At 64.9% G+C, this 57,453-nt stretch carries 54 protein-coding genes and 1 tRNA gene (2 of these 55 only partly in view); 37 read left to right on the top strand and 18 right to left on the bottom strand.

The annotated features are described in order from the left end of the window. Positions 1–1,040 carry the 5' portion of an ROK family transcriptional regulator gene (locus AU252_RS04570; RefSeq protein WP_058929699.1) on the bottom strand. Its footprint begins 151 nt before the window's first position, so 1,040 of the gene's 1,191 nt are visible here — the first part of the coding sequence; its start codon is at positions 1,038–1,040; its stop codon lies beyond the left edge, outside the window. A 206-nt stretch (positions 1,041–1,246) separates the two neighbouring features. Between AU252_RS04570 and AU252_RS04565 the strand changes: the two genes are divergently transcribed. Continuing rightward, positions 1,247–2,041, top strand: coding sequence for a carbon-nitrogen hydrolase family protein (locus AU252_RS04565; RefSeq protein ID WP_240484317.1), 795 nt, complete (start codon positions 1,247–1,249; stop codon positions 2,039–2,041). Here the strand turns inward: AU252_RS04565 and AU252_RS04560 are convergent. Both AU252_RS04560 and alr read right to left on the bottom strand, forming a co-directional pair. Next, entirely contained in the window at positions 2,020–3,669 is a 1,650-nt protein-coding gene (locus AU252_RS04560; RefSeq protein ID WP_083510258.1) for a PucR family transcriptional regulator, read from the bottom strand. The genes AU252_RS04565 and AU252_RS04560 overlap by 22 nt on opposite strands. Beyond that, on the bottom strand, positions 3,659–4,873 hold the full coding sequence (alr, locus tag AU252_RS04555; protein ID WP_058929698.1) for an alanine racemase: 1,215 nt from the start codon (positions 4,871–4,873) through the stop codon (positions 3,659–3,661). The genes AU252_RS04560 and alr overlap by 11 nt, the downstream gene beginning before the upstream one ends. A 100-nt stretch (positions 4,874–4,973) precedes the next feature. Here alr and AU252_RS04550 point away from each other — a divergent pair, with 100 nt between their 5' ends. Beyond that, on the top strand, positions 4,974–6,512 hold the full coding sequence (locus AU252_RS04550; protein ID WP_058929697.1) for an amino acid permease: 1,539 nt from the start codon (positions 4,974–4,976) through the stop codon (positions 6,510–6,512). Beyond that, positions 6,509–8,203 carry a flavin monoamine oxidase family protein gene (locus AU252_RS04545; protein WP_205630634.1) on the top strand — a complete coding sequence of 565 codons (1,695 nt, stop codon included), beginning with the start codon at positions 6,509–6,511 and terminating at the stop codon, positions 8,201–8,203. Before AU252_RS04550 ends, AU252_RS04545 begins: the two co-directional genes overlap by 4 nt. Here AU252_RS04545 and AU252_RS04540 read toward each other — a convergent pair. The 3 genes from AU252_RS04540 to purU all read right to left on the bottom strand — a co-directional run bounded on the left by AU252_RS04540 (position 8,200) and on the right by purU (position 10,372). Next, complete coding sequence (locus tag AU252_RS04540) at positions 8,200–8,718, bottom strand: gamma carbonic anhydrase family protein (RefSeq protein ID WP_058929696.1); 519 nt, start codon at positions 8,716–8,718, stop codon at positions 8,200–8,202. The genes AU252_RS04545 and AU252_RS04540 overlap by 4 nt on opposite strands. 85 nt (positions 8,719–8,803) lie before the next feature. Beyond that, on the bottom strand, positions 8,804–9,484 hold the full coding sequence (locus tag AU252_RS04535; protein WP_240484316.1) for a class I SAM-dependent methyltransferase: 681 nt from the start codon (positions 9,482–9,484) through the stop codon (positions 8,804–8,806). A gap of 27 nt (positions 9,485–9,511) precedes the next feature. Beyond that, a complete protein-coding gene (gene purU, locus AU252_RS04530) occupies positions 9,512–10,372 on the bottom strand; it encodes a formyltetrahydrofolate deformylase (protein ID WP_058929694.1) in 861 nt (286 codons plus the stop codon). Between the two features lie 257 nt (positions 10,373–10,629). Here purU and glyA point away from each other — a divergent pair, with 257 nt between their 5' ends. Both glyA and AU252_RS04520 read left to right on the top strand, forming a co-directional pair. Then, on the top strand, positions 10,630–11,928 hold the full coding sequence (glyA, locus tag AU252_RS04525; protein ID WP_058929693.1) for a serine hydroxymethyltransferase: 1,299 nt from the start codon (positions 10,630–10,632) through the stop codon (positions 11,926–11,928). Positions 11,929–11,931: 3 nt separating this feature from the next. Further along, positions 11,932–12,831, top strand: coding sequence for a bifunctional methylenetetrahydrofolate dehydrogenase/methenyltetrahydrofolate cyclohydrolase (locus AU252_RS04520; RefSeq protein ID WP_058929692.1), 900 nt, complete (start codon positions 11,932–11,934; stop codon positions 12,829–12,831). A 93-nt stretch (positions 12,832–12,924) separates the two neighbouring features. On the opposite strand, the gene AU252_RS04515 is transcribed toward AU252_RS04520, so the two are convergent. Further along, a complete protein-coding gene (locus AU252_RS04515) occupies positions 12,925–13,365 on the bottom strand; it encodes a CHRD domain-containing protein (RefSeq protein WP_058929691.1) in 441 nt (146 codons plus the stop codon). 150 nt (positions 13,366–13,515) lie between these two features. On the opposite strand from AU252_RS04515, the gene AU252_RS04510 reads away from it, so the two are divergent. From AU252_RS04510 to AU252_RS04490, 5 genes are read left to right on the top strand one after another with little or no spacing between them, the layout of a single operon-like run. Continuing rightward, positions 13,516–14,079, top strand: coding sequence for a hypothetical protein (locus tag AU252_RS04510; protein WP_058929690.1), 564 nt, complete (start codon positions 13,516–13,518; stop codon positions 14,077–14,079). A 10-nt stretch (positions 14,080–14,089) separates the two neighbouring features. Then, complete coding sequence (locus AU252_RS04505) at positions 14,090–14,923, top strand: exodeoxyribonuclease III (RefSeq protein WP_058932745.1); 834 nt, start codon at positions 14,090–14,092, stop codon at positions 14,921–14,923. A gap of 20 nt (positions 14,924–14,943) precedes the next feature. Beyond that, entirely contained in the window at positions 14,944–15,987 is a 1,044-nt protein-coding gene (gene trpS / locus AU252_RS04500) for a tryptophan--tRNA ligase (protein ID WP_058929689.1), read from the top strand. 4 nt (positions 15,988–15,991) lie between these two features. Beyond that, positions 15,992–16,588 (top strand): 2'-5' RNA ligase family protein, encoded by a 597-nt coding sequence (locus AU252_RS04495; RefSeq protein ID WP_058929688.1) that lies wholly within the window; start codon positions 15,992–15,994, stop codon positions 16,586–16,588. A 37-nt stretch (positions 16,589–16,625) separates the two neighbouring features. Further along, complete coding sequence (locus AU252_RS04490; protein WP_083510256.1) at positions 16,626–17,708, top strand: YihY/virulence factor BrkB family protein; 1,083 nt, start codon at positions 16,626–16,628, stop codon at positions 17,706–17,708. Here AU252_RS04490 and AU252_RS04485 read toward each other — a convergent pair. The 5 genes from AU252_RS04485 to sdhC form a co-directional block, all read right to left on the bottom strand. Beyond that, positions 17,665–18,435, bottom strand: a complete 771-nt coding sequence (locus tag AU252_RS04485) for an alpha/beta hydrolase family protein (RefSeq protein WP_058929686.1) — start codon at positions 18,433–18,435, stop codon at positions 17,665–17,667. The genes AU252_RS04490 and AU252_RS04485 overlap by 44 nt on opposite strands. A gap of 94 nt (positions 18,436–18,529) precedes the next feature. After that, positions 18,530–19,312 (bottom strand): succinate dehydrogenase iron-sulfur subunit, encoded by a 783-nt coding sequence (locus AU252_RS04480; RefSeq protein WP_058929685.1) that lies wholly within the window; start codon positions 19,310–19,312, stop codon positions 18,530–18,532. Between the two features lies 1 nt (position 19,313). Next, complete coding sequence (gene sdhA, locus AU252_RS04475) at positions 19,314–21,113, bottom strand: succinate dehydrogenase flavoprotein subunit (protein WP_058929684.1); 1,800 nt, start codon at positions 21,111–21,113, stop codon at positions 19,314–19,316. A gap of 104 nt (positions 21,114–21,217) precedes the next feature. After that, positions 21,218–21,694: a succinate dehydrogenase hydrophobic membrane anchor subunit gene (locus AU252_RS04470; protein ID WP_056347273.1), complete on the bottom strand. Its 477-nt coding sequence runs from the start codon at positions 21,692–21,694 to the stop codon at positions 21,218–21,220. Between the two features lie 3 nt (positions 21,695–21,697). Then, positions 21,698–22,078 carry a succinate dehydrogenase, cytochrome b556 subunit gene (sdhC, locus tag AU252_RS04465; protein WP_082576094.1) on the bottom strand — a complete coding sequence of 127 codons (381 nt, stop codon included), beginning with the start codon at positions 22,076–22,078 and terminating at the stop codon, positions 21,698–21,700. A gap of 256 nt (positions 22,079–22,334) precedes the next feature. Between sdhC and AU252_RS04460 the strand changes: the two genes are divergently transcribed. The 24 genes from AU252_RS04460 (at position 22,335) to AU252_RS04345 (ending at position 47,302) form a co-directional block, all read left to right on the top strand. Next, positions 22,335–23,468, top strand: coding sequence for a mannose-1-phosphate guanylyltransferase (locus tag AU252_RS04460; RefSeq protein WP_058929683.1), 1,134 nt, complete (start codon positions 22,335–22,337; stop codon positions 23,466–23,468). A gap of 87 nt (positions 23,469–23,555) precedes the next feature. After that, a complete protein-coding gene (locus AU252_RS04455) occupies positions 23,556–24,755 on the top strand; it encodes an amidohydrolase (RefSeq protein ID WP_058929682.1) in 1,200 nt (399 codons plus the stop codon). Positions 24,756–24,940: 185 nt separating this feature from the next. Next, positions 24,941–25,375, top strand: a complete 435-nt coding sequence (locus AU252_RS04450) for a MarR family winged helix-turn-helix transcriptional regulator (RefSeq protein WP_058929681.1) — start codon at positions 24,941–24,943, stop codon at positions 25,373–25,375. Between the two features lie 45 nt (positions 25,376–25,420). After that, positions 25,421–25,852, top strand: a complete 432-nt coding sequence (locus AU252_RS04445; RefSeq protein WP_058929680.1) for an organic hydroperoxide resistance protein — start codon at positions 25,421–25,423, stop codon at positions 25,850–25,852. Beyond that, entirely contained in the window at positions 25,849–26,871 is a 1,023-nt protein-coding gene (locus AU252_RS04440; RefSeq protein WP_058929679.1) for an NADP-dependent oxidoreductase, read from the top strand. The genes AU252_RS04445 and AU252_RS04440 overlap by 4 nt, the downstream gene beginning before the upstream one ends. A 297-nt stretch (positions 26,872–27,168) precedes the next feature. Then, complete coding sequence (locus AU252_RS04435; protein WP_058929678.1) at positions 27,169–28,275, top strand: BMP family lipoprotein; 1,107 nt, start codon at positions 27,169–27,171, stop codon at positions 28,273–28,275. 176 nt (positions 28,276–28,451) lie between these two features. After that, on the top strand, positions 28,452–30,089 hold the full coding sequence (locus AU252_RS04430) for an ABC transporter ATP-binding protein (protein ID WP_083510255.1): 1,638 nt from the start codon (positions 28,452–28,454) through the stop codon (positions 30,087–30,089). Further along, positions 30,082–31,449 carry an ABC transporter permease gene (locus AU252_RS04425; RefSeq protein WP_058929677.1) on the top strand — a complete coding sequence of 456 codons (1,368 nt, stop codon included), beginning with the start codon at positions 30,082–30,084 and terminating at the stop codon, positions 31,447–31,449. The genes AU252_RS04430 and AU252_RS04425 overlap by 8 nt, the downstream gene beginning before the upstream one ends. Continuing rightward, a complete protein-coding gene (locus AU252_RS04420; protein WP_083510254.1) occupies positions 31,446–32,771 on the top strand; it encodes an ABC transporter permease in 1,326 nt (441 codons plus the stop codon). The genes AU252_RS04425 and AU252_RS04420 overlap by 4 nt, the downstream gene beginning before the upstream one ends. Further along, positions 32,771–33,172: a cytidine deaminase gene (locus AU252_RS04415; protein ID WP_205630633.1), complete on the top strand. Its 402-nt coding sequence runs from the start codon at positions 32,771–32,773 to the stop codon at positions 33,170–33,172. The genes AU252_RS04420 and AU252_RS04415 overlap by 1 nt, the downstream gene beginning before the upstream one ends. Beyond that, on the top strand, positions 33,169–34,482 hold the full coding sequence (locus AU252_RS04410) for a thymidine phosphorylase (protein WP_058929675.1): 1,314 nt from the start codon (positions 33,169–33,171) through the stop codon (positions 34,480–34,482). Before AU252_RS04415 ends, AU252_RS04410 begins: the two co-directional genes overlap by 4 nt. A gap of 5 nt (positions 34,483–34,487) precedes the next feature. After that, positions 34,488–35,117 carry a DedA family protein gene (locus tag AU252_RS04405; RefSeq protein ID WP_058929674.1) on the top strand — a complete coding sequence of 210 codons (630 nt, stop codon included), beginning with the start codon at positions 34,488–34,490 and terminating at the stop codon, positions 35,115–35,117. A 105-nt stretch (positions 35,118–35,222) separates the two neighbouring features. After that, complete coding sequence (locus AU252_RS04400; protein WP_058929673.1) at positions 35,223–35,951, top strand: DedA family protein; 729 nt, start codon at positions 35,223–35,225, stop codon at positions 35,949–35,951. 39 nt (positions 35,952–35,990) lie between these two features. Continuing rightward, positions 35,991–37,142, top strand: a complete 1,152-nt coding sequence (locus AU252_RS04395; RefSeq protein ID WP_058932743.1) for an adenosine deaminase — start codon at positions 35,991–35,993, stop codon at positions 37,140–37,142. After that, positions 37,120–37,782: a MazG nucleotide pyrophosphohydrolase domain-containing protein gene (locus AU252_RS04390; RefSeq protein ID WP_058929672.1), complete on the top strand. Its 663-nt coding sequence runs from the start codon at positions 37,120–37,122 to the stop codon at positions 37,780–37,782. The genes AU252_RS04395 and AU252_RS04390 overlap by 23 nt, the downstream gene beginning before the upstream one ends. Before the next feature lie 131 nt (positions 37,783–37,913). Continuing rightward, positions 37,914–39,194 (top strand): phosphopyruvate hydratase, encoded by a 1,281-nt coding sequence (gene eno / locus AU252_RS04385; RefSeq protein ID WP_056343550.1) that lies wholly within the window; start codon positions 37,914–37,916, stop codon positions 39,192–39,194. Between the two features lie 134 nt (positions 39,195–39,328). Next, the gene (locus AU252_RS04380; RefSeq protein ID WP_058929671.1) at positions 39,329–39,994 is read left to right on the top strand and encodes an FtsB family cell division protein; all 666 of its coding nucleotides are present in this window, start codon (positions 39,329–39,331) and stop codon (positions 39,992–39,994) included. 28 nt (positions 39,995–40,022) lie between these two features. Further along, positions 40,023–40,694 (top strand): DUF501 domain-containing protein, encoded by a 672-nt coding sequence (locus tag AU252_RS04375; RefSeq protein ID WP_083510253.1) that lies wholly within the window; start codon positions 40,023–40,025, stop codon positions 40,692–40,694. Continuing rightward, positions 40,691–41,638, top strand: coding sequence for a Ppx/GppA phosphatase family protein (locus tag AU252_RS04370; protein WP_058929669.1), 948 nt, complete (start codon positions 40,691–40,693; stop codon positions 41,636–41,638). The genes AU252_RS04375 and AU252_RS04370 overlap by 4 nt, the downstream gene beginning before the upstream one ends. A gap of 34 nt (positions 41,639–41,672) precedes the next feature. Then, complete coding sequence (locus AU252_RS04365) at positions 41,673–43,046, top strand: S8 family serine peptidase (RefSeq protein ID WP_058929668.1); 1,374 nt, start codon at positions 41,673–41,675, stop codon at positions 43,044–43,046. Between the two features lie 38 nt (positions 43,047–43,084). Continuing rightward, positions 43,085–44,584: an NAD(P)/FAD-dependent oxidoreductase gene (locus tag AU252_RS04360; protein WP_058929667.1), complete on the top strand. Its 1,500-nt coding sequence runs from the start codon at positions 43,085–43,087 to the stop codon at positions 44,582–44,584. A 107-nt stretch (positions 44,585–44,691) separates the two neighbouring features. After that, positions 44,692–45,636, top strand: coding sequence for an N-acetyltransferase (locus AU252_RS04355; protein ID WP_058929666.1), 945 nt, complete (start codon positions 44,692–44,694; stop codon positions 45,634–45,636). Positions 45,637–45,656: 20 nt separating this feature from the next. Continuing rightward, a tRNA-Leu gene (locus AU252_RS04350) sits at positions 45,657–45,730 on the top strand. A 225-nt stretch (positions 45,731–45,955) separates the two neighbouring features. Next, positions 45,956–47,302 (top strand): ABC transporter substrate-binding protein, encoded by a 1,347-nt coding sequence (locus AU252_RS04345; protein WP_058929665.1) that lies wholly within the window; start codon positions 45,956–45,958, stop codon positions 47,300–47,302. Positions 47,303–47,494: 192 nt separating this feature from the next. Here AU252_RS04345 and AU252_RS04340 read toward each other — a convergent pair whose 3' ends face one another. The 4 genes from AU252_RS04340 to AU252_RS04325 are packed head-to-tail and all read right to left on the bottom strand — an operon-like array spanning position 47,495 to position 51,560. After that, positions 47,495–48,268, bottom strand: coding sequence for an ABC transporter ATP-binding protein (locus AU252_RS04340; RefSeq protein WP_058929664.1), 774 nt, complete (start codon positions 48,266–48,268; stop codon positions 47,495–47,497). Further along, entirely contained in the window at positions 48,265–49,302 is a 1,038-nt protein-coding gene (locus AU252_RS04335; protein WP_058929663.1) for an ABC transporter ATP-binding protein, read from the bottom strand. Before AU252_RS04335 ends, AU252_RS04340 begins: the two co-directional genes overlap by 4 nt. Continuing rightward, on the bottom strand, positions 49,299–50,267 hold the full coding sequence (locus tag AU252_RS04330) for a branched-chain amino acid ABC transporter permease (RefSeq protein WP_058929662.1): 969 nt from the start codon (positions 50,265–50,267) through the stop codon (positions 49,299–49,301). Before AU252_RS04330 ends, AU252_RS04335 begins: the two co-directional genes overlap by 4 nt. Positions 50,268–50,276: 9 nt before the next feature. Beyond that, positions 50,277–51,560: a branched-chain amino acid ABC transporter permease gene (locus AU252_RS04325; RefSeq protein ID WP_205630681.1), complete on the bottom strand. Its 1,284-nt coding sequence runs from the start codon at positions 51,558–51,560 to the stop codon at positions 50,277–50,279. Between the two features lie 498 nt (positions 51,561–52,058). Between AU252_RS04325 and AU252_RS04320 the strand changes: the two genes are divergently transcribed. Further along, entirely contained in the window at positions 52,059–52,943 is an 885-nt protein-coding gene (locus AU252_RS04320) for a Bax inhibitor-1/YccA family protein (RefSeq protein WP_058929661.1), read from the top strand. 100 nt (positions 52,944–53,043) lie between these two features. Here AU252_RS04320 and galK read toward each other — a convergent pair whose 3' ends face one another. Continuing rightward, positions 53,044–54,207 (bottom strand): galactokinase, encoded by a 1,164-nt coding sequence (galK, locus tag AU252_RS04315; RefSeq protein WP_058932741.1) that lies wholly within the window; start codon positions 54,205–54,207, stop codon positions 53,044–53,046. Between the two features lie 68 nt (positions 54,208–54,275). Then, entirely contained in the window at positions 54,276–55,448 is a 1,173-nt protein-coding gene (galT, locus tag AU252_RS04310; protein WP_058929660.1) for a galactose-1-phosphate uridylyltransferase, read from the bottom strand. Between the two features lie 151 nt (positions 55,449–55,599). On the opposite strand from galT, the gene AU252_RS04305 reads away from it, so the two are divergent. Together AU252_RS04305 and AU252_RS04300 are read left to right on the top strand one after the other, a co-directional pair. Continuing rightward, positions 55,600–56,559: an aldose 1-epimerase family protein gene (locus tag AU252_RS04305; RefSeq protein ID WP_058932740.1), complete on the top strand. Its 960-nt coding sequence runs from the start codon at positions 55,600–55,602 to the stop codon at positions 56,557–56,559. 40 nt (positions 56,560–56,599) lie between these two features. After that, positions 56,600–57,453, top strand: the 5' portion of a protein-coding gene (locus tag AU252_RS04300; RefSeq protein ID WP_083510251.1) for an AI-2E family transporter. Its footprint extends 460 nt past the window's final position; only the first 854 of its 1,314 coding nucleotides appear in the window; it begins with the start codon at positions 56,600–56,602; its stop codon lies beyond the right edge, outside the window.

Genomic DNA, 57,453 nt, shown 5'->3' with positions numbered 1-57,453 from the left:
AGCAGGTCGCCCAGGCCCGCAAGGGGACCGCCCACCACGATGACTTCAGGGTTGATCAGGTTCGCTACGTTGCCCAGGGCGCGTCCAACTGCCAGGCCTGCATCGTCCACCACCCTGAGCGTGGCGGAGTCGCGCGCTAGGGCTTTGCGCACGATGTCCGCAGGTGTGAGGGGTGGGTCTTCCCCGCGGCCCAGCAGCTCCATCATGGTGGTGGTGGAGGCAATGGTTTCCAGGCAGCCACGGTTGCCGCAGCGGCACACGAGTCCGTGCTCGTGGATAGTTGCATGGCCGATTTCGCCGGTAATACCAACGGTGCCGTAGTAGGGCGCGCCGTTGAGGATAAGGCCGGCGCCGATGCCCGATCCGATCTTGAGGAACATCAGGTTGCTCACGCCTGAATGCGGCCCCCACGTAACCTCGGACCAAGCGCCAAGATTGGCGTCGTTGTCAACGAATACAGGTATTTTGAGGGTTTCCTCCAGATGGTGAAGGATGTTGATTCCCACCCATTCCGGGAGGATGGCGCCCTGCGCCACGGTGCCGGTCCGGCGGTCGATGGGGCCGGGAATTCCGACGCCGGCGCCCACCACCAGGGTCCGGTCCACGCCGCTTTGCTCCAGCAGTTTGTCCAGTAGTCCGACGGCTGCCCGGATGCCTTCCTCGGCCTGGTGGCCCAGTGGCAGCAGGACGGATTCCTCGGCGATCACGTGGTAGCTCAAGGAGGCCAGGACCACGCGGAGATGCCGCCGCCCGAAGTCGATTCCCACGGCCACCGCGCCGTTGCTGTTGAGCCGCACGTTGAGTGCCCGGCGTCCGGAACTGGTGATCGGTTCGGTGGACGCCAGGCCCGCATCCTGCATGATTTTGACGATATTGGAGACCGTGGCGGTGGAGAGGCCGGTCTGGCGTGCAAGCTCGGCCTGGGTGGACGGACCGCTCATGAGGGTCTCGATGATCCGTTGCTGGTTCAGTTGCCGGAGGGCTGACTGGGATCCCGGATTTTTTGGTTTGCTCCTCGTCGAGCGCGGTGTGGCGGACATGAAAAGAAGATTGCCTTACTTTGACCATTGCAGTCAAGAAGTTAACGCAAGGAGTTTGCCGGATGAGACAAAATGATGGGACGATCCGTCCGTCCGGTGGCTTTGGCAGGTGCAATTGGCCCGGATGCCGTTCAGGGCCGGTGGCTAGGCTGGAAAAAGCGGACGCATACTTCCTGTGGCCGTCCCGATCATGTGAGGTGGAAACGGTGCTGCTGGCCCTGATGCAGGCAAACGCCCGCGTACTCGACGTTGACGCAAACTGCGCCGCCCTGGATGCGGCTGCCAAGGCGGCCGCCGCGAAAGGCGCAGCCGTCCTGGTGACCCCAGAACTCTTCCCCGTTGGATACGCCCCGCTGAGGCTCCGCGCGGAATTCGACCCCGCCGGGCTTCCCGCCATCAGGGAGACGCTGGCAGGCATCGCGCGCCGCCACGGAATCGGACTGGTCTACAGCCTGCCGTCAGTGACGGAAGGGGGCAGCTGGCATATCACGTCCACGCTGGTGGACGCCGCGGGGGTTGAGCTTCTCAGCTACGCCAAGGTGCACCTCTTTGGTGATAACGAACGCGCGGCGTTCAGCCCCGCCGGGGCGGGTCCCGCCGTCGTCGATTTCAACGGGTTCCGGACATCCATGGTGATCTGCTACGACGTGGAATTTCCGGAAACGGTCAGGGCCGCCGCGCTGGGCGGAGCCGAGCTGCTCCTGGTGCCCACCGCACTGGCGCACGGTTTCGAGACGGTTCCCCAGGTCCTGCTCCGGGCCCGCGCGCTGGAAAGCCAGCTGACCATCGCCTATGCCAACCACTCGGGAACCGAGGACGGCTGCGAATTCCTCGGCGGCAGCGTCATTGCCGGACCGGATGGTTCGCTGCTAGCCACGGCGGGACCGGGAGCCGAACTCCTGTACGCGGAGGTGGAACCGGACGCCGCCCGGAAAGCCCGTGACGTGGTGCCCTACTTGCGGGAACGCCGCCCGGAGCTCTACCGGTCCTGGGGCGTTTGAGCCGTCCCGTCTTCCAGGCCGTCCACGTACTGCAGGGCAATCCACAGCTCTGCCCGCACTTGGGCGGAACCAAGGTCCATGGCAAGCAGCTCGCCCAATGCATTGATCTGGCGCCGCACGCTGTTCCTGTGCATCCCCAGGACTTTGGCAGTGGCATCCCAGTTGCCGTTTTCGCCCAGCCACGCTTTCAGGACACTGAGTTGGGAGCTGATTCGGTCAGGCTCCTGCGCCAGGATCGGTTCCAGCAGCCGGGTGGCAAGCATGGTGCCGGCGCTGCGGCCCAACAGCCCAGCGACTGACCACGTGACGTCATCCACGCGCACACTTTGTCCGCTTGCCTGGACGCGGGACCGCAGCGACGCTGCGCGCTGGTACGCTCCCGCCAGTCCCGCCAGTTCGGTGGCATCCCCGATGACCAGGCGCCAGCCGAGCTTCTCGACTTCGCTTGCCAGGGCATCATCAACCTTCAGCCGGGTGACGGCAGCGAACCCGTAATCCGTGACCTCCACGAGTTTGGTGTCGAACAGCCGCCGCCACTGCAGCAGCTCCCGGACGGGACTGTCGCCCGCCGGCCACGTGCCCTGCTCCGCCTTGATACCCTGCACCACGCGAAGCGGCGCCGAACGGGTGGAGGAGGTGCTTTGGGCCAGCAGGTCCCTGAGTCCGTTGATGTGCCGCGTTCCGCCGCTGGCCAGGCTTTCCGGATGCAGCAGCAGCGCTGTGGCCAGCTGGCTCGGCGCGAGGGATCCGCTGGTCCGCTGCCGGACCAGCAGTTCCAGCAGCCCGACGGCGGATGAGACCACGCTGTTCTGCGAGGGCGTCAGCGGCTGGTCCGTCCCGAGAATCAAAGCGCCGAGGTTGGCGTCCCGCGTGCTGCGCAGTGGGTGCCCGAACACCAGGACAGATCCGGGAATGTCGAACGAATCCATTTCCACCCGGGGGCCGCTGCCGCCGAGCAGCCGGTCGAGAATCTGCTGCAGGGCGGGAAGTTCGACGCCGGTGCCCGCCCGGGCGCGGACCCTTCCGTCCGCGCCGACCAGCACTGCCCACACGGGAACCCGCTGGGCCAGGGCGGCCAGGAGTTCATGCTCGGGACGGGCGGAGAGGACTGCGCGCATCAGCTGCCGGTTGATGTCCGCCAGCTGCCTGAAGACTTTGGCGTTATCCGATTCGAGCAGCTGCGAAAATTCCAGCCCGATGGCAGCGAACGGCACAGTGCCTGGCACCTCAACCAGCGTCAGGTTATGCCGGATGCAGGCCTTCACCAGTGCCTCCGGCACTGCGTCGAAGTAGGGTTCCAGCCCGAAGCCCAGGGCCCCCACCCCGGCTCCCACCAGACGCCGCACGTACGCGTCAACCCGGGCCTGGTTGCTTGCCTCGCCCACAAACGGCAGCCCCGCCGTGAGGAGGAACTCGCCGTCGAGCAGGTACGGCGTGGGGTCCTCCAGCTCGCTGGGCTCTACCCAGCGCAGCAGGCCGGAACCGTTGCCGCCGTCGTGCAGGATCGTCAACTCCGGCGGCAACTTTTCCAGGAACTGCTCCAACGTGACAGCGCTGATCGGCTCGGCGCCGGTCCCTCTTCCCGTTACGGCTCTGGTGCCCGCTCCCGCGGCAGCTTCAGGCGACATGCGGCACGCTGACTTCGGGATCCTGGTAGTCGGGGCACTCGTAGGCCCTGGGCAGCCGCGGCGCTATCCGGTTGATGATTTCGTCGCCGTGGCTGCCGATGGCCGAGCCCCATTCGTCCGCGCTCGCCGCACCGGTGTCCGGATCGCCGAACAGCACGGCCGTGTCGCCGACGGAAACTCCGCAGGCTTCCGGGCCGAGGTCCACCATGAACTGGTCCATGCACACCTTGCCGATCACGGGCACCCGCCTGCCGCCCAGTTGGACAATGCTTCGCCCCGAGATGCCTTTCGGGATGCCGTCCGCATAGCCGAGGGGGATCAGCCCCAGATACCTTGCCTCGTGGGTGATGGCCTGGTGTTCGTAGCTCACGCCGGTGCCGGCCGGAACCTTCTTCACGAGCACAACGGGAGCCGTGACAGTCAGGGCCGGGCGCAGCCCGAAATCCGCGGGGTCAAGATGGTCGGCGGGCGCCAGGCCATAAATGGCCAGCCCGGCCCGCACCATGTCGAAGGCGAACTCAGGGCGGTCCAGGATGTTGGCAGAGCTGGACACATGCCTCAGCTCCGGTTCCAGGCCGCCTTCCCTGGCCTGCCGTACGGCTTCCCCGAAGGCGTCCACCGCTGCGGCGTTCCCGGGGTGGGCCGGTACGTCGGCCCAGGCCAGGTGGGTCCAGATACCCCGGACAGTGAGGGTCCCCTCGAGCTCGGCGTTGCGTGCAGCGGCCACAAGGTCAGGCCAGTCTTCCGCGCGTGCGCCGCCGCGGCTCAACCCGCTGTCCAGCTCAAGGTGGACCGCGGCCGGCCTTCCGAGCGTGCGGGCGATGCCGGCCACTACGTCGAGTTGGGCGGGGCTGCCCAAGGACATGTCGACGTCGTTTTCCACAGCTTCGCGAATGATCTCGCTGGACGCTGTGGCGAGGTACAGCCAGGACAGCACTGGCGCCGTGATGCCTGCGCGGCGTAGCGCAAGAGCCTCCGTGAGCTGTGCCGTTCCGAGCCAGTCGGCGCCGGCAGCGAGGGCAGCCTCCGCCACCTCGACAAGCCCGTGGCCATAGGCATTGCCTTTCACCACCGCCATGAAATGCGGCGCGGGACTGAGTGCCCGGAGGGCGCGGACATTATCGGAAATCGCGGCCAGATCAACGCTGACCCGGCCGGAAAGCGCTACCGAAGGTGCGCTGTTCTGTTGTGCATTACGTCTCATGCCAGAACACTATAGGTCATTTTGCACAATCGTGAGAGGTGGCTCACACGCCTAAGCTGGGCGAGGGGAAATGACAACTACTCACGAACGGACGTCAACGATGACTGTGCCCACCTACACAGAACGCCGGCCGGCACCTCCTGCCGGCCGGCCCGGCCTGGCCGCGCAGCTGCTGCGCCGCAAGCCGATCGGACAGATGGTCAATGAAGCCGAAACAGGCCACGGCGGAACCCGCCTGGTCCGCAGCTTCGGCGTTTTCCAGCTGACAATGATCAGTGTCGGCGCCACCCTGGGGACCGGCATCCTGGTCATCCTCGGCGAATCCGTTCCCTTGGCCGGGCCGGCGATCTGGATCTCCTTCGCCATCGCTGGACTCGCCGCCTTGCTGTCGGCAGTGTCCTACGCCGAAATGGCCGGTCTCGTTCCGGTGGCAGGCTCCAGCTATTCCTACAGCTACGCCACTTTGGGCGAGGGCATGGCCTGGATCTGTGGCTGGTGCCTCGTGCTCGAATACGCAGTCTCGGTCGCGGCAGTGTCAGTTGGGGCCGGCCAGTACGTGAACGAGTCCCTGGCGGTCTTCGGCCAGTTCCTGCCCGACGCAATCTCCCAGCCCCCAGGAGACGGCGGGGTCGTGAATATCCCGGCAATGGTCATCGTTCTGCTCGCCATGGTCTTGCTGGTTCGCGGCGCCAAGGAAAGCGCCTGGATTAACACCGTCATCGTGGTGGTCAAGGTGGGAATCCTGATCTTCTTCTGCGCAGTGGCTTTCACCGCCTTCAGCGCCGGCAACTTCGAGCCTCTCCTGCCTATGGGCGCAGCCGGTGTCTCAGCCGCCGCTTCCAGCGTCTTCTTCTCGTACATCGGCTTCGACGCGGCATCCACGGCCGGTGAGGAAGCCCGCAATCCCAAGCGCGACCTGCCGCGGGCCATCATGCTCTCCATGCTGATCGTCACCACCATCTATGTCCTGGTTGCCGTGGCCGCCGTCGGCGCCCGTCCCTGGGGCTGGTTCGATGGTAACGAAGCAGCACTCGTGAAGATCCTTGAGGAAACCACCGGGCAGCCGTGGATCGCCCTGGTCTTCGCCGTCGGCGCAGTCCTGGCCATCGCCAGCATCGTGCTGACTGTCCTTTACGGACAGACCCGCATTCTTCTCTCCATGGCGCGCGACGGGCTCATTCCAAAAATCTTCGGCCGGGTCTCCGCGAGGACCGGCACTCCGGTTGCCGGCACCCTGATCGTGGGCATCCTCGTGGCAGTCACGGCCGGCCTGGTTCCACTCGGCGCCCTGGCTGACGCCACGAGCATTGGCACCCTGTTCGCCTTCGCCCTGGTCAACGTGGCAGTAATCTACCTGCGCCGCACCAGGCCCGAGCTGAAGCGCACCTTCCGGGTCCCGCTCTTCCCCCTGACTCCGATTCTCGGCGCCCTGATGTGCGCTTACCTCATGGCCAACCTGGGCGCCGACACCTGGGTGACGTTCGGAATCTGGATGCTGGTGGGCCTGGCGGCCTACTTCGGCTACGGTCGACGGAACTCCAGGGTAGCGGCGCTGAGCCACGAGGAATACTGTGAGCTGAGCAGGCCGGAATCTTCAACGCTGTCCACCCCCGAACAAACTAAGGCAGAGCTTTCATGACCGTCGCCACCGAACTCCCGGCCTCTGACCCGTCCAGCACACAGGCTGGCCCCATCACCATGCTGAACCCCGATTTTCCGTTCAGCTACGACCACTACCTCGCCCACCCGGCAGGGCTCGGTGCGGTTCCGCCGGAACTCTACAGCACTGAGGTAGCCGTTGTAGGGGCGGGCCTTTCGGGCCTCGTCACGGCCTACGAACTGATGAAACTGGGCCTGCGGCCGGTCGTCTACGAAGCGGACCAGATCGGCGGCCGCCTGCGCACCGCCAGCTTCCCGTCCGCTCCCGGCGTTGTGGCCGATCTGGGCGGGATGCGGTTCCCCGTTTCCGGGCGGGCGTTCTACCACTACGTGGACCTGCTGGGGCTGGACACGCAGGATTTCCCCAACCCGCTGGCGCCCGTCACCTCCAGCACCGTGATCGAACTTACCGGCCAGAAACACTACGCCGAGACCGCCCAGGACCTGCCGCCGTTCTTCCGCGAGGTGGCCGACGCCTGGAAGGCAGCCGTGAACGACGGCGCGAAGTTCGTCGAAATGCAGGAGGCCATCCGGGCCCGGGACACGGGCCGGATCAAGGACCTCTGGAACGAGCTGCTGCCGCTCATGGACGAGCAGACCTTCTATGGGTTCATCGCCGGGAGCGAGTCATTCAAGGAAGCCGGCTTTGCCCATCGTGAGGCCTTTGGCCAGGTGGGTTTCGGCACCGGTGGCTGGGACACCGACTTCCCCAACTCCATCCTGGAAATCCTCCGCGTGGTCTACACCGACGCCGATGACCAGCACCGGCTCATCAGCGGGGGAGCACAACGGCTGCCCGAGGCACTGTGGCAGCACGCGCCGTCGGGCATGGCCCACTGGCCCGACGGAACGTCCTTGGCGTCGCTCCACTCCGGCTCGCCCCGCGGGGCCGTGGACAAGATCAGCCGCGATGCCGACGGCGACCTCCGGATCCGGGAGCGCTGGGGCCGCGAAGCCAGCTACCCCGCCGTGGTCACCACGTGCCAGTCGTGGCTGCTGTCCACTCGCATCCACACCGAGGAGGCACTGTTCCCGGCCCAACTGTGGACTGCGATCGAGCGTTCGCACTACATGCAGTCATCCAAGACGTTTGTGATGGTGGACCGGCCGTTCTGGAAGGACATCGATCCGGACACCGGCCGTGAGGTCCTGTCCATGACCCTCACGGACCGGCTGAACAGGGCCACCTACCTCCTGGATGACGGCCCGGACAAGCCCGCCGTGATCCTGCTGTCCTACACGTGGAACGATGACGCGCTCAAATGGCTGGCGCTGGACGCCGACGAACGCGTTGAGCTGATGCTGCACTCGCTCGAGCAGATTTACCCGGGCGTGGACATCGCCAGCCACATCGTGGGCCAGCCCATCACCGTTTCCTGGGAAGCGGACCCCAACTTCATGGGAGCCTTCAAAGCGAACCTGCCGGGGCACTACCGCTACCAACAGCGCCTCTTCACGCACTTCAAGCAGGACAAGCTGCCCGAATCCCAGCGCGGGATCTTCCTCGCGGGTGACGACGTGTCCTTCACCGCGGGCTGGGCCGAGGGCGCCGTGACCACCGGCCTGAACGCGGTGTGGGGTGTGGTGAACCACCTGGGCGGGACATCGGCGGTGGGCAACCCCGGTCCGGGCGAACTCCTGGACGCCATCGGGCCCATCAGCCTCGACTAGCCGTGCAGCTCCCGGTGCGCCCGGGCCAGCTCCACGTAGCGGGCGGCATTCTGCTTCACGCCGTCGAACTCCTCGTCGGTGAGTTCCCGCCGTACCTTGGCGGGGACGCCGGCCACGAGTGACCGGGGCGGCACTACCGTGCCTTCCAGGACCACGGCACCTGCCGCCACGAGCGAGCCGGTGCCGATCACCGCGCCGTTAAGCACAGTGGCGCCCATGCCGATCAGGCAGTCGTCCTCCACAGTGCAGCCATGGACGACGGCGGCATGTCCCACACTGACCCCGGCCCCGACTGTGCAGGGGAAGCCCGGGTCTGCGTGGAGCACCACGTTGTCCTGCAGGTTGCTGCCGGCGCCGACGCTGATGGCCGCCGTGTCCGCCCGGACCGACACACCATAGAAGGCGCTCGAGTCCTCGGCGAGCGTGGCCTTGCCGATGATCGACGCCGTCGGGGCGATGAAGGCGGATTCGTGGACGGCCGGAGTGTTGCCGGCGAAATCGTAAAGAGGAGCCATGGGCCAAGCCTAGGACATCCACCCACCACCCAAGTAAGTAGCGCTAACCGGCGTTTTGAGGGCTCATGACGACAGTTAGCGTTGCTTACTTGGGGGAGGCGGGTGTGCGGAGGATCAGGAACTGGTAGTGCTGTGTCCAGTTCCCGGCGCCCGGACCGGATTCCTCGCCGGCGCCTTCCGGCCAGGTGACAAAGTCCTCGATGGCACCATGCCGGCCAAAGACCTGCCGCACCGTCGCGTCGCTGCGCCGGCTGAAGAACCGCCGGGGCTCGACGTCGTCCTCGGGGTTCAGGACCTCTACATCCTCACCGGACCAGAGGCCGACGGCGATGGGCGCGTTGGGTGCCGTGACGCGCACGAGTTCGCGCAGGACGCCGTCAATATCAGTGGCGGGGACGTGCAGCAGCGTGCTCATGGTCCAGGCGGCCGGAAAGGTTCCGTCCGCGAAGGGCAGTTGCCGGGCGCTGGCCACGGAGACGTCGAGGCCCTTCGCCCGGGACCTGTGGACGTGCTCCTCAGAGAGGTCAACGCCGGTGTAGTGAATGCCGGCCCGGAGGAACTGCAGGCCATCGAGCCCCGTGCCCGAGCCGATCTCCAGGACGTTGTGACGGCGCTCGGACTTAAGCAGCGAAATGAACCGCTGACACTGTTCCACTCGCCTGGGCGCCAGCGGATGTTCCCAGCCGGACGCGGCGCGGCGGTTGTAGAACTCGGCGAGACGCTGCTCGCTGCCGTGTTCCTCCATCGCCACCTCAGCTGGCTCCATGGCTAACGTCCCTTACCAATAGACCGTTTAGTTAAAGACCACTGTCCGGTTGCCGTCCAAGAGGACCCGGTGTTCTGCATGCCATTGGACGGCCTGCGTCAGGGTGCGGCCCTCCACGTCCCGGCCCATTTGCACGAACTGCTCCGGAGTGCGGGCGTGGTCCACGCGGATGACTTCCTGCTCGATGATGGGGCCCTCGTCCAGCGCGGCCGTGACGTAGTGGGCAGTGGCGCCGATCAGCTTCACGCCGCGGGCATGAGCCTGGTGGTAGGGCTTGGCGCCCTTGAAGGACGGCAGGAACGAGTGGTGGATATTGATGGCCTTGCCGGTGAGCTCCGCGCACAGGTCATCCGAAATGATCTGCATGTAGCGGGCCAGGACGGTCAGTTCGATGTCGTGCTCGGCCATGAGGGCGCGCAGCTTGTCCTCGGCCTGGGCCTTGGTGTCCGGGGTGACCGGGATGTGGTGGAACGGGATGCCGTAGAACTCGGCCAGCCCGGCGAGGTCACGGTGGTTGGAGACGATGGCCGGGATCTCGATGGGCAGGGTGCCGGAGCGCTGCTGGAACAGGATGTCGTTGAGGCAGTGCGCGGACGTGCTGGCCATCAGGAGCGTGCGCACCTTCTGGCCCACGGGGTTGAGACTCCACTGCATGCCGAAGGAGTGGACCACCGGCTCAAGGGCGGCCTGGACCTCGGCCCGGGAGGCCGTCGTCGTCGCTTCCACCCGCATAAAGAAGTTGCCGGTTGCGGGGCTGCCATACTGCTGCGAGTCCAAAATATTACAGCCCGCCACCAGCAGCGCTCCGGCTACGGCGTGGACAATTCCGGGGCGGTCCGGGCAGGACAATGTCAATACGTAGGCTCGGTTCAGCTGCTCTTCAGTCACGACTACAAGCCTACCCGCGCGGCCCGCCCGCGTTTGGTAGTCTGGTGGGGTCGCAACTGGCGTTGGGTGGCTAACCACCAGGGAGTGGCAATCACGAAGACCACGGATCGTACGCCTGGGCCGAGGGTCATGTCTTACCGGAACTGCACCCTCTGAGGATGCGGTTCGCTTTCACGCCCTGTCATCAAGGGGCGGTGAGGTGCGCCAGCCGGTAGCCTGACCTTAGCAGTGCCCGTATCCCTAGCCAGGAGTTTTTCGTGACTACTACCGCCACCACAACAGCCGCCGTCAGCAACCAGTCGCTGGCCGAGCTCGACCCCGAAATCGCAGCAGTCCTCAGCCAGGAACTTGGCCGCCAGCGCGGCACCCTGGAAATGATCGCTTCCGAAAACTTTGCCCCTCGCGCCGTGATGGAAGCCCAGGGCTCTGTCCTGACCAACAAGTACGCCGAGGGATACCCGGGCCGCCGCTACTACGGTGGCTGCGAATACGTGGATATCGCCGAGCAGCTGGCCATCGACCGCGTCAAGGCACTGTTCGGTGCTGAGTACGCCAACGTCCAGCCGCACTCCGGTGCCCAGGCCAACGCCGCAGCACTGTCCGCAATGATCACCCCCGGTGACAAAATCCTGGGCCTGTCACTGGCCCACGGCGGCCACCTGACCCACGGTATGAAGCTCAACTTCTCCGGCAAGCTCTACAAGGTGGCTGCCTACCAGGTGGAGCCGGACAACTTCCGCGTTGACATGGACAAGCTGCGTGAGCAGGCCATCGCAGAGAAGCCCCAGGTCATCATCGCCGGCTGGTCCGCCTACCCGCGCCACCTGGACTTCGCGGCCTTCCGCTCCATCGCCGATGAAGTGGGCGCGCTGCTTTGGACCGACATGGCACACTTCGCCGGACTGGTGGCTGCAGACCTGCACCCGAGCCCGGTGCCGTACTCCGACGTCGTCACCTCCACCGTGCACAAGACCCTCGCTGGTCCGCGCTCCGGTGTGATCCTGGCCAAGCAGGAGTGGGCCAAGAAGATCAACTCCAACGTCTTCCCGGGCCAGCAGGGCGGCCCGCTCATGCACGTCATCGCGGCCAAGGCTGTCGCCTTCAAGATCGCCGGCACCGAGGAATTCAAGGAGCGCCAGGAGCGCGTCCTGGAAGGCGCCAAGATCATCGCCGACCGCCTCAACCAGTCCGACGTCGCCGAAGCCGGCGTCTCCGTCCTCACCGGCGGCACCGACGTGCACCTGGTCCTGGTGGACCTGCGCAACTCGCAGCTGGACGGCCAGCAGGCCGAGGACCTCCTGCACTCCGTGGGCATCACCGTGAACCGCAACGCGGTTCCGTTCGACCCGCGCCCGCCGATGGTCACCTCCGGCCTGCGCATCGGCACCCCGGCCCTGGCCACCCGCGGCTTCGGCGCCGAGGAGTTCACCGAGGTCGCCGAGATCATCGCCACCGCCCTGAAGGCCGGCTCCGCCACGGACGTGGACGCCCTGCAGTCCCGCGTGGACAAGCTCGCCGCCGACTTCCCGCTGTACCCGCAGCACGAGCAGTGGTAGTCCATGACCACTGAAACCGGAATTGCACAGATTCTTGACGGCAAGGCTACCGCCGCTGCCATCAAGGCCGAGCTGACCGTACGCGTGGCCGCACTCAAGGCCAAGGGCGTCGTCCCCGGGCTGGGCACCATTTTGGTGGGCTCCGACCCCGGGAGCACCTGGTACGTGGGCGGCAAGCATAAGGACTGCGCGGAGGTGGGCATCACGTCCATCCGCCGCGACCTGCCGGAGGAGACCACGCAGGACGAACTCCTGGCCGTGGTCCGTGAGCTGAACGGGAACCCGGAGTGCACCGGCTACATCGTGCAGCTTCCCTTGCCCAAGCAGATCAACCAGGACGTCATCCTGGAGGCCATGGATCCCGAGAAGGACGCCGACGGGCTGCACCCGATGAACCTGGGCCGCCTGGTGGCCAACGTCAGCGGACCCATGACCTCCCCGTTGCCGTGCACGCCCAAGGGCTGCGTCGAGCTGCTCACCCGGCACGGCATCAACCTCAATGGCAAGCGCGTCCTGGTGGTGGGCCGCGGTGTCACCATCGGCCGTCCCGTGGGCTTGCTGCTGACCCGCAAGGACGTCAACGCCACGGTCATCCTGGCGCACACCGGCACCGTTGACCTGGCCGCCGAACTCCGCCAGGCCGACGTCGTGATCGCCGCCGCGGGAGTCCCGCACATGATCAAGGCAGCGGACCTCAAGCCGGGCGCAATAGTGCTCGACGTCGGCGTGAGCCGTGTGGACGGCGGCAACGGCAAGGCGGTGGTCACCGGAGACGTGGATCCTGCTGCTGCCGGTGTCGCTGCGTGGATCTCCCCGAACCCGGGCGGAGTGGGTCCGATGACCCGCGCCATGCTGCTGGCCAACGTGGTGGAGACCGCGGAGCGCCAGGCGGGAATCGCTTAGCCCTACTCGAGTACCGGCAACGCCCGACGGCGGCCCGCACCTTCACTGAAAAGGTGCGGGCCGCCGTCGGACTTTTTGGAGTGGAACCAGAACTTACTTCAGCTGGCCGCGGACCTCCCCGCCGGGGAAGTCGGCGTTATGCACGTTGACGTAGTAGTCGCCTGGGTTGGCTTCGATGGCTGCCAGGACGGCCGGACTTGCCGTGGTGCAGTCATCAACCGTCCAGTCGGTGCCACTGACCACATCAAGCGGAATAACAACCGGGCCGGCCACATTGCGGGACGCGACGTGGATGTGGGCCGCCGTGGCAGGAGCGGACAGATCACGGACCGTCAACGTGTAGCAGAGCTCGTCATCGTCGATGGTGTAGCTGAAGGATCCGCCGGCCCCGGTGTGGACAGGGTCGGCTTCCTGGCCGGTGTTGAGCGGAATGGCGGGAGCGGCGCCCGGTTTCGCCTCCGCAGGGGCGGTGATCCCCAACAGGGAGATGATGGCTGTGGCCAGCGCGGCTGTCCTGAACGGGTGACTTTTCATGATGTGTCCTCAGATAGACGAATGAACTTCCACCCCTAGCCCGATTCACGCTACGCCGCGCCCTGATCAGGCACAATAGCGTCCCGGGCCGGGTGTTCGCCGGGGGTGGAAGGTGCGTTGGGGCCCTGCTGCGTTTGAGACAATAGACGCATGCGATCTCTGGGTAACACTCAATCTCCGTCCGGCCGGCCCAAGGGCGGCTTCTCCATGCTCCGGATCAGTGGCCCGGGAATGATGGTCTTTGTCATCGCGTTCATCGTTGCCGTGATCTTTGCCGCGAACCAGAACGACGTCGTGGGCTGGGTCGTCGCCATCATCGCCGCTTTCTGGCTGGCCCTCGCAGCCTTTGTGGTGTTCAGCATCCAGAAGGCCGCCAAAAAAGCCGGCGCGAAGCTGACGGAAGCCCAGAACGCCTTCAACAGCGCAGCCGGCCGCGCGCCGTCGTCGTCCTCGGCCGACCACGGCGGCACCCGGGTGGTGTACGAGCGGACCGAAGCGGACGAAGTCCGCGACCTCAAGCTGGACCACTCCTTCAAGATCGTCCAGGTCCAGATCCAAGTAGTGGAGAAGGAACGCGCCAAGGGTGAGGCAGCGGATCAGGATACGATCCGCCGCGCGCTGGAGACCATCGAGATCACCGCCACCAACGCCCGCGACATGATCCGCGCTGCCGGCGGCACCGGCGACCCGGTCAGCGGAACCATCATCGACTAGAGTAGTGCGGGTGATCTCGGCATTGAAGAAGGACCACCTTCGCATCGCATCAGTCAACGTCAACGGCCTCCGGGCTGCCTACAAGAACGGTATGGCGGCATGGCTGGAGCCCCGCGAGGTGGACATTCTCTGCCTCCAGGAAGTCCGGGCCCCTGACGCGATCGTGCGCCAGCTGCTCGGTGATGGCTGGCACATCCTGCACGCTGAAGCCGAGGCCAAAGGCCGCGCCGGCGTCGCCATTGCGTCCCGTGAAGAGCCACTGGAAACCCGCAACGGCATCGGCGATGACTACTTCGCCACCGCCGGACGCTGGGTTGAGGCTGACTTCAGGGTGGCCGACGCCGAGGGGAACCCCGCGCAGCTGAGCGTTGCCAGCGCCTACGTGCACTCCGGCGAGGTGGGTACCCCGAAGCAGGTGGACAAGTACCGCTTCCTGGACGTCATGAGCACCCGCCTGCCTGAACTGACCAAGCACAGCGACCACGCACTTGTCGTGGGGGACCTCAACGTGGGCCACACCGAACGGGACATCAGGAACTGGAAGGGCAACGTCAAGAAGGCCGGCTTCCTGCCCGACGAACGTGCCTATTTTGACCGCTTCTTCGGCGAGGACATCGGCTGGAAGGATGTCCACCGTGGCCTGGCGGGCGACGTTGACGGCCCTTACACCTGGTGGTCACAGCGTGGCCAGGCCTTCGACAACGACACCGGCTGGCGCATCGACTACCATATGGCCACCCCGGACCTCGCCGCCGCCGCATTCTCGGCAGTGGTTGACCGGGCGCCCTCGTGGGACACCCGCTTCTCTGACCATGCACCGCTGGTAGTGGACTACCGGCTCTAAGCCCCGAAGGTTTTCTTCCCATGACTAGCCCGACTTCCCCGGCGACCAAGAAACGCATCCTCTCCGGCGCCAAGCCCACGGCGGACTCCCTGCACCTGGGCAACTACATTGGCGCTGTCCGCAACTGGGTGGACATGCAGGCCGAATATGATGCCGTCTTCTTCATCCCGGACCTGCACGCCATCACCGTGGACTTCGATCCCGCCGAGCTCGCCAAGCGCACCCGAGTGGTTGCCGCGCAGTACATTGCCGCCGGCATCGACCCGGACAAAAGCATCTTCTTTGTGCAGTCCCACGTCCCCGAGCACGCCCAGCTGGCCTGGGCACTGAACTGCATCACCGGCTTCGGCGAAGCGTCCCGGATGACACAGTTCAAGGACAAGACCCAGAAGTCGGGCGCGGACGCCGCAACTCTTGGCCTGTTTGCATACCCCACGCTCATGGCAGCCGACATCCTGCTGTACCAGACTGACCTCGTGCCGGTGGGCGAGGACCAGCGGCAGCACCTGGAGCTCACCCGGAACCTGGCCCAGCGCTTCAACACCCGCTACGGCCACACGTTCACCGTGCCGGAGGCCACCATCCTCAAGGCCAGCGCGAAGATCTACGACCTCCAGAGTCCGACTGCCAAGATGTCGAAGACAGGCGGGTCGCCCCACGGTTCCATCCAGCTGCTGGAGGACCCCAAGCTCGCCGCGAAGCGCATCAAGTCCGCAGTCACTGACACCGGAACCGAGATCCGGTTCGACGCCGAAGCCAAGCCGGGGGTTTCCAACCTTCTCACCATCTATTCGACGCTTACCGGGAAGTCCGTCGCTGAGCTGGAGACGGAGTACGAGGGCAAGATGTACGGCCACCTGAAAGTGGACCTTGCGGAGATCATGGTGGACTTCATCACGCCGCTGCGGAACCGCACCAACGAACTGATGGCTGACCCGGCCGAGCTGGACCGGCTGCTGGCCCAGGGCGCCGATCGGGCAAGGGAAATCGCCGCAGTGACCCTTGGCCAGGTCTATGAGCGCATGGGCTTCCTGCCGTCCCTCAGCCTCGCAGGCGTCCGCTAGCTCGATGTCGGCCGCCAGCAATGTCAGTGAAGGAATGAGCGTAGGCGTCATTCTGGGCTTCCCCCCTGCCATCGCCGAGGAACTTCAACGGTGGCGCGCCTCCTTCGGGGACCCGATGGCGGGGGTGGTGCCCGCGCACATCACGCTGGTCACCACCACGCCCACCCAGGACTGGGCAGCCACGCAGGCGCACGTCCGCGACGTGGCGCGGCGGCAGGTCCCGTTTATGGTCACCATCGCCGGGACCGGAACGTTCCGGCCGGTCTCCCCGGTGGTTTACATCAACGTGGAGGACGGGTTCGACTCCTGCGTGGAGCTCCACGAAAAACTCCAGACCGGCCCGCTGCAACGCGAGTTGCCGTTCTCGTACCATCCGCATGTCACGATCGCCCACGATGTCGCGCCCGAAAGCCTGGACGAAGCCGAAACGGTGCTTGAAAGTTACCGGGCGACGTTCCCGGTAGTTAGCATGGGACTCTACGAGCACGATGCCGACGGCATTTGGCAGCTACGGGAAGAGTTGGACTTTGGGACCGAAACTGACGACGGCGGGTCCTTCGCCGCGGACGCCGACGCAAACGGAGCCACCGCTCCCTACTGAACAGGCCCGTCTGAAGCTCGCCGTCATTCAGAAACGGATGGAGTGGGGCAAAACCAGAAGGTCCGACGGCGGCCCGGTGGCCAGCTCGCTGGCGATGCTCCAGTGGCTGCTGGCCAGGCTTAATGCCTTCCGCCCGATGCGCGCGTGGCAGCACTACAACCTCCAGCATGGCCCGTTGATGAGCGCCGGCATCGGCTTCAACATGTTCTTCTCCATCACCGGCCTGTTGGCCACGGGTTTCTCCGTTGCCGGCCTGGTGCTGCGGGGCCAGCCGGCCCTGCTGGACACCATCATCGGCAGCGTGGCCCAGAGTGCGCCCGGACTGCTGAAGGTGGGCGGGGGAGAAGGGTTGGTTGATCCGAATGACCTCCTGAACCCGGATGGCCTCGGCTGGACCGCCGTGATTGCTGCCGTGGTTACGGTCATCACGTCCCTGGGCTGGATCGCCGGGCTCCGCGACGGCCTGCGCGGTGTGGTGCAGTTGCCGCCTCTTAGAATCAACCCGATTGTCCTTAAACTGCGCGACGCCGGCACCCTCCTGCTCCTGGGAGTTGCCCTGGTGATCAGCGCCGGAGCGTCCCTGGTGTTCGGCACGGCGGCCGGCTGGGTCACGGAGTTTCTGCAGCTGGATCCGGCGGTGGCAGGTCCGCTGACCACCGTGATCAAGATCGGTGTGCCGTTGACGCTCAACTGGGTCACGGCCGTCATCATGTTCCGGCTGGCCGGTGGGCTCAAGCTCTCCCGCCGGGCACTCCTGGAGGGGACCATCCTTGCCGCGGTGGGCACCACCGTACTGCAGGTCTTCAGCACTGAACTGCTGGCCGGTGCGGGACGGAACCCCATCCTGGCGCCGTTTGCCATCATCATCGGCCTGCTGATCTGGTTCAACCTGGTCAGCCAGGTCTACCTCGTGTCCGCCGGCTGGTCCACCATCCGTGAAGAGGACATCAGGAGCGAACACGCAGGCCAGGACAAAGCCCTGTGGGGCTCCCGACAGGTCCAGCCCGGCAAAGTACCCGTGGAGGGCCACAGCGACGGAAAGGGCCCCGGCGCCGGGCACCAGGGCAGCGCGGCAGTTACTTCCCGGCGTCGAGGTACTGGTCGGCCCAGGCAGAAATAATCCTGGCGGCCCGGGCTGCCTGGCCCTTGCCGGTCAGCAGGTGGTCGCTGCCTTCGAGTGAGACGAAGTTCCGCGGATGGCGCGCCGTCTGGAAGATGGTGCTGGCGTTCTCGATGCCCACAGTGTTGTCCGTGGGGGAGTGGAGGACCATCAGCGGTTTGTGCAGCTGCCGGATGCAGTCCGTGAGGTCCGCGTTCTCCAGGTCCTCCACAAAGTGCTTCCGGATCTCCACGCGTTTCCCGCCGAGGTCCACTTCCGCGCTGCCCTCGCTGAGGATCTTGTCCAGTGCGGCGTCAAAGACGTGGGCCACGTGCTTGGGTGAGAACGGGGCCGCAACTGTTGCGACGGCGTCGAGCTCCGGGATCTGGCGGGCGGCCGAAAGCACCGCCGCGCCACCGAAGGAGTGTCCTACCAGTAGGGAGATGGCCTTGCCCTGGCTGCGCATGAACTCGGCTGCCACCACGGTGTCCGCCACCTTGTGGCTGAAGGAGCCCTCCGACCAATGGCCGGCGGACTCGCCCAGCCCCAGGTTGTCGAAGCGGAGCATCCCGATGCCGGTGTCGGCCAGGGCCTTGCACATCCGGGACGCCGCCGGGCTGTCCTTGCCCAGGGTGAAGCCGTGTGAGAAGACGCCCCAGCCCCGCACCGGCCCCTCAGGGACGTCGATGATGCCGGACAGGAGCTCGCCGGTGGAACCTTCGAAGCTGACTTTTTCGGAGCGGGACATCGCGTGCTGCTTTCGTTGGTGCCGTCACGTGTTAAACAACGACGGCGCCCATCCCACCTGAGGTGGGTGACGCCGTCGTAAGCAAGAACCTGAATTAGATCTTACGGGAGAGAATTGCCTGCTTGACTTCGGCGATTGCCTGGGTCACCTGGATGCCGCGGGGGCATGCTTCGGAGCAGTTGAAGGTGGTGCGGCAACGCCACACGCCTTCCTTGTCGTTCAGGATTTCCAGGCGCATGTCGCCGGCATCATCACGGGAATCGAAGATGAAGCGGTGGGCGTTGACGATCGCGGCCGGGCCGAAGTACTGGCCATCGGTCCAGAAGACCGGGCAGGAGGACGTGCACGCAGCGCAGAGGATGCACTTGGTGGTGTCGTCGAAGCGCTCACGGTCCTCGGCGGACTGCAGGCGTTCCTTGGTGGGCTCGTGGCCCTTGTTGATCAGGAACGGCATGACTTCGCGGAAGGACTGGAAGAACGGCTCCATGTCCACGATCAGGTCCTTCTCCACCGGCAGGCCCTTGATGGGCTCAACGGTGATGGGCTTGGTGGTGTCCAAGTCCTTCAGGAGCGTCTTGCAGGCAAGGCGGTTGCGGCCGTTGATGCGCATGGCATCGGAACCGCAGACACCGTGGGCGCAGGAACGGCGGAACGAAACGCTGCCGTCAATTTCCCACTTGACCTTGTGCAGGGCATCCAGCACGCGGTCGGTGCCGTACATGGTCACCTTGAAGTCGTCCCACGTGGCGTCCTCGGACACCTCAGGGTTGTAACGGCGTACACGCAGGGTGACGTCGAACGTGGGGATCTCTCCGCCGCCTCCGATGTGTGCGGGCAGTTCGATCTTGGAGGCTGGCTCAGCAAGTTCAGCGGTCATCTTAGTACTTCCTCACCATCGGCTCGTAGCGGGTAAAGACAACCGGTTTGGTGCCCAGACGGATGCCGGCGATTGCCTCTGCCGAGCCGTCGGCCGGGGCGTGGTCATCCTTGTATGCCATGGAGTGCTTCATGAATTTTTCGTCGTCGCGTTCCGGGAAGTCCTCGCGGAAGTGTCCGCCGCGGGATTCCTCACGGTGCAGGGCAGCCACGGTCATGACCTTGGCCAGTTCCAGCAGGAAGCCCAGTTCAACGGCCTCGAGCAGGTCCAGGTTGAAGCGCTTGCCCTTGTCCTGGACGCTGATCTTCTTGTAGCGGGCCTCGAAGGACTCGATATCCGTCAGGACCTGGTTCAGCGTGTCAGCTGTACGGAACACCTGCATGTTGGCGTCCATGGTGTCCTGGAGTTCCTTGCGGATCACCGCCACCTTCTCGTCGCCGTTGCCGTTGCGGGCAATGTCCAGCAGCTCGATGGTGTAGGCCTCCGGATCCTCCGGGAGGTCCACGAAGTCAGCAGTCTTGGCGTACTCCGCGGCGGCGATGCCGGCGCGCTTGCCGAACACGTTGATGTCCAGCAGTGAGTTGGTGCCCAGGCGGTTGGAACCGTGGACCGAAACGCAGGCAACCTCGCCGGCGGCGTAAAGGCCTGGGATGACGGTGTCGTTGTCCTGCAGGACCTCGGTGGTGATGTTGGTGGGGATGCCACCCATGGCGTAGTGCGCCGTGGGGAACACCGGAACCGGCTCCGTGTACGGTTCCACACCCAGGTAGGTGCGGGCGAACTCGGTGATGTCCGGGAGCTTGGCATCGATGTGCGCCGGCTCCAGGTGGGTCAGGTCCAGCAGGACGTAGTCCTTGTTCGGGCCGCAGCCGCGGCCTTCGCGGACTTCGTTGGCCATGGAGCGGGCCACGATGTCACGCGGTGCGAGGTCCTTGATGGTGGGGGCGTAGCGCTCCATAAAGCGCTCACCCTCGGAGTTACGCAGGATGGCGCCCTCACCGCGTGCGGCTTCGGAAAGCAGGATGCCCAGGCCGGCTAGGCCTGTCGGGTGGAACTGGAAGAACTCCATGTCTTCCAGCGGGATGCCACGGCGGAAGGCGATGCCCATGCCGTCACCGGTGAGGGTGTGGGCGTTGGAGGTGGTCTTGAAGACCTTGCCGGCGCCGCCCGAGGCGAAGATCACGGACTTGGCCTGGAACACGTGCAGCTCACCGGAGGCAAGGTCGTAGGACACGACGCCGGCAACACGCTTCTGCTTGTACGGCGTGCCGTCCTCGCGGACAGCGTCTTCCTCGACCGTCAGGAGGTCAAGGACGTAGTACTCGTTGTAGAACTCCACGTTGTGCTTGACGCAGTTTTGGTACAGCGTCTGCAGGATCATGTGGCCGGTGCGGTCTGCTGCGTAGCAGGCGCGGCGGACGGGCGCCTTGCCGTGGTCGCGGGTGTGGCCGCCGAAGCGGCGCTGGTCGATCCGGCCTTCGGGCGTGCGGTTGAACGGCAGGCCCATCTTTTCCAGGTCCAGCACGGCGTCGATGGCTTCCTTCGCCATGACCTCGGCGGCGTCCTGGTCAACCAGGTAGTCGCCGCCCTTAATGGTGTCAAAGGTGTGCCATTCCCAGTTGTCTTCTTCGACATTGGCAAGGGCCGCACACATGCCACCCTGCGCCGCACCGGTGTGCGAGCGGGTGGGGTAGAGCTTGGTCAGTACTGCTGTTCGCGCGCGCTGACCGGACTCGATCGCGGCGCGCATGCCAGCGCCACCGGCACCGACGATGACGACGTCGTACTTATGGACCTGCATACTTGGGCGCTCTTTCTCTCAAAATTCGCTATAAAACAACGGGCGGGCGTTGCCTGCACCGCAAAATACAGCCTGCGGCTCACCGCGGGCAGCGGATGATCTGGCTACGCGGGGCAGAAGCCGCCGGGCAGCGGAACGCCGTCAACCACGGGGCACGGGTTGAAGGTGAAGATCACCAGGGTGCCAAGGACGATGATCACGGTGGTGGCCGCGTAGAGGACGATCTTGAGCCAGAGTCGGGTGGAATCCTTCTCGGCGTAGTCGTTGATGATGGTGCGTACGCCGTTGGTGCCGTGCAGCATGGCCAGCCACAGCATGGCGAGGTCCCAGATCTGCCAGAACGGGTCAGCCCACTTGCCGGCGACGAAGCCGAAGTCGATGGCGTGGATGCCTTCGCCCACCAGGAGGTTCACGAAGAGGTGCCCGAAGATGAGCACCACAAGCACTACGCCGGAAAGGCGCATGAACAGCCAGGCGAACATTTCGAAGTTGCCCCGGCTTGCGCCGGTGCGGCGGTACTGGGGGGAGATTTTGCCGCTACTGTTTTTCCCACTGCGTGGGCTGTCGATCGTTGCAGTCATGGCTCAGTGACCTCCGAGTGCGAGGGAAAGGTGGCGGATGGAGAAGCCGACCATAACAACTACCCACAGGGCCAGGACGGTCCACAGCATCTGGCGCTGGTATTTGGCGCCCTTCTTCCAGAAGTCGACGGCGATGATCCGCAGGCCGTTAAAGGCGTGGAAGACAATCGCGGCAACCAGGCCCGTTTCACCCAGGGCCATAAGGGGGTTCTTGTAGGCACCGATAACAGCCGTGTAGGCCTCCGGGGACACACGCACCAATGAGGTGTCCAGCACATGGACCAACAAGAAGAAAAAGATCACTACACCGGTAATCCGGTGTCCTACCCAGGACCACATGCCTTCACGGCCGCGGTACAAGGTGCCAGCTGGTTTTGTCGGCACTGATAAACCTCCCTGCAACACAGCGGCGCTGGCATGAGATCCACGCGGGGGGAACGCCTGCTGCGAGAGCAACTCGTAGCTCAGGCCTAAATCTAGGCTTCGCTCACAGCTTATTCAATTTAGGAACTCCTTGGTGACCCCGCAATGCCTGCGTTTTGCCTGCAGATGAGACGAACACCACATCATGGCGCGCCCGCGGGGGTTGGCGGAGGGTTCTAAAAGGGCAGTTCACGGCTCGTCAGCTAAAGTAGCCGTGATGAGTACAGACAAAGTGACAAGCCCGGATTCACCCCTGAACCGCTTTATTGCGGTCATTCCGGCAGGCGGAGTGGGGACCCGCCTCTGGCCCCTGTCACGGGCAGCAGCTCCCAAATTCCTCCATGACCTCACCGGGTCCGGCAGCACTTTGCTGCGTGCCACCTACGACCGCCTCGAGCCGCTGGCAGGCAGGCGCGTCCTCGTGGTGACCGGCACTGCACACCGGGCCGCCGTCTGCCGGCAGCTGCCCGAGGTCCAGGAGTCGGACCTGGTCCTGGAGAGCGAGCCCAAGGATTCCGGCGCCGCCATCGGCCTGGCTGCCGCCATCCTGTACCAGCGTGACCCGGACACCATCATGGGTTCCTTCGCCGCTGACCAGGTCATCAGTCCTGACCACCTGTTCCAGCAGGCCGTCCGCGAGGCCATCCACACGGCCGCCGCCGGCAAGATCGTGACCATCGGCATCAAGCCGACCCACCCGTCCACCGGCTTCGGTTACATCCGCGCCGGCGAGGGACTCAACATCGAAGGTGCGCCCAGCGCCCAGGCCGTGGTGGAGTTCGTGGAGAAGCCGGACGAGGAAGTTGCCCAGCAGTATGTGGACAGCGGTGAGTATGTCTGGAACGCAGGAATGTTCGTGGCTCCCGTTGCCCTGATGCTGAGGCACCTTGAGGCCAACCAGCCGGAGCTGTTCAAGGGCCTGCAGGAGATCGCCCAGGCCTGGGACACTCCCGAACGTGATGCCGTCACAGCCCGCGTCTGGCCCACGTTGCCCAAGATCGCCATTGACTATGCGGTGGCCGAGCCTGCCGCCGCTGCCGGCGATGTTGCCGTTGTCCCGGGCACCTTCGGATGGGACGACGTCGGGGACTTTGCTTCGGTGGGCCGGCTGAACAGTGCGCGGGAAGTCGATGACGTCACCGTTATCGGTGAAGGCGCCCGGGTTTTCACTGAAAACGCCAGCGGTGTAGTGGTTTCGGACACGAAGCGCGTGATCGCCCTGATCGGCATCAAGGATGTGGTCATCGTTGACACGGGCGATGCCCTCCTGGTGACCACCAAGCAGCACGCGCAGCGGGTCAAGGGAGCCGTTGACGCGCTCAAGGCCAGTGGCGACACCGACGTTCTGTAACCCGGTCGGAAGTGTCCAGGCGCGGCACAATCTGTAACGCGCCCGCCGTGATGACGCTATTCCGTGGACGCTCGCTAGAGTAAATGAGTGCGTAATTACACTACTGAAGCCGAGCCCACCGCATTAGTGCGGCCATGGTTGGAACCCCTCCTGCCGGAGCTGATCGACTTCCGCCGGGATCTGCACGCGCACCCCGAGCTTTCCTTCAAGGAATTCCGCACTACAGACAAGCTGGTGGAGCGGCTCGAAGCCGCCGGACTGGCTCCGCGGCGGCTTGAAGGCACCGGCCTCACCGTCGACATCGGCGAGGGTCCCATCGCCACAGCGCTCCGTGGCGACATTGACGCCCTGCCCATCATCGAGGAAACGGGGCTGCCGTTTGCCTCAAAGAACCATGGCGTCACGCATGCCTGTGGCCACGACGTCCACACTGCCGCCATGCTCGGCGTCGCGCTGGTCCTGCAGCGCATGCACCTGGAATCCCCCCTTGCAGGCACTGTCCGGATCATTTTCCAGCCGGCGGAGGAGACCATGCCCGGCGGTGCGCTGTCCTGCATCGAACAGGGTGTCCTGGACGGTGTGCCCCGCATCCTGGCGCTGCACTGCGATCCAAGGATCGACGTCGGACGCATCGGTACGCGCATCGGCGCCATCACTTCCGCCTCGGACACCATCAGGATCGAGCTGAGCGGCCGCGGCGGCCATACCTCCCGTCCGCACCTGACGGAGGACCTCGTGTTCGCCCTGGCACAGATCGCCGTGAATGTTCCGGCTGTGCTGTCCCGCCGCGTTGACGTGCGCAGCGGTGTCTCTGTGGTGTGGGGCCATATCTCCGCCGGATCGGCGCCAAACGCGATTCCCGGCACCGGCTTCATGGCCGGGACCATGCGCTGCCTGGACCGCGATGCCTGGAAAGACGCCGGCGAGCTCCTGGACGAAGTAGTACATCAGGTGGCCGCGCCCTACGGTGTGGAAGTACGCCTGGAGCACACCAGGGGAGTGCCGCCGGTGGTCAACTCGGAGCACGAGACCGCACTCATCGAGGCCGCGGCGCGCGCCGAAATCGGCGAGGGCGCAGTGGTGCTGACGCCGCAGTCCATGGGCGGCGAGGACTTCGCCTGGTTCCTGGCCGAGCGTCCCGGCGCGATGATGCGCCTGGGCACGAAGACCCCCGGCGGCGAAGAGTATGACCTGCACCGCGGCGACTACATTCTGGACGAACGCGCCCTGGGCCTGGGCATCCAGGTCCTCACGGCAGCGGCCCTCCGGACCATCCGCGACCTCTAGCCCTTAGCGCGAACGGACACTTAAGCCCCGCCCTCCCGCGCGAACGGACACTTAAGCACCACCTCCCGCGCGGACTGGCAGATAACATCCTCAAATCCCGGTTTTGAGGGTGTTATTTGCTCGTTCGCGCGTCTCATTGGCGCGGTAAGTTGTGCGCAATTGAATTGTGGACTACCGTCTTAGGTATGACTGAAACCCCCCGCCTCGACCGCCAGGTGTGTTTTGCGCTGTACTCCGCGTCCCGCGCGGCAACAGCGGTCTACCGCCCCGTCTTGGAAGACCTCGGCCTGACGTACCCGCAGTATCTGGTGATGCTGGTCCTCTGGGAATCGGAGCCGAAGGGCGTCAAGGAGCTCGGCGAGGAACTGGGCCTTGACTCCGGCACGCTGTCGCCGCTGCTCAAGCGGCTTGAGGCCATGGGGCTCGTGGAGCGCCGCCGGTCCGGGGAAGATGAGCGCCGTGTTGCAGTCCACCTGACGCCGGCCGGACGCTCGCTCAGCAGCAAGGCCAGCGGGATTCCACGGCACCTTGCGGACGCCGCCGGGTTGTCAGCCGATGAGCTGGAACAGCTTCGCACCACTCTTGAAAGGCTCACAGAAGCCCTTCACCGCGCGCACTGAGCGCCCAAGATTTCCGTTATCCACATCCAACAGGACGGACCACCTATGAAGACTCTCTACACTGCCGAGGCCCTGGCTTCCGGCGAAGGCCGCGACGGCAACGCACGCACCAATGACGGCAAGCTGGATGTCAGTCTTGCCAGCCCCGTGGAGCTGGGCGGTGACGGCCAGGGAACCAACCCGGAGCAGCTCTTTGCCGCCGGTTACGCGGCATGCTTCCACTCGGCGCTCCGCCTCGTGGGGCGCAAGGAGCGCGCGGACCTGACCGACTCAGCCGTGGCGGCCAAGATCCACTTTGGCGCCCTGAACGACGGCGTGGGCTACGGCCTCGCTGCTGAACTGGAGATCGCGCTTCCGGCCCTGGATCTCGCCACGGCCGAGTCCCTGGTGGCCAAAGCGCATCAGATCTGCCCCTATTCCAACGCCACCCGCGGAAACATGACCGTGGACATCAAGATCCTGGAGTTCGCAGCATGAGCGTGACAACGGCACTGCCATCATCCAGCCGCGAAATCCGCCTGGCCTCGCGTCCGGTAGGGCGTCCCGGTCCCGAGAACTTCCGGCTGGCAGAGTCACCGCTGCCGGAGCTTCAGGACGGCCAGATCCTGGTCCGCAACCTCTACATCTCCGTGGACCCCTACATGCGCGGCCGTATGAACGACGTCAAGTCGTACTCGGCCCCGTTCGCTCTGGACGCAGCGCTCGACGGCGGCGCCATCGGTGAGGTCATCGCGTCCAGGGCCGAGGGGCGGAAGGTGGGGGACGCCGTCGTCCATCAACTGGGCTGGCGGGAATTCGCGGTCCTGGAGGCAGACGCAACCTCGGTTGCCCGCACAGACCTTGCGCCGGCGTCGGCGTTCCTCGGAGCGCTGGGCATGACCGGCCTGACGGCGTACGCCGGCCTGCTCAAAGTGGCGGAGTTCAAACCCGGCGATGCCGTGTTCGTGTCAGGTGCGGCGGGTGCCGTGGGCTCTCTTGTGGGCCAGATCGCCAAGGCAATGGGCGCTTCCAGGGTCATCGGCAGCGCGGGAACCGCGGAGAAAGTGGCCCGGCTCCTGGAACTGGGCTTCGACGCCGCGTTCAACTACAACGACGGGCCTGTGCGGGAACAGCTTGTCCAGGCCGCAGGACCCGCAGGTATCGACGTGTATTTCGACAACGTGGGTGGCGATCAGCTGGAGGCTGCCCTGGCGGTCCTGAATGTGGGCGGCCGTGTGGCCATGTGCGGCGCGATAGCCCAGTACAACTCCACCGAACCCACGCCGGCGCCGCGGAACCTCGCCCTTGCCATCGGCAAGCAGCTCACCCTGCGGGGGTTCCTGGTCAGCGGACAGCGCCAGCACAGCGCTGAATTCTTCGGCAAGATGTCAGCCTGGCTGGCGGAAGGTTCAGTCCGGTATGACGAGACCGTGGTGGACGGACTGGAGAATGCGCCCCAGGCCTTCATGGATCTGCTCGACGGCGCGAACACCGGCAAGATGCTGGTGCGCCTCTAAGCTCCCCACCAGCGCGAACGGACACTTGAGGCCCCGCCGGGCGGGCCCCAAGTGTCCGTTCGCGCTTAATGGGAAAGGACGGAACCGCCGTCTTCTACTGGTTGGTAACAAATTCTCAACAATCCTCAGGATCCGGCTCCAATGTGGTAGCAGATGTGCTGCAGGCCACTAATGTTGGTTCTATCAGAGCGCTTCGGCGCAGTGCTGCGGACCGTCAGTGAAAACAGAATTTCAGGGTTGAAACAGACACTCATTGAATTCACGTCGTAGCGCATCTCTCTTCATCCTGGAGGAATCTTGAAGACATCACTGCGTGCATACCTTAAGCGCGGTTCAGTTGCTAGCGTGGCCACCATGGGTGCTACCGCACTCCTGCTGACCAGCTGCGGTGCGCCTCCCGAAGCCGGCAGCCCCACCGCGACGGCCACGGACTACACCAGCTGCATCGTCTCCGACTCCGGCGGATTCGATGACCAGTCGTTCAACCAGTCCTCATATGAGGGCCTGAAGAAGGCTGAAACCGAGCTGGGCATCAAAGTCAACCAGGTTGAATCCCAGAGCAACAACGATTTTGAGCCGAACCTCCGTGCCATGGTCACCGCCGGCTGCGACCTCACTTTGACCATCGGCTTCCTGCTTGGTGACGCCACCAAGACCCAGGCCGCGGCAAACCCGGACAGCCACTTCGCGATCATCGACTTCGGCTACAACCCGCCGCTCAGCAACGTCAAGCCCATCATCTACGACACCGCCCAGGCTGCCTTCCTGGCCGGGTACCTCGCTGCAGGCACCACCAAGACCGGAACCGTGGCCACCTTCGGCGGCATCAAGATCCCCACGGTCACCATCTTCATGGACGGCTACGCCGACGGCGTCAAGTACTACAACGAGAAAAAGGGCACCAGTGTCAAGGTCCTCGGCTGGGACAAGGCTGCACAGGACGGAAGCTTCACCGGCGACTTTACCAAGCAGGACGTCGGCAAGCAGCTCACCCAGAACTTCCTGGACCAGGGCGCGGACATCGTGATGCCCGTGGCTGGCCCGGTGGGCAAGGGCGCCGGCGCAGCGTTGACCGAAGCGAAGGCGGCCGGCAAGGACGTCAAGCTCATCTGGGTTGACTCCGATGGCTTCCTCACTGCACCGGAATACAAGGACATCATGCTGTCCTCGGTCATGAAGCTTATGGGCGAGGCTGTACAGACCGTGGTCAAGGAAGACAAGGAAGGCAAGTTCACCAACACCCCGTACGTCGGCACACTGGCGAACGACGGCGTCCAGTTGGCCCCGTTCCACAGCTTCGACTCCCAGGTCCCAGCCGATCTGAAGTCCGAACTGGACCAGCTCAAGAAGGACATCGTGGACGGCAAGGTTAAGGTCGAGTCTGCAGCAAGCCCCAAGGCTTAGTCTCCCTCGCTAAAGCGCCACCCCCGGATGGTCACTGACTGGCCGGGTGGTGGCGCTTTTCGTTGGAGTTCACTCCACGGCAAGACCGCCCACCCGGAACTGCAGGCACTAGGCTGGTGCTGCAGCCATATATCCCGTCCGGTTCGATTACGGACGCTTCGAGATTGGTCAGAGTTTTGAAACTTGAACTCAGAGGGATCACCAAACGCTTCGGCTCCCTGCTCGCCAACGATCACATAGACGTGGTGGTTGAACCTGGACAGATCCACTGTCTGCTGGGCGAGAACGGGGCCGGCAAATCCACCCTGATGAATGTGCTGTACGGGCTTTACGAGCCCACCGAAGGCGAAATCCTCGTGGACGACAAACCTGTTTCCTTCCGCGGTCCCGGCGACGCCATGGCCGCTGGCATCGGCATGGTGCACCAGCACTTTATGCTGGTGCCGGTCTTCACAGTTGCCGAGAACGTGGCCCTTGGAGCCGAGACCACCAAGGCCGGTGGCTTCCTCAACCTGGAAGACACGCGCCGCAAGATCAAGGAAATCTCGGACCGCTATGGGTTCGACGTCGATCCGGACGCCCTCGTTGAGGACCTGCCCGTCGGTGTCCAGCAGCGCGTGGAAATCATCAAGGCCCTGGTCCGTGACGCCAGGGTCCTGATCCTGGATGAACCAACGGCAGTGCTGACGCCGCAGGAAACCGACGAGCTGCTGGACATCATGCGCCAACTCAAGTCCGGCGGCACATCGATCGTGTTCATCTCGCACAAGTTGCGCGAGGTGAAAGCGGTGTCGGACACCATCACCGTGATCCGGCGCGGCAAGGTAGTGGGGTCCGCCGACCCAGGCGACTCCACCACGGCGCTGGCCTCCATGATGGTGGGCCGCGCCGTCAGCCTCACACTGGACAAGGCCCCCGCCAAGCCCTTAGAGAAGACCTTCCAGGTCAAGGACCTCACCGTCATCGCTCCGAACGGGCAGCACACCGTTGACAGCATCAGCTTCGACATTGCCCGTGGCGAGATCCTTGCCGTCGCGGGCGTCCAGGGCAACGGCCAGACCGAGCTCACCGAGGCCATCCTTGGTCTGCAGGAGCGCGTCCACGGCTCCATCCTCCTGGACAACGTGGAGCTCGTTGGCCGCAGCGTGAAGGACGTCCTCAACTCCGGCGTCGGCTTCGTCCCGGAAGACCGGTCCGTTGACGGCCTCATCGGCACGTTCTCGATCGCTGAGAACCTTGTGCTTGACCGGTACGACCAGCCGCCGTTCGCCAAGGGCATCAGCATGAGCCCGGCGAAGGTCCTGGAGAACGCGAAATCGCGGATCGACGAGTTCGATGTCCGGACGCCCTCGGGCCTCCTGGCCGCAGGCACCCTCTCGGGCGGCAACCAGCAAAAGATGGTCATGGCGCGGGAACTGTCCCGGCCGCTGCGCCTCTTTATCGCCTCGCAGCCCACCCGCGGTGTGGACGTCGGGTCCATCGAGTTCCTGCACAAGCGGATCGTGGCTGAACGGGATCAGGGTACACCGGTCATGATCATCTCCACCGAGCTGGATGAGGTCATGGAACTCGCCGACCGGATCGCCGTGCTGTACAAGGGCAAGCTGGTGGGAATCGTCCCCGCCGGCACCGGGCGCGATGTCCTGGGCCTGATGATGGCAGGGATCTCCGCGGAAGACGCTGCCGGCGCTGACCACGCCGGCCCGGTGAAAGCTGACACGCCATCCACTGAAACGCCCCCGGCCGACACGAAGGATGACGCTGCCGCAGAACGCCGTGCAGCCTCCAGCCCCGAAGGAGGCGACAATGCCTGAAGAGCATCACCCCAAACATGCCGGCCAGCCCGCGAAACCGCACGAACAGAGCGTAGCGGCGGAAGAAACCGCCGCTCTGGCGGCCGTCGACACGGCCGGCGGCGCCATCAGCCCGTCGGCAGTGCCCGTCACCGCCCAAAGCGGGAAACTTCCCGGCGGCCCGGACACCCTCATGCGGAAAATATTCACCGGCAACGGGACGGTCTCGGTCCTAGCCGTGCTGCTGGCGCTCGTGATCGGCGGGCTGCTGATTGCCGCCACGGACGAGCGCGTCAGCACCGCGTCGGGGTACCTGTTTGCACGGCCCACAGATTTCTTCTCGGCAGTGTGGAACTCCGCCACCCGGTCCTACGTAGCGCTGTTCCAGGGGTCCGTCTTCAACCCCAGAGGTTCCAGCCTCGCCGTCCAGTTCGCGCCCCTGATGGAGACCCTCACCATCGCGACACCGCTTATCACGGCGGGCCTGGGCGTTGCCCTCGCGTTCCGGGCGGGCCTGTTCAACATTGGTGCCCAGGGACAGATCATCATGGCCGGTATCCTCGCGGCCTGGGTTGGTTTTGCCCTGAACCTTCCCCTCGGCCTGCACCTGTTGCTGGTGCTGGTTGCAGGCCTTGTAGGCGGAGCCCTCTGGGGTGGCCTGGTTGGCCTCCTCAAGGCCCGGACGGGTGCCCACGAAGTCATCCTGACCATCATGTTCAACTACATCGCCCTCTACTTCCTGCGGTACTTGCTGAACACGCCGGCGTTCCAGCGGCCGGGGGAGTCCAACCCGATCTCGCCCATCCTGGATCCAACGGCAATCTACCCGCAGATTTTCGGCTCCCAGTATCGGCTGCACCTGGGCTTCGTCCTGGCCATCGCGGCCACTGTCCTGGTGTGGTGGCTGCTGAACCGGTCCACCGTCGGCTTTGAATTCCGGGCTGTCGGGGCCAACCCGAAGGCCGCGCTGACCGCCGGCATCAACGTTTCGCGGTCCACCATCCTGGTCATGGCAATAGCCGGCGCACTCGCCGGCATGTCCGGCGTGGCGCAGGTGGCCGGGACGGAAAAGGTCCTCACGGATGGGGTCGCGGCAACGTACGGGTTTGACGCCATCACGGTGGCGCTGCTGGGGCGTTCGACGCCGTGGGGCACCTTCGCTGCCGGCTTGCTGTTCGGCGCCTTCCGCGCCGGTGCCGCGCAGATGCAGATCCAGACCGGAACGCCCATCGACATTGTCCTTGTGGTCCAGTCGCTGATTGTCCTCTTTATCGCGGCTCCGCCGCTTGTGCGGGCAGTCTTCGGGTTGAACCCCCGCCGCAAGAAGCCGGCCAAGGCCGGGAAGTCCCAGCAGGCAGCAACCACCGGAGGCGCAGCATGAGCGCAACAGCAACATCGCCCCTGCCGGGACGCGGAACGCCCGGAACAGCGCCCGAGGCCCAAGAGGCCCAGGCAACATCTGGAAAACCAGTGCGCTGGAAAACCCCCGTCGTGCTGTCGGCACTGGGTCTCGTCGCTTTTATTTTCTTTGGCCTGATGGGGTCAGCGCAGACCGCAAGGTTCGGAATTTCCACCGGCGGGGATTTTTTCCAACTGCCCGCGCTTGAAGTTCCTGCAATGGCGGGTGGCATCGTCCTCTCGGTCCTGATGCTTGGGCTCGCGGCCTATGCCGTCTATCTGAAGACCAAGGCCCGGCCCACCCCGGCCTGGCTGACCATCACCTTTACGGCGCTGTTTGTGGCAGCCTTCCTCATCTGGGTAGTGGGCGGTGCCCGGACGCCCAGCATTTCGCTGGCCGGACTTATCGCCGGTTCGGTCACCCTGGCCGTCCCGCTGGTATTCGGCTCTTTGTCCGGCGTGCTTTGCGAGCGGGTCGGGGTAGTCAACATCGCCATCGAAGGCCAACTCCTGGGCGGCGCCTTCACCGCGGCAATCGTGGCCAGCATTACGCAGAACCCCTTCGTGGGCCTGCTCGCGGCCACTGTGGCCGGCGCGGCGGTGTCCATGGTGCTCGCTCTGTTCAGTATCAGGTACCTGGTCAACCAGATCATCGTCGGCGTGGTGCTCAACGTCCTGATTTCCGGTGTCACCGGCTTCCTGTTCAGCACCGTGATGCAGGCGGACAAAGCCAAGTTCAACTCACCGCCCGGCCTCGACATCATCCAGATTCCCATCCTCTCCGGAATCCCGATCCTCGGCCCCATCCTGTTCAAGCAGTCGCTGGTGGGCTACCTGATGTACGTCGCGGTCATCGTTGTCTGGGTTGGACTGTTCAAAACCAAGTGGGGCCTGCGGGTCCGCGCTGTGGGCGAACACCCGCAGGCCGCCGACACCATGGGCATCAATGTCAATGCCACTCGCTTCTGGAACGTGACCCTGGGCGGTGCCATCGCAGGTATCGGTGGCTCGTTCTTCACGCTCGTGGCGATCGACAGCTTCACGAAGGAAATCTCCGGTGGACGAGGCTTCATCGCACTCGCCGCGCTGATCTTCGGACGCTGGAACCCGATCGGAGCGTTCTTCGCTGCCCTGCTGTTCGGCTTTGCGGACAACCTGCAGAGCATCGTGACCATCATCGGAACCCCGGTGCCCAGCCAGTTCATGGCCATGCTGCCCTACCTGGTGACCGTGTTCGCAGTCGCGGGGCTTGTGGGCCGGTCCAGGCCGCCGGCCGCCAGCGGCATCCCGTATGTCAAGGGTTGATGGCCGTGACCGTTGACTGGCAGGCCCTTGAGACGGCGGCCGTAAGCGCCATGAAGAATGCCTATGCGCCGTACTCCAAGTTCGCCGTAGGGGCCGCGGCCCTCGCCGACGACGGGCGGATCGTCAGCGGCTGCAACGTGGAGAACGCCAGCTACGGCCTGTCACTCTGCGCCGAATGCGCGCTCGTGGGCAACCTGCACATGACTGGGGGCGGGCTTCTTCGGGCCTTCTACTGCGTCGACTCCGCCGGCAACGTGCTGATGCCGTGCGGCCGCTGCCGGCAGCTCCTCTATGAATTCCGCGCGCCTGATATGGAACTCATGACCACCCAAGGCATCAAAACCATGGACCAGGTGCTGCCCGACGCATTTGGTCCCCAAAACTTGGAGGACCCAAGGTGACACAGGCAACTGAGGCATTCGACGCCGTCGACATCATCCGCACCAAGCGGGACCGGGGCGTCCTGAGTCCGGAGCAGATCGACTGGACCATTGACGCGTACACCCGCGGGGTCATCGCCGACGAACAGATGGCCGCGCTGAACATGGCCATTCTGCTCAACGGCATGGACCGCGCCGAAATTTCGCGCTGGACAGCGGCGATGATCGCCTCGGGTGAACGGATGGACTTCGGCGGCCTCCGGCGGCCCGACGGCGGTGTGAAGGCTACCAGCGACAAGCATTCCACCGGGGGAGTGGGGGACAAGATCACGCTGCCGCTGGCACCGCTCGTGGCAGTGTTCGGCGTGGCCGTGCCGCAGCTGTCGGGCCGCGGGCTGGGCCACACCGGCGGCACCCTGGACAAGCTGGAATCGATCCCCGGCTGGCGGGCGGCCCTGAGCAACGACGAAATGATGGCGCAGCTTCAGGACGTGGGCGCCGTGATCTGCGCTGCCGGGGCGGGGCTGGCGCCGGCGGACAAGAAGCTCTACGCACTGCGGGACGTCACCGGCACGGTCGAGGCGATCCCGCTCATCGCCTCCTCGATCATGAGCAAGAAGATCGCCGAAGGCACGGGGTCCCTGGTACTGGACGTGAAGGTGGGCAGCGGAGCCTTTATGAAGGACGAGGCCCGGGCACGCGAACTGGCCGAAACCATGGTGGCCCTCGGCAAGGACGCGGGAGTGAACACCGTGGCGCTGCTGACCAACATGAGCACCCCGCTCGGCCTCACCGCAGGCAACGCGATCGAAGTGGAGGAATCCGTGGAGGTCCTGGCCGGCGGCGGCCCGGAAGACGTCGTCGAACTCACCGTCCGGCTGGCCGAAGAGATGCTGGCCTGCGCTGGCGTACACGACGCCGATCCGCGCGCCGCGTTGAAGGACGGCCGGGCCATGGACGTCTGGAACCGGATGATCGAAGCGCAGGGCGGAGATCCGCGCGCCAAGCTGCCGGTCGCCAAGGAATCCGAGGTCATCTACGCCCCGGCCGACGGTGTCCTGGTGGGGCTCGATGCCTTGGCAGTGGGCGTTGCGGCGTGGCGCCTCGGCGCGGGACGTGCCCGCAAGGAAGACGCCGTCCAGGCCGGTGCAGGGATCCGCATGCATGCAAAGCCCGGTGCCACGGTCCGTGCCGGCGAGCCGCTGATGACGCTGCTCACGGACACGCCGGAAAAGTTCGCACGCGCCAAGGAATCCCTTGAACACGCCGTCACGGTTGCCCCGGAAGGGTCGCGCCCGGCCCAGCAGCTCATCATCGACCGAATAGCATAGGGACAATGCAGGCCATCAATGAATTCATCCTCGCCGCCGCCGGGCAGCCGTGGGTGCTCCTCCTTGTGCTGGCCTGCTGCCTGATCGACGGCTTTTTCCCGCCTATCCCCAGCGAATCCGTGGTGGTGGGCCTGGCCGCCGTTGCCGCCACCGCGGACGTCCCCAATCCCTGGCTGCTGATGGCCGTCGCGGGCCTGGGCGCTTTCTCAGGCGACAACATCGCGTACGTCATTGGACGCCGGGTGGGTACCCGGCGCTGGCACTGGATGCGCGGACCGCGGATGCAAAGTGCCTTCCGCTGGGCAGGAGACGAGCTGAGGAAGCGGCCAGCGTCCCTCATCCTGGTGGCGCGGTTCATCCCTATCGGAAGGGTCGCCGTCAACCTCACCGCGGGCGTGACCCACTATCCGCACTTGCGTTTCGTCGGCCTGACGGTCCTTTCCGCCACGCTCTGGGCCTCCTACTCGGTGGGTATCGGGCTGTTCTTCGGCCAGTGGTTCGAAAACAACCATCTGCTCGGCGCGGCCATCGCAATCGTCTGCGCCGTGGGCCTTGGAATCGTGGTGGATCTGATCATTAACCGCATCCGGGGAAAGGTTCCTGTGGTGGAGCGGCTGAAGGATCCGGAAGCCTAGGGTTTGCGGCGTCCGTGCGTAGCGGGCAGGGTCCCGGGCATGCGACACTGAAGAGCGACTTACGTCACTTCCGGCTGCATCATTTCGTCTAGGAGCAAGACCCGCGTGGAGTTTATTAATGAGGCCGTGCTCCATGCAGCGGGCCAATGGTGGATCTACCCGGTCCTTCTTGTGTTCTTCTTCATCGACGGCTTTGCCATGGTGGTTCCCAGCGAGACGCTGATTGTGGCGTTGGCCGCGTTTTCCCGGCACAGCGGTGAACCGAATCTCTGGATCCTGGGCGCGACTGCTCTGGTCGGTGCCATCGCCGGTGACAACATGGCCTTTATGCTCGGCCGCAGGATCGGCCTCAACCGCTGGAAGTGGATGCGGCGTCCCAAAGTGCAGAAGGCCTTCGGCTGGGCACGGTATGAACTCGAAAAACGCGGCGCCGTCCTGATCTTCACGGCGCGCTATATTCCCTGGGGCCGGGTGGCGGTCAACTATGTGGCCGGCAGTACCGGCTTCGCACACCGCCGGTTCTTCCTGCTGGATGCCTTCGCCTGCATCACGTGGGTGGGGTACTCCGTCGGCATCGGGATCCTGGCCAGTTCGTTCCCCTGGCTCCACCACAACCCGCTGCTCAGCGCAGGCATTGCCGTGGTGTTCGCGATCGTGCTGGGCATCCTGATCGACCACCTCCTGCGCTGGTGGCACAAGCACCTGGCCCGCAATGACGCCGAAACCATGGATGAATGGCTTGACGGCGGCCCGGAAGGTTCCCTGCCGGCGCACACCGCGGCTACGCCGCTGCTGGCGTCTGCGCCGGCCGAGGCGGAGCAACTGGGAAAGTAGCGGCTGGCATAAGCCGCCTGCCGACCCTAAGGTTGGATGGTGACTGAGCCTATTGTTGACGCTGCCCCTGCCATCGATTTCGACCTGAAGAGCCTGCCTAAGGTTTCGCTCCACGACCACCTGGACGGTGGTCTCCGTCCAGCCACCATCATCGAACTGGCCGAGGCCGTTGGCCACACGCTACCCTCCACCGACCCGGTGGCCCTGGGCGAGTGGTTCCGCGAGTCCGCGGACTCGGGCTCGCTGGTCCGCTACCTGGAGACGTTCGACCATACGGTCGCCGTGATGCAGACCAAGGAAGGCCTCATCCGCGTCGCCAAGGAATTCGTGGAAGACCTCGCGGACGACGGCGTGGTATACGGCGAAGTGCGCTGGGCACCGGAGCAGCACCTCCAGACGGGCCTGTCCCTGGACGAGGTTGTTGAAGCTGTCCAGGAAGGCCTCGAAGCCGGTGTGGACGCCGTGACCGAAAGCGGCCGCGAAATCCAGGTCGGTCAGCTGATCACCGCCATGCGCCACGCGGACCGTGGCCAGGAAATCGCCGAACTGGCTGTCCGCCACCGCAACAAGGGCGCTGTGGGCTTTGACATCGCCGGAGCTGAAGACGGCTTCCTCCCGTCCCGGTTTAAGGACGCCTTCACGTACCTCGCCGAGCACAACTTCCCCGCGACGGTGCACGCCGGCGAGGCCGCCGGACTCGAAAGCATCCAGTCCGCCCTCGTTGACGGCCGGGCACTGCGCCTGGGCCACGGCGTCCGGATCGCCGAGGACATCATGGTGGAGTTCGACGACGAAGACGAAGACAGCACCGTGAGCGACGAGGACAGCATCGGCCTGGTCACGCTGGGCGATCTGTCCAGCTGGGTCCGGGACCGGGGCATCGCCCTGGAGATCTGCCCGTCATCGAATCTCCAGACCGGAGCGATCGCCGGATTCGGCGAGGGCATCGAGAGCCACCCGCTGGACATGCTGTACCAGCTAGGCTTCAACGTCACCATCAACACCGACAACCGGCTGATGAGCGGCGTCACCCTGACGGACGAGTTCGAGCTCCTCGTGGAAACCTTCGACTACGACCTCGACGATCTGCTGGAGCTCACGCTGAACGCTGCCGAGGCCTCCTTCCTGCCGCTTGAAGAGAAGGAAGCGTTGGTGGAGTACATCAACGATGCCTACGACAACCTTGGCTGAGCACGCTCCCATCGATCGGCTGGTCGTTGTCGTGGCCCAGCTGCGGGAGCACTGCCCGTGGATGGGCGCCCTCACCCATGCCTCGCTGGTGGAATACCTCCTGGAGGAGGCCTTCGAGGTTGCCGAGACCATCGAGACCGGCGCGGATGACGTGGAGCTTCGCGGCGAACTGGGCGATGTGCTGCTTCAAGTGGTGCTGCACGCCCGGCTCGCCGAGGAGCGCGGCACGTTCACGTTCGACGACGTCGCTCGCGGGCTGAGTGCCAAAATGGTCCGCCGCAATCCCCATGTCTTCCGGCCCGACGGCACGCTGCAGGACACCTTCCCTGCCTCGGTGGCGGAGATTGTCCGGAAGTGGGACGCCGTGAAGACTGCGGAACGTCCGGAGCGAACGGGGCCTTTTGAAGGCATCCCGGACGCACTGCCGGCACTGGCGAAGGCGCAGAAGTTCCTTGACCGGGCCGTACGCGCCGGAGCGGTGGTTGAGCTTGCCGAAACCCCGGAAGTCGAAACCGCAACGTCGGAGGAGGAGCTCGGCGACCTGCTGCTCGCCGTCGTCGGCTCTGCGCGTGCCAAGGGATTCGACGCCGAACGGGCCCTTCGGGGCGCCATTCGGCGCCAGTTCGCGTCGCCATCATGACGTCCGGGTGATGGATAGGGTTCCGTAACCTGTACCACTCTCGACTAGGCTTGGTCCTGACGAGGACGTCTCAGATTTAACGCTTTTTCCAGCTGTTCGTTCCCCCAAAATCGCCCATAAGGAGCACATCCATGGCGCTTATCGATGCCATCCACGCCCGCGAAATCCTCGATTCCCGCGGAAACCCGACCGTAGAAGTTGAAGTACTGCTCTCCGATGGCCAGATCGGCCGCGCGGCAGTACCCTCCGGTGCCTCCACCGGTGAGCACGAGGCCGTTGAGCTCCGTGACGGAGACAAGGGACGTTACCTCGGCAAGGGTGTCCAGAAGGCCGTTGACGCTGTCATCGACCAGATCGCTCCGGCACTGACCGGCTTCGACGCCACCGACCAGCGCAGCATCGACCAGGCCATGATCGACCTGGACGGCACCCCCAACAAGGCCAAGCTCGGCGCCAACGCCATCCTGGGCGTTTCGCTGGCCGTTGCCAACGCCGCTGCCGCCTCCGCAGACCTGCCGCTGTACAAGTACCTGGGCGGCCCCAACGCGCACGTCCTGCCGGTTCCGCTGATGAACATCCTCAACGGTGGCTCGCACGCCGACTCCGACGTGGACATCCAGGAATTCATGATCGTCCCGATCGGCGCCGAGACCTTCTCCGAGGGCCTCCGCTGGGGCGTCGAGGTCTACCACAACCTCAAGTCCGTCCTGCAGGCCAAGGGCCTGTCCACCGGCCTGGGTGACGAAGGTGGCTTCGCGCCTAACCTGCCGTCCAACCGTGCTGCGCTGGACCTGATCCAGGAAGCCATCACGAACGCCGGCTACACCCCGGGCAAGGACATCGCCCTGGCGCTGGACGTCGCCTCCTCCGAGTTCTTCAAGGACGGCGCCTACCAGTTCGAGGGCAAGGCACTGTCCGCCACCGAGATGAGCGCCTACTACGCCGAGCTCGTGGCCGACTACCCGCTGGTTTCCATCGAGGATCCCTTGGATGAGAACGACTGGGACGGCTGGAAGACCCTCACCGACAGCATCGGTGACAAGGTCCAGCTGGTCGGCGATGACCTTTTCGTCACCAACCCGGCCATCCTGCAGCGCGGCATCGACACCAAGACCGCCAACTCGCTGCTGGTCAAGGTCAACCAGATCGGTTCACTGACCGAAACGCTGGACGCCGTCAGCCTGGCCCAGCGCGCCGGTTACACCACCATCACCTCGCACCGCTCCGGCGAGACCGAGGACACCACCATCGCCGACATCTCGGTGGCCACCAACGCCGGCCAGATCAAGACCGGTGCCCCGGCACGCTCGGAGCGCGTTGCCAAGTACAACCAGCTCCTGCGCATCGAAGAAGAACTCGACGACGCCGCACGCTACGCCGGCCGCAGCGCTTTCCCGCGTTTCAAGGGCTAGTAGCCGCGTAAACCTCTGACCGGTGGCTATGGTTGAAAGACCATAGCCACCGGTTTTTGTTTAGCCGGCATTGATTGAGCCGGCATCAAGCGCAGAGTTGCGGCCAGAGGCAGGCCGCACGTTTCAGGAGTGTCATGGCCACCCGCCGTCCCAAAGTTCCCAAAGCCGCTTCTAGGCATCAGGCCACCACGGATCCAGCCACTGAAGACGCCGGCGTCATCCGCGCCGATTTTGGCGGTACAGCCAGCAGCGCTAAGGGCGGGAGCAAGGGCAAAACCGGCCCGGCGTTCAGCGCCGGAACATCCGCATCGGACACCAGGCTCCCGGCAAGCAAAGGGCAGGGGAGCGGCCACAGCGGTAACACCGCGGGCAAGACACGGAAGCCTGACACCACGCAGGATGACAGCCAGCCGGTGCCCGCCAAGGCGTTCTCCGGCCGCATGCTGGCACTGGCGGTGGTCATGATTGCCATCACCATCATGCTGGCCCCCACCGTGAAGATCTTCTTCGATAAACGGGCCGAGCTCGCCGCCCTCAGCGCCGATATTGCCGCCCGCCAGGCCGAGCAGGACGGCCTGCGGCAGCAGATCTCACGGTGGCAGGATCCGAACTACGTGAAACAGCAGGCCCGCGACCGCATTAACATGGTTATGCCGGGTGAATCCGGCTACTGGGTCTTCGGTGGCGATCTGCCGGCCGGAACAAGCAGTAGCCTGACCGCCACAGCAGCACAAGACCCCGCCGATCTGCCGTGGGTGGATTCCCTGTGGGAGTCCATCAGGCGTGCGGCCACAGACTGAACAGCTAGAGGAAGGATGGCCCGCGCCAGTGGAAGAAAACACGGCGACTGCGCCGGAGAAGTCCCGCCAGCCATCAGCACACGATCTTGAAGTACTCAGCAGGCAGTTGGGACGGCCGGTGCGCGATGTGGTGGAAATCCCGGCGCGCTGCGTCTGTGGCAACCCCCTCGTCGCCGCCACCGCACCGCGGCTGAGCAACGGGACACCGTTTCCCACCACGTTCTATCTGACGCACCCCGTCATCACTTCGGCGGTTTCCCGGCTGGAAGCTGCCGGGCTGATGAACGACATGAATGAACGCCTGAGCGCCGATGAGCCCCTCGCGGCCGCCTACCGTGCAGCGCACGAGGACTATCTCGGAGCCCGCGCGGCGATCGGCGAGCGTTCCGGCATCGGCGCCGTCCCGGAGATTGACGGCATCTCCGCCGGTGGCATGCCCACCCGGGTCAAATGCCTCCACGTCCTGGTGGGCCATTCCCTCGCGGCAGGTCCCGGCGTGAACCCGCTGGGGGATGAGGCCATTGCCGGCATCAGTGAATGGTGGACACCGGACCGCTGCTACTGCGACGGCGCCTGGGACACCGCAGGGGAGGCCCCGTCAAAGGATCTCAGCCGCCACGGACCCCAGGGCCGGCCGGAGATCGTGGGCCGGCCCGCTCCGGTCCGCAAGACAGCAAGCGCTGACGGGGCAGGGGCATGACCCGCGTCGCGGCCATCGACTGCGGCACGAACTCGCTCCGCCTGCTCATCGCCGACATCGACCGCAGCAACGGGACAGCGAAGCTCACCGACGTTGTCCGCGAAATGCGGGTTGTCCGGCTGGGCCAGGGCGTGGACGCCACCGGTGAACTCGCCCCTGAGGCACTGGAGCGCACCTTCGCGGCCACAAGGGATTACGCAGCCATGATCCGCGAGCACGGCGCCGAGTCCATCCGTTTTGTGGCCACCTCGGCCAGCCGGGACGCGCGCAACCGCCAGGTCTTTGTGGACGGGATCCAGGAACTGCTGGGCGTTGTGCCTGAGGTTATCTCGGGCGATGAAGAAGCTGCCCTGTCCTTCGCCGGGGCCAGCAGCGTGCTGCCCGTCCTTGACGGCGAGCAGGTGCTGGTGGTGGACCTCGGCGGCGGCAGCACGGAGTTCGTCCTCGGTACCTCCGACGGCGTCACGGCCGCCAAGTCCGTGGATGTCGGCTGCGTCCGGCTGACCGAACGGCACCTGCAGGACGATCCGCCCACGGCGGAGCAGATCGCCGCCGCGGAAGCCGACATCGACGCCGCCATCGCCCGGGCGGGGCTGGACGTTCCGCTGGAACGTGCCACAGCCGTCGTCGGGGTGGCCGGCTCGATCACCACCATCACCGCCCATGCCCTGCGGCTTCCGGAGTATTCGCCGGCGGCGATCCACGGGACGGAATTGTCCATCGGCACCATCACCGAAGCCGCCACCGACCTCCTCCACATGACCAGGCGAGAACGTGCGGAACTGGCGTACATGCACCCCGGCCGCGTCGACGTAATGGGTGCCGGCGGGCTGGTGTGGCGGCGCATCCTGGAGCGACTGAATGAACTCACCGCGGGCCGGATCGTCACGGCCACGGCCAGTGAACACGATATTCTTGACGGAATTGCCCTGAGCATCCACTAACCAGGCCTTCAGCCAACCAAGCATGGGAACCCACATGACCAGAGCAACAGCACGGTTCCGCCGGGCCGCGTCAGCTCTCCTGGCGATGACCCTTGCAGGCGTCAGTCTGGCCGCAGGACTGACCTTGGCGCCCGCGGCCATGGCCGACGCTGAACGGGACAAGCAGTACTGGCTTGGCGAAGCCGGAATTACGAAGGCCTGGGAAGTTTCCAAGGGCGCCGGAGTCAAGATCGCGGTGATCGACAGCGGCGTGGATGCCCAGCACCCTGACCTGAAGGGCGCCGTCACCGGAGGCTTCGACGCGTCCGGGGCCGGCAGCCCCAACGGGCAGAAAAGCCTGGGCGTCAAGCCGGAACACGGGACTCTGGTAGCCACCATCCTGGCCGGCCGCGGACACCAGCCCGCCGGCGCCTCCGCTTCGCCCGGTCCCGGCCCGGCTGCCGCCGGACCGGACGGCATGATTGGCGTGGCTCCTGAAGCTGAGATCCTGTCCGTGTCAACGTGGCTGGGATCGGCCAACCCCGCGGGCAAGAGCGATCAGGACCAGATCCCGGAAGCGGTCCGTTGGGCCGTGGACAACGGGGCCAAAGTCATTAACATTTCGCTGGGCAGCGCCACGCCGCAGTGGCCCCAGAGCTGGGACGCTGCCTTCCTCTATGCCGAACAGAAGGATGTGGTGATCGTGGCCGCCGCCGGAAACCGGATAGGCGGCAACCTCCAGGTGGGAGCGCCCGCCACCATCCCCGGCGTCCTCACCGTCGCCGGCCTGGACCGCAAGGGCACAGCGAGCGTCGACTCGTCCTCCCAGGGGATCAGCATCGGTGTGGCGGCCCCGGCTGAAAACCTGCTGGGCGGGCTGCCCGGCGGCGGCTACGCAGAATGGGCGGGAACGTCCGGAGCTGCCCCGATCGTTGCCGGTGTGGCCGCACTCATCCGTTCCAAGTGGCCGGAGATGAGCGCCAAGCAGGTCATCAACCGGATCGTCAGCACGGCCAAGGATGCCGGTCCTGCCGGAAAAGACCCGCTGTACGGCTTTGGCGTGCTGAACGCCGAGGCCGCCCTGAAGGACTCCGTCCCGGAAGCCGCCGCCAACCCGCTCGGCTCCATCTCGGACTGGATCCGCGTGCACCGCCGCGGCAACCTTGGTGCGCCGGCACCGGTGCCCACCGACGAAGTGGCCAGTGCCGTTCCTACCCTGCCCGAGCCCACTGTGCCCGCGGCCGAGGCGCCCTCACAGCGTGACAGTGCCGTTGGCGCCGTCGTCGTGATCGGTTCGGTGATCCTCTTTGTAGTGATCATCGGGGCAGCCGTTTTCCAGCTGCGGAGGGCTGCCCGAAACCCCGGAGCGGCGCGCGAGGAACCCGATACCGGCGCGTTCCAAACCGTTGATTCAGGCGGCAAAACGTAGTTAGTGAAGATTTTCACAAACTGTTGTATCCTTAAATCATGGCAACCACCCCAGAGCTCCAGGACCGTCCCAGGGTACTCGTCGTCGGCGGCGGGTACGTCGGCCTGTACGTAGCACTCAAACTGCAGAAGAAGATCGCGAATGCCGGTGGCATCGTCACCCTCGTGGATCCACTGCCCTACATGACTTACCAGCCCTTCCTGCCCGAAGTGGCCGGCGGCAACATCGAGGCCCGCCACGCAGTGGTCTCGCACCGCCAGCACCTGAAGCAGACTGAACTCATCCAGGGCAGCGTCACCTCGATCGACCACGCCAACCGCACCGCCGTCGTGGCGCCAGCGGACGGCGGAGAGCACATCGAGATCCCCTACTTCGACATTGTGGTGGCCGCAGGCGCCATCACCCGCACGTTCCCCATCAAGGGCCTGGCGGACAAGGGCATCGGCCTGAAGACCATCGAAGAGGCTGTGGCCCTTCGCAACAAGGTGCTGGAGCGCCTCGAGGCCGCGTCCACCATCGCGGACCCCGCTGCCCGTGCCAAGGCACTGACATTCGTGGTTGTCGGTGGCGGCTTCGCCGGCATCGAGTGCATCACCGAAATGGAAGACCTGGCCCGCGCCGCGGTCAAGAACAACCCCCGCATCCGCCAGGAAGAAGTACGCTTCGTCCTGGTTGAAGCCATGGGCCGCATCATGCCCGAGGTCACGGCACCGCAGGCCGTGTGGGTTGTGGAGCACCTCCGCAGCCGCGGCATCGAGGTCCTGCTGAACACCTCCCTGGACAGCGCTGAGGGCTCCCTGAAGCTCATCAACCTCCCGGACAAGTCCCTCGCCCAGGAATTCGAAGCCGACACGCTCGTCTGGACTGCCGGCGTGCAGGCCAACCCGATGATCCGCTCCTCCGACTTCCCGCTGGAACCCCGCGGCCGCGTCCGCGTTCTGCCGGACCTCCGCATCGCCGGCGATGAAGGCATCATCGACAACGCCTGGGCCGCCGGCGACATCGCCGCCGTGCCGGACCTCACGGGCAGCGGCCTGCCGGACGGCACCTGCGTCCCGAACGCCCAGCACGCACTTCGCCAGGCCAAGCGCCTCGCCAAGAACCTGTGGGCTTCGCGCTGGGACAAGCCGCTGAAGGACTACAAGCACAAGAACCTGGGTGCTGTGGCTGGCTTCGGCGAGTGGAAGGGTGTTGCCAACATCAACATTCTGGGCCGCATCGGCCTCAAGGGCCCGCTCGCGTGGCTGGCCCACCGCGGCTACCACGGCATGGCCATGCCCACCATGGAGCGCAAGGTCCGCGTCATCATGGGTTGGATCCTCGCGTTCTTTATGGGCCGCGACACCACCCAGCTGATCGACCTCGACAACCCGCGTGGTGCCTTCGTGGCCGCTGCCACTCCTGCTCCCAAGCCGGCTGCGGCTGCTCCCGCCCCGGCGGCCAGCGCGCCCGAGGCATCCGCCGGAGCGGCCAAGCCCGGCTCTGCGGAGGCCACCAGCGTGGACCCCAAGCAGTCGGTCACCGCGGACGCCAAGTAACACCGGCATCCCGAAACAGCATTTGTAACGCCCGACGGCGGCTGTCCCCTTGAGGGATAGCCGCCGTTTTGGCGTTTCCCGCCTGGTGTCCCTTCTAGACTGGCAGCATGACTGGCGAAAAGAACCTCCAGACCCTGCTGGCAACACTGAAACCGGTGCTGCGGGAGGGGGAGTACGTCTACGTCCTGTGGCCGCATGGCAGGCCGCTCGAGCCCGGCATCGAAGCTGCCGTCCGTGAGGCCGAGGGCCTGACGGTCGTCCTGCCGCGGGAAAGGGCAGACAGCCTGGGGCTGCACTACGACTTTGTGGCGGCCTGGATTACCCTGGAAGTGCACTCCGCGCTGGAGGCTGTTGGTCTGACAGCCGCCGTCGGGAAGGCCCTGACCGACGCCAGGATCAGCTGCAACGTGCTGGCCGGCTTCCACCACGACCACCTGCTGGTGCCGGTGGCGGACGCACCACGCGCCGTCGAAGCCCTAGCTGAGCTGTCAGCGGCCAGCCGGCACGTGCCGCGGCCCGAGCTGCTGCTCAGGAACGAGACGGCTGCGGACAGGGACAAGATCCTCGCGTTGACGGGCGAGGCGTTCGCGGTCTCCCCGGTCACGGGCCTGCCGGTGGACGGGGAGCCCGACGAGGTGGACGTGCTCCGCCGGCTCTTCGAGTGCGAGGACTACCTGCCCGAGTTCAGCGTGGTGGCGGTGCTCGACGACGAGATAGTCGGCCATGTGATCAGCACACGGGGCTGGGTGGGCGACTACGGGTTGCTTGGGCTCGGGCCCATCGGTGTGACACCAAGGCTGCAGCGCCATGGGATCGGCACTGCCCTCATGAACGACACGATTGCCCGGGCCAACGCGGCGGGGGAGGGCGGGATTGCGTTGCTGGGCAGCACCGATTACTACCCGCGCTTCGGCTTTGTCCCGGCTGCGTCCTTCGGCGTCCTCCCTCCCGACGCGGCCTGGGGGGACCACTTCCAGCTGCTCCCGCTGGCGGTCTGGCCCGGCGGGGTCCACGGGACGTTCCGGTACGCCGGACCGCTTGCGGGCGAATGACGGGATACCATTGACCGGGCGCCCCAGTAGCCCAATTGGCAGAGGCAGCGGACTTAAAATCCGCGTGTTGTGGGTTCGAGTCCCACCTGGGGTACAAATTCTCCCTAGGGAGTTCCTCCTGACGCGCCCTTCCGCGCCTCCCGCGTGACCTCAACAGACCTTTCCCGTTCATTGATTTCGCATATGCAACGACTGTTATAAGGATGTGACCTCAGTCACTTATATCCGCCGAAGATATGCATTAGCTTGAAGTTAAATCAGGAACACCTGATCATCCGCGTCAAAGGCCGTTCGCACCTTTCGATCCAGGAGATTGTCAATGATTTCACTTTCCCCGGCGGCACCCCGTCTTGCTAAGCTCACAGCGCTTAGCGTCGGCGTCGCCTTTCTGGTTACAGCCTGTGGTGGCACCTCCACCCCGAGCTCGACAGAAACCACCACGTCAGCATCTGGGATCTCCTGCCCCGCTCCCGGCGCGGCTCCCGGAAGCACAGCAAAGGCGGGCGCTGGAGGCGCTGTTCCGCCTGCAACCACCGTCACGGAAACGCCGCTCAAGCTGGGTTCCCTGCTCCCCACCACCGGCTCACTGTCCTTCCTCGGGCCGCCCGAAATTGCGGGTGTGAATCTTGGCATCAAGGAAGTTAATGATGCCGGGGGTGTCCTGGGCAAGCCTGTGGAAGTGATCCACCGTGACTCCGGCGACACCAAGACAGATATCGCCACGCAGTCCACCAGCGCGCTCCTCGGCCAGGGCGTCAGCGCCATCATCGGTGCCGCGTCTTCGGGTGTGTCCAAGACGGTCATCAACCAGATCACCGGTGCCGGGGTTATCCAGTTCTCGCCCGCCAACACCTCCCCGGATTTCACCGCCTGGGATGACAAGGGCCTCTACTGGCGTACTGCGCCTTCAGATGTGCTGCAGGGCAAGGTCCTGGGCAACTACATGGCCACTTGTGGTGCACAGACTGTGGGCATGATCGTACTCAACGACGCCTACGGAACCGGCCTTGCCAGCAACGTCAAGTCCGCCTTCGAAGCGGCCGGCGGCAAGGTAGTTGCGGAGGAGCTGTTCAACGAGGGTGACTCCCAGTTCAGCAGCCAGGTGGACAAGGTCATTGCGGCCAAGCCCGACGCGATTGCCCTGATCACCTTTGACCAGGCCAAGAGCATCGTGCCGCTGATGACGGGCAAGGGTGTCAAGCCCACCCAGATGTTCCTTGTGGACGGCAACACTTCCGACTACAGCAAGGACTTCCAGGCCGGGACCCTGAAGGGCGCCCAGGGAACCATCCCTGGCACGTTCGCCAAGGAAGCGTTCAAGCAGAAACTGCTTGCGATTGATCCGGCCCTGAAGGACTACAGCTACGCAGGTGAATCCTACGATGCTGTGAACCTGATCGCCCTTGCCACTGAGGCCGCCAAGAGCACCAGCGGCGTTGAGATTGCCAAGCAGCTCAAGGCAGTCTCGGAGTCGGGTGAGAAGTGCAGCGACTTCGCCTCCTGCGTCACGCTGCTCCGCAACGGCAAGGACATCGACTACGACGGCCAGTCAGGTCCGGTGACGTTCTCCGACGCCGGCGACCCGACGGAAGCCTACATCGGCATCTACGAGTACCAGGACGACAACAAGTACGCGCCGTCCAAGGAAGAATTCGGCAAGCTGTAAAGCCGCTTCCTGCATAAAGACCCCCGTCCACACCGGACGGGGGTCTTTTGCGTGGAGGGACGAGTGCAGGCGCCCGAGCAGGTGGTTGCGGAGGCGCTCGGACGGTACCAACGCGCCGGGGAACTACGCCAGGCACGCAGAAGGGCCGCCACCGGCTGGTGACGGCCCTTCTGGGAGCTACTGCCTGAACCGCTAGTCGACGGTGTCAGCCAGCGTACCCAGATAGAGCTGGATCACCTTAGGGTCCTTCATCAGTTCCCGCCCGGTTCCGGTGTAAGCGTCCCTTCCTTGGTCAAGCACATAGGCGCGGTCGCAGATCTGGAGGCAACGGCGGGCATTCTGTTCCACCATGATCACCGAGACGCCTGCCCGGTTGATCTCGTGCACCCGCAGGAAGGTTTCGTCCTGCTTGACAGGGGAGAGGCCTGCGGAGGGCTCATCAAGGAGCAGGACGGCGGGCTCCATCATCAGCGCGCGTCCCATGGCCACCATCTGACGTTCGCCGCCGGAGAGCGACCCAGCCCGCTGGGCCCGGCGCTTGCCGAGCTCAGGAAACAGGCTGGTCACAAAATCAAACCGCTCGGCGAAGTCTTTGGGGCGCTGGAACATGCCCATCTGCATGTTCTCCTCGATCGTCAGCGTGGCGAACACGTTGTTGTTCTGCGGGACGAATCCCACGCCCATGGTGACCAACTTGTTGGCTTTTAAACCGGTGATGTCCTGGCCACGCACCACAACGGTGCCCGAATGGACTTTCACCAGACCGAACATCGCTTTGAGCAGAGTCGATTTACCAGCGCCGTTGGGACCGATGATGCCGATCAGTTCGCCCTTGCGAGCCTCGATATTGCAACCGTTGAGGATATTCACACCGGGAAGGTAGCCGGCAACGAGGTTTGTTACCTTGACGACCGAATCGTCGGTTGCTGCGCTACCGGCAGCGGGAGCCGCACTCGTGGCGCTCATTCTGTGTCCTTTTCTCTGCGGCGTCGTTCTTCCGCACGATTCTCCTCGAGCTCCTGCTCGAGCACATCGATGGCGATGATGCCCGCGTTCTCAGTACCGACAATCGACTCCTCATCCGCTTCCAGCTCGGCTGCAAGTTCCTTGATGCCCTCGGTGTCGCCAAGGTCCACGTCGTGATGGGCTCCCAGGTAAGCGTCGATGACGGCGGGATTCTTCATGACTTCGCCAGGAGGGCCCTCGGCAACGATTTTTCCTTCGGCCATCACCACCACCCAGTCGGCAATATGGCGCACCATGTTCATGTCGTGCTCCACGAAAAGCACGGTCATGCCTTCCGCCTTGAGGTTCTTGATGTGGTCCAGGAGGGACTGGGTCAGCGCCGGGTTGACGCCTGCCATGGGCTCGTCCAGCATGACCAGCTTGGGCCTGACCATCAGGGAACGTGCCATTTCCAGGAGTTTCCGCTGGCCTCCGGAAAGGGAGGCAGCGTAGTCGTCCTTCTTGGCGTCCAGCTTGAACTTCTCAAGCAGGACGTTCGCCTGGGCAGTGATCTCCTTTTCCCGGCCGCCCCAGAGGCCCTTGAACAGGGCCTTGGAGAGGCGCTCACCGGGCTGTTCCGAGCCGCCGAGCCGCATGTTCTCCATGACGGTGAGCTTTCCCATGACCTTTGTCAGCTGGAAGGTCCTCACCATCCCCATCCGTGCCACTTTGTAAGGTGAAATGCCGGCGAGGCTGTTGCCTTCGAACTGCCATTTGCCCGAGTTCGGCATATCGAATCCGGTCAGCAGATTGAAGAGCGTGGTCTTACCTGCACCGTTCGGGCCGATCAGCGCTGTGATCTTGTGCCGCGGGATCTCCAGGTATTCGACGTCGACGGCGTTGATGCCGCCGAAGCTGCGGGTGACGTTTTCCGCCACCACGATCGGATCGCGCTTCTTGCAGCCGGGAGCGGTGTCCCCGGCGGCGATCGGACGCGTGTCCGTCATGTAGTCAATTTCCTCCGACGGACGGGGTTCTTCGCTATGCGTGCTCATGCGAACGCCAGCTCCTTCTTGTTACCGAAGACGCCCTGGGGCCTGAAGATCATCAGCAGCATCAGTGCGACACCCACAAGGATGTAACGCAGCTGGCCGGCCTGGACTGTGTTGAGCCAGGTGACGGCGCCGGATTCGATCAGGCCGTACAGGATGCCCTGTGTGAGGGACAGTACTACCCAGAAGATCATCGCGCCGATGACGGGTCCCAGCACCGTGCCGAGGCCGCCGAGCAGCAGGCAGGTGTACAGGAAGAACGTCAGTTCGGTGCCATAGTTGGCCGGTTGGACTGCGCCGCGGGGGAGCGTAAAGATCATGCCCGCCAGGGCGCCGAGCACGCCACCCATGATGAGGGCCTGCATTTTGTAGGCGTACACGTTCTTGCCGAGGGACCTGACCGCGTTTTCGTCCTCGCGGATGCCCTTGAGTACGCGGCCCCATGGGCTCCTCATCAGCAGCCACACCAGGGTGCAGCAGATGATGACGAGGCCCCAGCCGACGACGCGGATGAAGAAGTCCCGGTTGTTCATGCCCATGTACGAGCCCGCCGGGAACGGGTTCATGGCGTAGAACCCGCCTTCGAAGGCGGCCAGGCCGTTGGCCGATCCGGTCACGGCGGTCAGCTGGTTGGTCGTGACAATGTAGCGGACGATTTCCGCGGCCGCGATCGTGACGATAGCCAGGTAGTCCGCGCGCAGCCGCAGCGTCGGTATGCCCAAGAGCATCGCGAAGATGGCCGAGCAGATCACGGCGATGACCAGTCCCACAAAGAAGGGCACGCCAAAGGTGAGCGTCGAGATGGCGAAGCCGTAGGCGCCCACAGCCATAAAGCCGGCCTGGCCAAAGTTCAGCAGGCCTGAGTAGCCGAAGTGGACTGCCAGCCCGAGGGCCGCAAGGGCATAGGCCGCGGTAGTCGGGCTGAAGAGTTCGCCGGCGGCGCTGGAGAGAATGAATCCGAAATCCATGGCTGCCTCCTAACCCACGCGCTCGCGACGACCCAGGATGCCCTGGGGCCGGAACAAGAGGACAACAATCATGATGAACAGTGCTCCCACATACTTGAGGTCGGCAGCGAGGCCGAAAACGGTGGTCAGCTCTACGAAGATGCCGACGATGATGGACCCAATGAGGGCGCCAAAGACGGTGCCGAGGCCGCCGAGGGTCACACCGGCGAAGATGAGCAGCAGGATCTGCGAACCCATGTCGAAGGTCACGCCGGGCCGGTAGTAGGCCCACAGGATTCCGCCGAGGGAGGCGAGCATGCCGCCGGTAACCCAGACGATCCGGATGACCGAGTCGACATCGATGCCGGAAGCGGCGGCCAGTGCAGGATTGTCGGCCACCGCCCGGGTTGCCTTGCCCAGCCGGGTCTTCAGCAGGACGATCCCCAACAGGGCAATGACCACTGCGCTGACAATCAGGGACCAGAGGTTGTTGGGCGAGATGGATATAGGGCCGAGCTGGATTTCCGCGCTCTGCGCAAAGGGCAGTTGCTGCGTGGCGCCGCCAAAGTAGAACTGGATGACATAGCGGACGGCAAGGGCGAGGCCGATGCTGACGATCATCATGGGCACGAGGCCCGTTCCGCGGCGGCGAAGCGGCTTCCAGAGCCCGGCGTCCTGGATATAGCCGAAGAGGCCGCCGCCGAGGAGCGAAAGGATCAAGGCCAGCCAGAAAGGGAGTCCTATAGCGTTAAAGGCGAAGACCAGCACGGCGCCCAGGGTGACCATTTCCCCATGGGCGAAGTTCGTCAGGCCTGTGGTTCCGAAGATCAGGGAAAGTCCCACGGAAGCCAGCGCCAGCAGGAGGCCAAAGCTCAGCCCCGCCACGAGCCGGTTGACGAGGTTCTGGCCGAAGTCCTGTTGCTGGACAACGATCCCTTCGCCGAAGGCGAAAATCACGGAGAGGTTGGAGGTCTGGCTGAACGTTACACTGCGGGGGTTTTCCTGGCCTTCCGCGAGCTTGATGCCCTCTGGCAGGGTCGATTCGTCCAGCTCGATCTCATAAGTGCCCTGGACCGGGACGCCAATGCTCCAGGACCCGTTGGCCGCGGATGTGGCGGTCCCTTCGAAGTCCCCGCTCCTGGCGGTTATGGTCACATCGGCGATGGGGGCGCGCGCGTCATCCCGAAGGAAGCCGCTGATGTTGTTCTGGAAGGTCGTAATCGACGGGGATGGTGTCGGAGACGGCGAAGTGGCTTGTGATGCCGGGGCGACGACGAGCAGTATCGCCACGACAGAGGCAAAGACGGCCCCTATCACTTTCAGCAATCCGCCCGGCCGTCTGTGCGGCGAGCCTTTGGGTGTACTTCTCAAAATGAAAATCCTCCACTTGGGTGGGGTGGCCAGGGATGCGCCATTGCAACCACTGCAAACGTCACGGGACGGATGGTGGTGCTTTCTGCAGGTTGGGGGCCTGATTGTGATATCCGTCACCGTGTGTGGTTTATGTTACAGCTCGTCAGAGGCAAATTTTAGGCTGGGGGGAGGCCGTCGGGTAGCGATCGCATAACAACTGCGTTACAGCCATGGCGCAATGGCAAAGTGTTCGCAAAGAAACTTCTGTTGATCAGCAGTATTCCTCCGGGGGCGGCCTGGCCTACGCGCGGCCTGGCGGCGCGTGCGACCGTCCACTCGGATGCATCACGGTTGCGTTTCGGCGCCATGGACGGGGAACTTATTGGGGCGTGAGCGCGTAGATATTGGTAGCGTGGTTCGTAAGTCACGACTCAACCCTTTACTTGGAGGACACCAGCAATGGCACTTGGCGGAAACCCGATCTTCAACGGAAAGAATTTCCGTGGAGCAACGCAGGCACCGCGTGTCCCGCAGGCACCCTACGGACAGGCACAGTATGGCCAGCGGGCTCCCGGCCAGGTCATGGATCCCCAGAATGGTTGGGGCCAGCAGCAGAACATGACCGATGAGCAGCTGCGCCAGATGTACAACCAGCCGGCCGCAGGTCCCGCGGACACCGGCCGGATGACCTACGACGACGTCATCGTCAAGACAGCGGCGTGCCTCGGAGTCCTGCTGGCCGGTGCCGCGGTGACCCTGTTCGTCAGCATGGGGCTGGCCAGCATCCTGATGATCGTCGGTGCGCTGGGCGGCTTCGTCCTGGCACTGGTCAACACGTTCAAGAAGCAGCCTTCACCGGCCCTGATCCTGGCCTATGCCGGGCTCGAAGGCCTGTTCCTCGGCGGCCTCACCCGCGTGCTCGATCTGATGTACCCGGGAGTCGGCCTGCAGGCCGTCATCGGCACGCTGTCCGTGTTCACCGTGACGTTGCTCCTGTTCAAGAGCGGCAAGGTGCGCGCCTCTCCCAAGGCCATGAAGTTCTTTATGATCGCCTTGGTGGGTTACGGCCTGTTCTCCGTGGTCAACCTGGTCATGATGATGACGGGTATGACGACGGAACCCTTCGGCCTGCGCAGCGGCATCATTGGTGTTGTCATCGGCATCCTGGCCATTGGCCTGGCCGCGTTCTCCCTGGTCATGGACTTCACCAGCATCGAAGCCGGCGTGCAGAGCGGCGCACCGCAGCGCTTCTCCTGGACCGCGGCCTTCGGCCTGACGGTCACCCTGGTCTGGCTCTACGTGGAGATCATCCGCGTCCTGGCCATCCTCCGCGGCGAGGACTGACAACAAAACCCGGCATCCGCCGTCGTAATCTCACTCACAAGAAGAGGGCCCCACCGATGCATTTCGCATCAGGCGGGGCCCTCTTTTTGCGGTATCAGCGCTACGAAATGCGCATGGCTCCCGCTGCCGGGGTCACCGTGAAGATGTCAGGGGCCGTGTAGCCGGCTTCTTCGAAGGCACGCACGACGGCGGCGCGCACCTGCTGCTCCGACGTCACCGGGGTGAGCGCGATGGCGGCACCGCCGAAGCCACCGCCGGTCATCCGGGCGCCGATTGCGCCGTTGGCGCGGGAGGTGGCCACCGCCAGATCCAGTTCCGGGCAGGAGATTTCAAAGTCGTCCCGCATGGAAACGTGACTGGCGTCCAGCAGCGCGCCGATGGAACCGGGGCCCGCACTGGCCAGCAGCTCCACGGTCTGCAGCACGCGGTCGTTTTCGGTCACGATATGGCGCACGCGCCGGTAGGTGACCTCGTCCAGGAGGCCGGCGGCTTCTTCCAGGTCCTCCATCCGGACGTCACGCAGTGCCTTGACGCCCAGGACCTCGGCGCCCAGTTCGCAGGACGCGCGACGGGACGCATACCCGCCGTCGGCATGGGAGTGGGAGACGTTGGTATCGATCACCAGCATCACCAGCCCTGCAGGTTCTGTTTCGAAGGGAACCAGCTGAACGCTCTGATCGCGGCAGTCCAGGAAGACTGCGTGCCCCTTGGATCCGCGCAGCGACGCTGACTGGTCCATGATGCCCGTCGGCGCGCCGACAAAGTCGTTCTCGGCGCGCTGGGTGGCGAGGACCATCTCCTCGGGTTCAAGCCCCGCTCCCGTCAGGTCATTCAGGGCTGAGATGACCGCGCATTCGATGGCGTGCGATGAGGACAGGCCGGCGCCCAGGGGGACGTTGGAATCGAGCAGCAGGTCCACCCCCGGAACGGCGATGCCCTGCTGCTGCAACGCCCACATCACTCCGAGCGGATACTTCGTCCAGCCCTTGGCGGAAGCCGCGTCCAAAGAGCCGAGGTCGGCGGTGACCATGCCGTGGTCGCCGTAAGTGGACAGGAGCCTGACCGTGGAGTCCGGACGGACTCCGACAGCCACCCGGGCGGTCTTGTCGATCGCGAACGGGAGCACAAAACCCTCGTTGTAGTCGGTGTGCTCGCCGATGAGGTTTACGCGTCCCGGTGCCTGCCAGACGCCGTCGGGCAGCCTGCCGAATTCCTGCTCAAAGCGGGCGGCCAGGTCCGCCGTGCCGGGCTGCGCTGTGCCCACGTCCGCCGTGCCGGGTTCCGTCGGGCTGGTCAGCGGGCCTGGGACAGTCAACGGGTCAGGGGAGGCGCTCACGCGTGTACTCCTTCAGGCAGGGCCCCCAGAGCAGCAGGGGCGGTTGCTGCAGGGACGGGGCTGGACTCCGGAACCACCACGGCACGGAGCCGTTCCGCCACGCTTTCCGGGGTGGTGTCATTGATAAAGGCGCCCATGGCGGCTTCGGAGCCGGCCAGGAACTTGAGCTTGTCCGCTGCCCGGCGGGGCGACGTCAGCTGGAGGTGCAGGTAGCTGGCGGGGCGGAGGAGGTCGTCAAGAGGGGCCTGGTGCCAGGCGGAAATGTAGGGCGTCGGCGTCGGATACAGGGCATCGAGCCGTTTGAGCAGGTCAAGGTAGACATGGGCCAGTTCATCCTTTTCCTCACCGCTCAAGGCGGCCAGGTCGGGTACCTGCCGGTGCGGCACCAAATGGATTTCCAGCGGCCAGCGGGATGCGAACGGTACGTAGGCGCTGAAATTCTCGCCCTCCATCACCATTCGGCTCCCGTCCTCGCGTTCCGCCCGCAGCAGCGAGCCCGTGAGCGTCTGCCGCCCGTCGGACCCATCATAGAACTTGCGTGCGACCGCTCCGATGACCCCTGCCCGGGGCGTGACGTAAGGGTATGCATAGATCTGGCCGTGCGGGTGGTGGAGGGTGACGCCGATGTCGGCCCCGCGGTTTTCGAACGGGAACACCTGTTTGATCCCCGGCAGTTTGCTGAGGACTTCGGTGCGGTGCGCCCACGCCTCAACCACAGTCCGGGCGCGGGCCTCACCCAGGCCACTGAACGATCCCGTGTGCTCGGGAGTGAACGCCACTACTTCGCAGCGTCCGTACGCGGGTCCGGTGGTGCCCCAGGCCGGAGTGGACGGCACTGGGCCCACTGCCGGGCCCAGCGACGGGAAGCGGTTTTCAAACACCACAACGTCGTAGTCGGGCGCGGGGATTTCGGAGGGGTTGTTCGGTGTGGTGGGGCAGATGGGGCACTGGTCCGCAGGCGGGAGGTGGGTGCGGGACTGCCGGTGCGCCGCGACGGCCACCCACTCGTCGGTGAGGGCATCGAAGCGTACTTCGCCAGGCTCGCCGCGCTCGGGCAAGGGCCGGTGATCGGTGGTGGTGGCCGCCGTGCGGGACTTGGCGGTGGCGCCGTCGTCGAAATAAATCAGCTCCCGGCCATCGGCGAGCGTGGTGGTGGTGATACCTGTCATGGCGGGGGTCCTTTGCGTGCTGGTGCCGGAGGTGTCGGGTGTCCGTTGCCTCGATCATCCCATATTTCGCTCAAAAAAGAATAGTTTCACACAAAAGAGAACATTTCGCGGTGATGGCAGGCAGTCCTTGCCCCCTGTTACGGTGGTGCTCATGACTTCGAGCGCAACCCCGGACGCGAGCATTCCCGCCGGATTCCAGACCTACGCCACCGGCCGGCAGTACGAACTCCGCAGGGGTGACGCGTTCGCAGTTGTGACTGAGTTGGCGGCCGGCCTGCGGCTTTACAGCCGCGCCGGTGTCCAGCTCACCGAGACCTATGGGGACGCCGAGATTTCCCCCGGCGCCGCCGGGATCACCCTCGCCCCCTGGGCAAACAGGGTGGAGGACGGGGTCTGGTACCTGGACGGTAAGAAGCAGCAGCTGGACATCACGGAGGTTTCCCGGAACAACGCCAGTCATGGACTGCTCCGCAACTCCGCCTACAGCCTGGTTGATGAATCGCAATATTCCGTGACCCTCGAGGCGACGGTCTTCCCGCAGCATGGCTACCCCTTCCTCGTGCGCCACCGGGTCCAGTACCTTCTCGCTGAGGACCTTGGCCTGGAAGTCCGCCAGACGCTGATCAACGATTCCAACGCGCCAGCGCCGTTCGTCCTGGGCGCCCACCCATACCTGCGGCTGGGCGACGCGGACGTGGACCAGCTCACCCTGACCGTCGCCGCCGGCATCCGCCTGGTGGCGGACCGGCGCCTGATCCCGCGGAGCTCGGAGCCCGTCAGCGGGGACAGTGACTTCCGCAGCGGCCAAAGAGTGGGGGACCTTGAGATCGATGTAGCCCTCACTGACCTGACGTTCGACGGCGGTGCGGCCCGCCATGTGCTCAGCGCACCTGACGGCCGCAGTGTCACGTTATGGCAGGACGAATCCTGCGGCTACGTCCACATCTTTGTGACAACTGAGCTGCCCGGCAGGCCCAGGGCGGTGGCCATCGAACCCATGACCGGTCCGGCCAACGCCTTCAACTCGGGTGACGGGCTGCGGTGGCTTTCGGCCGGGGAAACGTTCACGATGGCCTGGGGGATCGATGCTGTCCTGGGCGGGGCCGGGTAGCCGTTTCGCATAAGGGGCGGTGCTGAGGAAGTATTAGGCTATGACGCCAGCCGAGGACGCCACCCCATCCGATGCAAAGCCCACAGGCACGGCGCCGGATACGGTCCGGCCGGTGGAAACTGTCCGCCCGGCCCGGGTGCGCGCGGACCGGGAGCTTGAGCAGGACATTCCCTACGGTATCCGGATCGCTGCGTCGTGGGCCTGGCGGATCGGTCTCATCCTTCTTGTGGCCAGCGCCCTGATTTGGCTGCTCAGCCGGATCAGCTTCCTGATTATCCCCGTTATGGTGGCCGCACTGCTGGCCGGGCTGCTGAGCCCGGTAGTGCGCTGGCTGCGGAGCAGGCGCCTGCCAAACGGCGCCGCGGTGGCCATCACGGTGCTGGGGTTCATCGGTGTGATTGCTGGCGCCCTTGCCCTGGTGGGACGCCAGCTGGCTTCAGGTTTCGGCGAATTGTGGTCCCAGGCGCTGACGGGCGTGAAGCAGATCCAGGACTGGCTGGCCGAAGGACCCCTGCACCTCACCGCCGACCAGATCGACCAGTACCTCAAGGAAGCGTCCGCCGCACTCCAGAACAACAGCAGCAGCATCCTCAGCGGTGCGTTGTCGTTCGGCAGCACCGCGGGCCACTTCGCCGCGGGAATGGTGCTGGCCCTGTTCATCCTGATCTTCTTCCTGCTCGAAGGCGACAGGATCTGGGCCTTCCTGGTCCGCCTCCTCCCGAAGAAAGCGCGTGCGGCAACGTTCGGTGCCGGACGCAAGGGCTGGGCTTCCATGGTCAGCTACGCACGGATCCAGATGTTTGTTGCGTTTGTTGACGCGGTAGGCATCGGCGCCGGCGCGGCCATCATCGGGGTGCCGCTGGCCCTGCCCCTGAGCGTGCTTGTGTTCATCGG

Origin of the sequence: Pseudarthrobacter sulfonivorans, assembly GCF_001484605.1 — a bacterium.
Taxonomy (GTDB): Bacteria; Actinomycetota; Actinomycetes; order Actinomycetales; family Micrococcaceae; genus Arthrobacter; species Arthrobacter sulfonivorans_A.
Note: the sequence above shows the minus strand (reverse complement) of the source record. Positions and strands in the feature narration are given on the sequence as shown.

Bases quoted from the DNA above. Each gene is read 5' to 3' on its own strand.
- AU252_RS04560 (WP_083510258.1), bottom strand. From the start codon at position 3,669: ATGTCGCCTGAAGCTGCCGCGGGAGCGGGCACCAGAGCCGTAACGGGA.
- alr (WP_058929698.1), bottom strand. From the start codon at position 4,873: ATGAGACGTAATGCACAACAGAACAGCGCACCTTCGGTAGCGCTTTCC.
- AU252_RS04550 (WP_058929697.1), top strand. From the start codon at position 4,974: ATGACTGTGCCCACCTACACAGAACGCCGGCCGGCACCTCCTGCCGGC.
- AU252_RS04545 (WP_205630634.1), top strand. From the start codon at position 6,509: ATGACCGTCGCCACCGAACTCCCGGCCTCTGACCCGTCCAGCACACAG.
- AU252_RS04540 (WP_058929696.1), bottom strand. From the start codon at position 8,718: ATGGCTCCTCTTTACGATTTCGCCGGCAACACTCCGGCCGTCCACGAA.
- AU252_RS04535 (WP_240484316.1), bottom strand. From the start codon at position 9,484: ATGGAGCCAGCTGAGGTGGCGATGGAGGAACACGGCAGCGAGCAGCGT.
- AU252_RS04520 (WP_058929692.1), top strand. From the start codon at position 11,932: ATGACCACTGAAACCGGAATTGCACAGATTCTTGACGGCAAGGCTACC.
- AU252_RS04515 (WP_058929691.1), bottom strand. From the start codon at position 13,365: ATGAAAAGTCACCCGTTCAGGACAGCCGCGCTGGCCACAGCCATCATC.
- AU252_RS04510 (WP_058929690.1), top strand. From the start codon at position 13,516: ATGCGATCTCTGGGTAACACTCAATCTCCGTCCGGCCGGCCCAAGGGC.
- trpS (WP_058929689.1), top strand. From the start codon at position 14,944: ATGACTAGCCCGACTTCCCCGGCGACCAAGAAACGCATCCTCTCCGGC.
- AU252_RS04495 (WP_058929688.1), top strand. From the start codon at position 15,992: ATGTCGGCCGCCAGCAATGTCAGTGAAGGAATGAGCGTAGGCGTCATT.
- AU252_RS04490 (WP_083510256.1), top strand. From the start codon at position 16,626: ATGGAGTGGGGCAAAACCAGAAGGTCCGACGGCGGCCCGGTGGCCAGC.
- AU252_RS04485 (WP_058929686.1), bottom strand. From the start codon at position 18,435: ATGTCCCGCTCCGAAAAAGTCAGCTTCGAAGGTTCCACCGGCGAGCTC.
- AU252_RS04480 (WP_058929685.1), bottom strand. From the start codon at position 19,312: ATGACCGCTGAACTTGCTGAGCCAGCCTCCAAGATCGAACTGCCCGCA.
- sdhA (WP_058929684.1), bottom strand. From the start codon at position 21,113: ATGCAGGTCCATAAGTACGACGTCGTCATCGTCGGTGCCGGTGGCGCT.
- AU252_RS04470 (WP_056347273.1), bottom strand. From the start codon at position 21,694: ATGACTGCAACGATCGACAGCCCACGCAGTGGGAAAAACAGTAGCGGC.
- AU252_RS04460 (WP_058929683.1), top strand. From the start codon at position 22,335: ATGAGTACAGACAAAGTGACAAGCCCGGATTCACCCCTGAACCGCTTT.
- AU252_RS04450 (WP_058929681.1), top strand. From the start codon at position 24,941: ATGACTGAAACCCCCCGCCTCGACCGCCAGGTGTGTTTTGCGCTGTAC.
- AU252_RS04445 (WP_058929680.1), top strand. From the start codon at position 25,421: ATGAAGACTCTCTACACTGCCGAGGCCCTGGCTTCCGGCGAAGGCCGC.
- AU252_RS04440 (WP_058929679.1), top strand. From the start codon at position 25,849: ATGAGCGTGACAACGGCACTGCCATCATCCAGCCGCGAAATCCGCCTG.
- AU252_RS04425 (WP_058929677.1), top strand. From the start codon at position 30,082: ATGCCTGAAGAGCATCACCCCAAACATGCCGGCCAGCCCGCGAAACCG.
- AU252_RS04420 (WP_083510254.1), top strand. From the start codon at position 31,446: ATGAGCGCAACAGCAACATCGCCCCTGCCGGGACGCGGAACGCCCGGA.
- AU252_RS04415 (WP_205630633.1), top strand. From the start codon at position 32,771: ATGGCCGTGACCGTTGACTGGCAGGCCCTTGAGACGGCGGCCGTAAGC.
- AU252_RS04405 (WP_058929674.1), top strand. From the start codon at position 34,488: ATGCAGGCCATCAATGAATTCATCCTCGCCGCCGCCGGGCAGCCGTGG.
- AU252_RS04390 (WP_058929672.1), top strand. From the start codon at position 37,120: ATGCCTACGACAACCTTGGCTGAGCACGCTCCCATCGATCGGCTGGTC.
- eno (WP_056343550.1), top strand. From the start codon at position 37,914: ATGGCGCTTATCGATGCCATCCACGCCCGCGAAATCCTCGATTCCCGC.
- AU252_RS04380 (WP_058929671.1), top strand. From the start codon at position 39,329: ATGGCCACCCGCCGTCCCAAAGTTCCCAAAGCCGCTTCTAGGCATCAG.
- AU252_RS04370 (WP_058929669.1), top strand. From the start codon at position 40,691: ATGACCCGCGTCGCGGCCATCGACTGCGGCACGAACTCGCTCCGCCTG.
- AU252_RS04365 (WP_058929668.1), top strand. From the start codon at position 41,673: ATGACCAGAGCAACAGCACGGTTCCGCCGGGCCGCGTCAGCTCTCCTG.
- AU252_RS04360 (WP_058929667.1), top strand. From the start codon at position 43,085: ATGGCAACCACCCCAGAGCTCCAGGACCGTCCCAGGGTACTCGTCGTC.
- AU252_RS04355 (WP_058929666.1), top strand. From the start codon at position 44,692: ATGACTGGCGAAAAGAACCTCCAGACCCTGCTGGCAACACTGAAACCG.
- AU252_RS04345 (WP_058929665.1), top strand. From the start codon at position 45,956: ATGATTTCACTTTCCCCGGCGGCACCCCGTCTTGCTAAGCTCACAGCG.
- AU252_RS04340 (WP_058929664.1), bottom strand. From the start codon at position 48,268: ATGAGCGCCACGAGTGCGGCTCCCGCTGCCGGTAGCGCAGCAACCGAC.
- AU252_RS04335 (WP_058929663.1), bottom strand. From the start codon at position 49,302: ATGAGCACGCATAGCGAAGAACCCCGTCCGTCGGAGGAAATTGACTAC.
- AU252_RS04330 (WP_058929662.1), bottom strand. From the start codon at position 50,267: ATGGATTTCGGATTCATTCTCTCCAGCGCCGCCGGCGAACTCTTCAGC.
- AU252_RS04320 (WP_058929661.1), top strand. From the start codon at position 52,059: ATGGCACTTGGCGGAAACCCGATCTTCAACGGAAAGAATTTCCGTGGA.
- galT (WP_058929660.1), bottom strand. From the start codon at position 55,448: ATGACAGGTATCACCACCACCACGCTCGCCGATGGCCGGGAGCTGATT.
- AU252_RS04305 (WP_058932740.1), top strand. From the start codon at position 55,600: ATGACTTCGAGCGCAACCCCGGACGCGAGCATTCCCGCCGGATTCCAG.